Genomic DNA, 56,107 nt, shown 5'->3' on the forward strand with positions numbered 1-56,107 from the left:
GGACGGTGCGCTGCCCTGCGTTGGTGCGCTGCCCTGGGACGGTGCGCGCCCGGCTCCCGCGCGGCCACCGGCCCGACCGGCGGCTCCGGAGGCGGCCGGCTTGCCCGGTGCCGTGGGCTGGGACGCGGGCTGGGACGCGGCGCCGTCAGGCCGGGGCTGCCCCCGCTCCACCGCTCCGGAATGAGGCGCACCGGGGTGGGGCACACCCCGCTGCTGGGTGCCCCCGGGTGTGCCCCGGTGTGGTGCGCCGGCGGTGCGGTCGTCGGCTGTCACGTCGTCCTCCCTTGGGGTTGACCGCCCGGTCGTTCGCGTCGACCGGCCGGCGAGGTGTTGCGCACGATCCGTGATTGTGGATCACAAGCTAACCCTCCGGTACGACAGTTTCAAACATCTGTTCTACGTGGCGCGTCGTGTCGCGAAGTTTTTGTCGTACCCGTCTGGTAAACCAATCGTACGGGCGTGCGATCGAACTGCTGTTCGACGCGCTTGCGAATTCCGGAGGTGCAGGATGGCGGAGCCGGGTCGGGAGCCGGGTCGGGAGCCGGGTCGGGAGCCGGGTCGGGCGAACGAACTACCAGGTGGAACGGGCGCGCGGTGTGCCGCTCCCGTGGCCCCGGTCGCGGGCCGGCGCCGCACCCGGAGGTCGCGGATGGCCGGTTCGCCGGGCCGGTCGGGGGGCCGGTCGGGCGATCAGATCGTCGAGCGTCACCTGCGCCTGGTCGCGCTTCAGGGTGACGAGTATCCGGCGCCGCGTCGTCCGGCCGACGACAGCCGACTGGGCCCGGTCGACTGGTTGGGCGACCGGTTCGACGGCGCGTCGGCCGAAGTGGAGCGCCGCGGTCGGGGCGGCTTCGGTGCGGACGGCTTCGGTGCGGACGGCTTCGGCGAGGGCGGCTTCGGCGGGGGCGGCTTCGGCGAAGACGGAGTCGAGGGAGACGGCTTCGGCGCGGCGTGCGCGAGCCGGTCGCCGGGGCAGGCTGGTACCGGGCGTCCGGAGGTCCGCGGCGAGCGCTCGGCGACCGGAGGCGCCGAGCGGCCCGGGCCGGGCCGTGGCGAGGGCGCCGGATCGGCTCGCGGCCGGCGGACCGGGGCGGCTCGTGGCGGGCGGGCCGGGGTGGCTCGTGCTGAGCGGGCCGAGTCTTCGCGGGTCGGGCGGCTCGACCATGACGGGCGGCCGGCGCGGCGGCCGGTCCGGCTCACTCGGCGGGGGCGTCTGGTGGTGCTGGCGCTGGTGCTGTTTCTCGGTGCGCTCGTGGGGTTCCTCGGCGCGGCGCCGGGGCAGGCGGCGGATCCGGCGAAGCCGGCCGTCACGGCGGTGGTGCAGCCGGGCGACACGTTGTGGTCGTTCGCCGAGAGGAATCTGCCGCACTGGCAGCCGAAGGCCGCGGTGGTGGAGCTGAAGCGGCTGAACGATCTCGAAGGGTACGTGATCCACCCCGGTCAGCGACTGACCCTGCCTGCGCGCCGGTAACGGATGTGCCACGTGGGTCTTCTTGTCGTGTTCGGCTTGCGTCGGCGTCCGCGGCGGCCTAACGTCGACCCCTAGATGTAGTAGTTACAGGGGTGTAAGTCGTCCACAAGTTGTGGACGGTCACCCACAGCTTCTGCACAGGGTTATCCACAACCGGGTATCCATGGCGCCGTTCGGGGTGACGGGTGGCGCTCAATTGGCATGCCCTCCGGCACGTCGTCGGGCACGCCCTCGAACGGGCTCGGCTCGTGTGGCTGGCTCGGGTGGCTGGCTCGGGTGGGTTCGGCAAGCGGACCCGCAACAGGGAACCCGCCAGGGAACCCATAGGGGAACTCGACAGGGAACTCGACAGGGAGGTCGGTCATGCGTTGTCCGTACTGCCGGCACCCCGACTCCCGGGTGGTCGACTCCCGTGAGGCCGACGACGGTCAGCTGATCCGGCGCCGCCGGTCGTGCCCCGAGTGCGGCAAGCGGTTCACGACGGTGGAAGAGGCGGTGCTGGCGGTCGTCAAGCGCAGCGGCGTCACCGAGCCGTTCAGCCGCACGAAGATCATGTCCGGGGTGCGCAGGGCGTGCCAGGGACGTCCGGTCACCGATGACGCCCTGGCCGTGCTCGCCGAGAAGGTGGAGACCACCATCCGGGCTCGGGGCACCGCCGAGGTGCCCAGCAACGAGGTGGGTCTCGCGATCCTCGGACCGCTCCGCGACCTCGACGAGGTGGCCTACCTGCGGTTCGCCAGCGTGTACCAGTCGTTCGAGTCGATCGAGGACTTCGAACGGGAGATCGCGAGCCTCCGCGAAGCCGCGCTGAGTCGCCAGGGAGCGCAGGGCCGCGAGGGAACGCAGGGCCGCGAGGCAGCGGCGAAACAGGCGTGACACACAGACCTAGAAGAGAACCATGACCAGCGAACAACCAGAGGGGGCCAGCCTGATGGCGGGGGAGAGCACGACCAAGGGGTCGACCGCACCGGCAGCCGGCAGCACGTCCAACGCGAACGGCGGAGCTTCGAACGGCGGTACTTCGAACGGCGGAGCTTCGAACGGCGGGGGCATCGTGAGCGCGCGTTCGGGGGGACGTCGCGCGGCGAACGGCGGCAATTCGAACGGCGGCAACTCGAACGGCAACGGATCCGCCAAGGGCCTGAAGATCGACCGGGTGTGGACCACGGCGGGGGTGCACCCGTACGACGAGGTCACCTGGGAGCGTCGCGACGTCGTCATGACGAACTGGCGTGACGGCTCGATCAACTTCGAGCAGCGCGGGGTCGAGTACCCCGACTTCTGGAGCGTCAACGCCGCGAACATCGTCACCACGAAGTACTTCCGGGGTGCGGTCGGCACGCCGGAGCGCGAGTGGAGCCTCAAGCAGCTCATCGACCGCGTGGTCAAGACGTACCGCAAGGCCGGTGAGAAGCACGGCTACTTCGCGAACCCGGCCGACGCCGAGGTGTTCGAGCACGAGCTCACCTGGATGCTGCTGCACCAGGTGTTCAGCTTCAACTCGCCGGTCTGGTTCAACGTCGGCACGCTGTCGCCGCAGCAGGTCAGCGCCTGCTTCATCCTCGCCGTCGACGACTCGATGGACTCGATCCTCGACTGGTACAAGGAAGAGGGTCTGATCTTCAAGGGCGGCTCGGGCTCCGGGGTGAACCTGTCCCGCATCCGCGCCTCGAAGGAGCTGCTCAGCAGCGGCGGCACCGCATCGGGTCCCGTGAGCTTCATGCGCGGCGCCGACGCGTCCGCCGGAACCATCAAGTCGGGCGGCGCCACGCGCCGCGCGGCGAAGATGGTGATCCTCGACGTCGACCACCCCGACGTGGAGGAGTTCATCGAGACCAAGGCGCGCGAGGAGAACAAGATCCGCGCGCTGCGCGACGCCGGGTTCGACATGGACCTCGGCGGCTCCGACATCGTCAGCGTGCAGTACCAGAACGCCAACAACTCGGTGCGCGTCTCCGAGGAGTACATGAAGGCGGTCGAGGCCGGCACCGCGTTCTCGCTGCGCGGCCGGCTCGACAACAAGCCGATCGAGAGCATCGACGCGCGGAAGCTGTGGAAGAAGCTCGCCACCGCCGCGTGGGAGTGCGCCGACCCCGGCATCCAGTACGACGACACGATCAACGCGTGGCACACCTGCCCGGAGACCGGCCGGATCACCGCGTCGAACCCGTGCAGCGAGTACATGCACCTCGACAACTCGTCGTGCAACCTGGCCAGCCTGAACCTGATGAAGTTCCTCGGGTCCGACGGCGTGTTCGCGGTCGAGAAGTTCGTGAAGTCCGTCGAGCTGGTCATCACCGCGATGGACATCTCGATCTGCTTCGCCGACTTCCCCACCGAGAAGATCGGCGCCACCACGCGGGCCTACCGTCAGCTCGGCATCGGCTACGCCAACCTCGGCGCGCTGCTCATGGCCAGCGGCCTCGCGTACGACAGCGACGGTGGTCGGTCGCTGGCCGCCGCGATCACGTCCGTGATGACCGGCACCGCGTACCGCCGCTCGGCCGAGCTGGCCGGCGTCGTGGGCGCGTACGACGGCTACGCCCGCAACGCCAAGGCGCACACCCGCGTCATGCGCAAGCACGCCGCCGCCAACGCCGCCGTCGTGCCGAACGGCGACGTCGACTCGGCGCTGCTGACCGCGTCGACCGACGAGTGGCAGAAGTGCCTCGAGATCGGCGAGCGCAACGGCTGGCGCAACGCGCAGGCCAGCGTCCTCGCGCCCACCGGCACCATCGGCCTGATGATGGACTGCGACACCACCGGGGTCGAGCCCGACCTCGCGCTGGTGAAGTTCAAGAAGCTGGTCGGCGGCGGCTCGATGCAGATCGTCAACCAGACCGTGCCGCGCGCGCTGCGCAACCTGGGCTACCAGGAGGAGCAGGTCGAGGCGGTCGTCGAGTTCATCGCCGAGCACGGCCACGTCGTCGACGCCCCCGGGCTGCGGCCCGAGCACTACCCGGTGTTCGACTGCGCCATGGGCGAACGGTCGATCGCGCCGATGGGCCACGTGCGGATGATGGCCGCGATCCAGCCGTTCATCTCCGGTGCGATCTCCAAGACCGTCAACATGCCGGAGTCGGCGACGGTCGAAGACGTCGAGAACATCTACTACGAGGGCTGGAAGCTCGGCCTCAAGGCGCTCGCGATCTACCGCGACAACTGCAAGGTCGGCCAGCCGCTGTCGGCGGGCAAGTCGGCCAAGACCGAGAAGGCCGTCGAGAAAGAGCCCGAGAAGGTCATCGAGTACCGCCCGGTCCGCAAGCGGCTGCCGAAGAAGCGGCCCAGCCAGACCGTGTCGTTCTCGGTCGCCGGTGCCGAGGGCTACCTCACCGCGTCGTCGTACCCCGACGACGGTCTCGGCGAGGTCTTCCTCAAGATGTCGAAGCAGGGCTCCACGCTCGCCGGTGTGATGGACGCGTTCTCCGTGGCCATCTCGATCGGCCTGCAGTACGGGGTGCCGCTGGAGACGTACGTCAGCAAGTTCACCAACATGCGGTTCGAGCCGGCCGGTATGACCGACGACCCCGACATCCGCATGTCGACCTCGGTGATGGACTACATCTTCCGGCGCCTCGCCCTGGACTTCCTGCCCTACGACGACCGCGCCGACCTCGGCATCTTCACCGCCGCCGAGCGGGCCCAGCAGGTCCGCGAGGAAGCCGGCGAAGCCGCGCCCGACATGGCCGCGATCGCCGCGTCGGCACCGGTGGAAGCGGCGCCCGTCGAGGTGAAGGAGGTCAAGGAGGAGGCCCCGAAGCGGGTCGGCTCCTCGACCGAGCTCCTGGAGGCCGTGCACGGCAAGGCCGCCGACGCACCGCTGTGCTTCACCTGCGGCACCAAGATGCGTCCGGCCGGCAGCTGCTACGTCTGCGAGGGCTGCGGCTCCACGAGCGGCTGCAGCTGACGAATGTGAAGCAGTGAACCTGGCCCCGGGCGTCGAACGCCCGGGGCCAGGGCGCTTTCCAGGGAATAGCGCGACGATCGCGAAAAGGTAGGAATCACCCGTTCCGCCGGAAGCGCGGGACCACTAGCGTGGCCGCGTGGGGTTGCGAGCGGCGCTGTGCATCCTCGTCGCCGTTGTCGGCGGCGTGCTGGCCGGCTGCGGCGACGACAAGCCGTCCGGACGCACCGGGCCCGAGGCGCAGAGCGTCGCCGTGCCGGCCCGCGGCACCGACAGGCCCGCCGCGTCGGCCGCCGGCGGCGCCTGCCAGATCCTCGACTTCGACGCCGTCGCCCAGTTCGTCGGCGTGACGTTCGAGGTCGCCGCCGCGGCGCAGAAGGACACCACGGCCACCTGCGTCCTGCAGCGGGGTGGCGGCTCCGGGTACCCGGACCTCACGCTCACGGTCACGCCGACCACGGCGCCGGCCTCGGCCTTCAAGACGACCGCGGCCCCGCCCGGAGCCGGTGAGGTCGCCGCCCTCGGCCAGGCCGCCTACCAGCTGGTGCGACCCGCCGCCGGCACCGACCCGGCCGGCCCGGGCCCGGCGGTCGAGATCGGCTGGCTGAGCAAGAAGGGGCAGCTGATGGTCGTCCGGTACCGGCTGCCCGCCGACAAGCCGCAGACCGACGCCGAAGCGCTGGCCCCCCAGGTGGTCGAGCTCGCGAAGTACCTCGAACCCGCGTAGCCGGGCCGGCACGGACGCTAGCCGGTGAAGGTGACCGGGGCGTCGAACGCGGCGCGGCGGTTGGCGCGGCGCAGCGTGCCGAGCACGGCCGTACCCAGGACGGCGACCGCGACGCCGTTGGTGACGGCCCGGCCGGTGTCCCAGCCGAGGGACGAGGTGGCCACCGTGAACAACACGAACCGGTGCAGGTTGTCGAGCAGCGGAGCACCGGCCACGTACCCGAGCTGGGTGTCGGCGGCCGGGCTGAACGGCCAGAACCACATGTTCATGCAGAAGCCGTAGAAGTAGGCGCTGGCCGCCGCGTAGCCGGCCAGCATCGCGATCTCGGCCCGGCCGGTGACGCGCCGGGGCAGGAGCCCGGCGCCGAGACCCACCCACGACGCGGCCAGCATCTGGAACGGCAGCCACGGCCCGACCCCGGCGGTGAGCAGGGCCGAGCTGAACAACGAGGTCGAGCCGAGCAGGAAGCCGAAGCCGGGGCCGAAGACCCGCCCGGAGAGCACGAGCAGGAAGAACACGGTCTCGATGCCGGCCGTGCCGGCGCCCAGCGGACGCAGCGCCGCGTTCACCGCCGACAGCACGCCGAGCATGGCCAGCGCCTTGGTGTCGAGGCCGCCGCCGGTGAGTTCGGCGACGACGACGAGCACCAGCACAGGCAGGATCACCGCGAAGACGAACGGCGCCTCGCCGGTGCGGGCGATCGCCTCCGGCCGCGCGGGGACGAACAGGGGCCAGAAGAACGCGGCGAGCCCGGCCAACGAGGCGAGCACCAGAACGACGGCACTCCGGGGAGAGATCCTCACAGGACACCGGCCACGTCGGCCACGGTCAGCCACGGCAGGGGATGCAGGATCTTCGCGGTCTGCGGGGCGAACGTCGGTGACGCCACCACGATCTCGGCCGTCGGCCCGTCGGCGACCACCTCGCCCTGCGCCATCACCACGACCCGGTCGGCCAGCGCGGCGACCAGCTCCACGTCGTGCGTGGCGACGACCACCGCCACGCCCCCGGCCGCGAGGTCGCGCACGGTCGCGCAGAACCGGCGCTTCGTCGGGTAGTCCAGGCCGCGCGTCGGTTCGTCGAGCAGGACCACCGGCGGCGCGGCCATCAACTGGACCGCGAGCACGAGCGCGAGCCGCTGCCCCTCCGACAGGTCCCGCGGATGCCGGTCGCCCGGCACACCCGGTGACAGCCGCTCGAACAGCGACCGGCACGAGCCCGGGTCGGCGGCGGCCTCCCGGTCGGCGGCGGCGCACTCGGCGTCGACGGTGTCGAGGTAGAGCAGGTCCGCGGGGGTCTGCGGCACCAGGCCGACGCGCCGGCGCGCCACGGCGGGCGGCAGGCGGGCCGGGTCGTCGCCGTCGACGTCGACCGTGCCGCGGTAGCGGGGACCCGCGCCCTGCAGCGCCCACAGCAGCGACGACTTGCCCGACCCGTTGCGGCCCATGAGCGCCACCACCTCGCCGGCCCGCAGGCCGAGGTCGACGCGGTTCACCGCCACCAGGTCCCCGTAGACCACCGCGACGCCGCGCGCGGTGAGGCGCGGCGCGCCGGTGGCGGGCCGCGGCGGTGGCGGCGTCAGCGAGCCCAGCCGCGACCGCAACGGTGCCGCCCGGCGGCGCGCGTCGCGCACCGACAGCGGCAGCGGGTCCCAGCCGGCGAGCCGCCCCAGCTCGACGATCGGCGGCGCGATCGCCGACGTCGCGAGCACCGACGCCGGCGGACCGTCGACCACCGTGCCGTCGCCGGGCAGGTACAGCATCCGGTCGGCGTACTGCACCACGCGTTCGAGGCGGTGCTCGGAGACCAGCACGGTGACCCCGAGGTCGTGCACGAGCCGGGTGACGGCCGCGAGCACGTCCTCGGCCGCGGTCGGGTCGAGCGCCGACGTGGGCTCGTCGAGCACGATGACCCGCGGGTGGGCGGTGAGCACGGTGCCGATCGCGACCCGCTGCTGCTGCCCGCCCGACAGTGTCCGAAGTGGACGGTCGCGCAGGTCGGCGATCCCGAGCAGGTCGAGCGTCTCCTCGACGCGCTTGCGCATGGTCGGCGCCGGCACAGCCAGCTGCTCGAGGCTGTAGGCCAGCTCCTCCTCGACGGTGTCGGTGACGAACCCGTGCAGCGGGTCCTGCACCACCACGCCGACCACGTCGGCCAGTTCGCGGGGTGGGAACACCCGCGTGTCGCGGCCGTCGACGGTCACCCGGCCCGCCAGGGTGCCGCCGGTGAAGTGCGGAACGAGCCCGTTGACGGCGCGCAGGAGCGTGGACTTGCCGGCCCCGGTCGCGCCGGTCACCAGGCACAGCTCGCCCTCGCCGATGGTCAGCGAGACGTCCCGGAGCGTCGGGTCGGCGGCCCCGTGGTAGGTGACGGTCACCCGGTCGAAAGTGATCATGACGGGGGAGGGGTGACGAAGGCCGGCAGCGCCGCCAGCGTGATCGCCACGGCCGGCAGCGGTCCCAGGGTCGGCCAGGCGAGCGGGCTCAGCGACGGGTACAGGTTGGCCGGGTCGAGCGACGCGGTCGCGAACAGCAGCGCGCCGGTCCCGACGCCGCACAGCGCGGTGACCGTCTCGGCCGCACCCCACCGGTCGGGCCGGTACCGCGTGCGCGAGATCTGCCGTCCCCCGAAAAGCATTCCGGTGACCGCCACCGCGCCGCCACCGAGGAGCACCGGCGCACCGAGGACGCGCGGCGTGGTCGCGTCGAGCAGGCCGTAGACGCCGACGCACACCCCGATCAGCCCGGCGACCACGAGGACTCCGGGCAGCCGCCGCGGCGTGGCGCCGGCCCGGGCGTACCCTCGCGAGTCCATGGCGGCCGCGAGCGTCAGCGACCGGTCGAGCGCGTCGGCGAGCACCGGCAGCAGGATCGCCCGCAACGCCCGGACGCCCGTGCCCGATCCACCGCGCAGCCGCCGCGCCCGGCGCACCCGCAGCACGCTCTCGGCCAGCTGCGGCGCCACCGACAACGCGACGACGATCGCCGTGCCCGCCTCGTACAGCGCCGCCGGCACCAGCTTCAGCAGCCGCTTCGGGTTGGCCAGCGCGTTCGCGGCGCCGAGGCAGATGACCATCGCGGCCAACCGCAGCCCGTCGTACAGGCCGGCGAGCAGTTCCTCGGCCGCGACCGGACCGAACAGCCGGATACCGGCGGCGAACTCGGGCAACGGAACCGACGGCAGCGTGAACAGCACGTGCGTCCCGCCGCCCCCGCCGAACACCACCCGGAACAGGAGCCGGCTGGCCACGATCACCGCGCCCAGCCACAGGTACAGCCGGAACGCCACCGCCCAGGGCGCGTCGCCGCGGCGCCGCGCCACCACGAACGCCGCCGCCGCGATGATCAGGGCCAGCAGGACCGGGTTGGTGGTGCGGCTCGCGGCCGTGGCGAGGCCGAGCGCCCAGATCCACCAGGCGCCCGGGTGCAGCGTCCGCGGCAGGGCGCCGAGGCGGACGGGACGGGCGGTGACCTGCGCGACGATCAGTCCTCCCCGGGGTCGGCGAACGGGTCGGCCGGCGGACCCGCGGACCGGCGGCGCCACACCGTGACCCCCGCGGCGACCGCGAACGCCAGGAGCAGCCCGAGCCCGGCGAGCGTGCCGACCGGCATCCCGGACGAGCCGGTCGGCGTCGTCGCCACATCGGTCACCGGCGCCTCCGCCGACGGCGAACCGAACGGAGCCGCGCCTGCGCCGCCGGACGCGCCCGTGCCGACGGACGGGGTCGCGACCCCGGACGGGGTCGCGTCGCCCGAGGCCGGGGGAGCACCGGAGACGCCCGGAGCCCCGGGTGCACCGGGCGGCGCCGGAACGCCGGGCTGGGCCGCTCCGGGAGGAGCCTGCGCGGGCGGGGCGCCGCCGCCGTTGGCCGGTGGCGGCTGCTGCGGCGGGGCGGGGGCCGCCGGCCGGGTCGGTGCGGTGTCCGGGCGCGGCGCCGTCGCCTGGGTGCGGTTCGTCGAGAACGACCAGCCCTCGAAGCTCCCCGCCGGCGGCCTGCGGTTCTGCACACCCTTGTCGCTGTACGTCCACGACCCGCCGTTGGACGCGTGCCAGTACGACCAGTACGCCGACGCCGGCGGGGTGTCCCGGCACGGCTCGGTCGCGACGGTCGGCCGGCCCTCGATGCGGCAGACGAACCCCTCGCCCCAGCGCGTGGTGCCGGCGATCGTGAAGCCGGCGTTCTTGAGCGCGCTCAGCCCGGTCGCCTGGTCGCCCGGCGCACACCGGACCACCACGCCTCCGCCGAGGTCGTTGAAGTCGACCACCACGGTGACGCCGTTGGCGTCCGGGCAGTAGCCCGCGGTCCCGGCGGCATGTGCGGCGGGTGCGGCGAACGCCGCACCGCCCGCGACCGCCAGGACCACGGCGGACGCCGCGCCGAGGAGCCGGCGCATCAGGTGGACCGGCGGCGCCGCGCCGCGACCAGCAGCAGCGCGCCCACCACGATCATGCCGACCGCGTACACGGCGAAGTGCGCGACCGGCTGCCCGGTGACCGCGAGGTCTCCCCCACCCGGAGCGGCCGTCTCCGACGCGGACGCCGACGCGGAAACAGAAGGCGACGCCGAAGCCGACGGGGAGGACGACGGAGAGGACGACGGAGAGGACGACGGCGATGGCGACGAGGAGGACGACGATGACGAAGACGACGGAGAAGGAGACGACGGCTCACCCGCGGGCACCCCGGCGATGTCGCCGAGCGGCACCTGCACCAGGCCCAGCAGCGCCTGCGTCGTCGCCCGGCGCCACTGGTCACGGCTCACCTCGTCGGGCGCGCCGGTGTCGAACGCCTCCCGGCTGTAGGCGATGGCGCCGCTGTCGTCGCCCGAGGCCCACTGCAGCGCGGCGATCCACGCGGCGGCCTCGTTGGCCTCGTCGGCGTGCCCGGTCGCGGCGAGCGCCTGCGCGGCGAGGCCGGTGCTGTTGCTGTTGGCGACCGGGGTCAGCCACGGGTCCGGCGTCTGCGGCCCGTTGCGGAACGAGCCGTCTTCGGCCTGCAGCCCGACCAGCCACGCGGCGCCCCTGCCGGCGGCCTCGTCGGCGCCCGCGGCGACCAGGGCCTGCACCGCCATCGCGGTGGCGTCGACGTCGGCCGGTCCGTCGTCGGCGCAGGCCGCGCCGGTCGGGTCCGGGTTGAGCCGGAAACCACCGGCGGGACACTGCTGCCTGATCAGGTAGCTCACCACGTCGGCCGGCACGCCGCCGCTGCCGGCGAGCCCCAGCGTCGCCAGCGACTGGTCGAACACGTTGCTCTGGTCGCCGCCCCATTCCTCCGGGTTGACGTCGCGGACCCGGCCGCGGTGGTCGCCGTCGGCCGCGATGAGGTCGCGGGTCATCGCGTCGAGGTCCAGGCCGCCGAACGCCTTCGGGTCGCGGCCGGTCGCGACCGCGGCGAAGAGCAGCTTGGACGTCGAGCCGGCGTCGATGATCCGGACATCGGGACTGCCGTCCTCGTCGACGTCGATGTCGGCGATGGCCCACGCCGCCGCCTGACCGGCCACCGCGTCGGTGACCGTCGCGACCGTGGCCCGGTCGGCGCCGGTCGCCCGCAGCCCGACCAGGGCGTCGACGGTCAGGCCGACGTCCGGGAGGCCGAAGTTCTGCAGGAGGCCGTCCTGGAACTGGGTACCGAGCCACGCCGCCGCCCCGCGTCCGGCGGCGACGTGCTCCGCGCCGGGCGCGGCGAGGGCGCCCGAAGCCACGGTGACCCCCACCGCGGACACCGCCGCGAGCCCGGCGAGAACCCGGCGCATCAGACCGGCGGGGCGATCGACGGCTGCTGACCCGACCCGTACCGCCAGCCCTCGACCGTGCCCTGCGCGGGGTTGTAGCCCGAGGCACCGACCGTGCTGTACGACCAGGTGCCGCCCGGCGTGGCGTGCCAGTACGACCAGTACGCCGTCACCGGCGGGGTGTTCACGCAGGGGTCCTGCGCCACGGTCGGCTTGCCGTTGATCCGGCAGACGAACGCGAGCCCCCACCGCTGCGTGCCGGCGACGGTGAACCCGGCGCCCTGCAACGCCTGCAGCCCGGTGGACGGGTCGCCGAGCCGGCAACCGACGACGACGCCACCGCCGAGCGGCCCGAAGTCGACCACCACGGTGACCCCGGTGCCCGGCGAGCACGCCGCCGCGCTGGCTGACTGGGGCGACGCGACGACGAGCGCTCCGGTGACGACGAGGGAGGCGAGGAGTGCGGAGAACCAACGTTTCATCGAAAGCCTCTCAGCGGCAGGCGGGAACGGGCGCGGTCGGCCGGGACCCGGCCGCGGTGAGGGTCGCGAGACCGGAGACGGTCAGGCCGGGTACGGCCTGCGCGGTGGCGCGGGGAGCGGTCGACGGGTCGAACCCGGCCGCCGTGTACGCGATCGCGCCGCGGTCGGCCGACGGGCACCCGACCTGGAGCGTGAGCAGGAACGAGCGGGCCTTCAGCCACGCGAACGGCCGGCCGGCGGCCAGCAGCGCCTGCGCGGCGAGCCCGGTGCTGTTGGCGTTGGCCAGCCCGGCGAAGTCGGCGAACGAGCCGTCGGCGGCCTGCTTCGACGCCAGCCACGTGACGCCCGGCGCGGCGTCGGCGTACCGGCCGACCGCGATCAGCGCCTGCACGGCGAACGCGGTGGCGTCGACCTCGCTGGCGCACGTCGGCTGCTCGAACTGCAGGGGGAACCCGCCGTCGGGGCAGCGGCTGGCGGCGAGGTACGCGGCGCCCGACGCGGGTGCGCCGGCCGGGGTGCGCTTCAACGCGAGCAGCGCGAACGACTGGCTGAAGGCGTTGCTGAAGTCACCCCACGCCGACCGGTCGGAGAACCGGCCCGACGGCGCCTGCAGCCCGCGCAGCCGGGCGACCAGGTCGACGCCGCCGAAGCTCGCCGGGTTCTTCCCGCGCACCTGCGCGACGAACGCGAGCTTCGCGGTGGCACCCGCGTACGCTTCGGTGCCGTCGCCGACATAGCCGGTGAGGATCTCGGGCCGGGCCAGCCACGCGGTGGCCTTCGCGGCGTTGGTGTCGGCGACCTTCGCGGCGGCGAACGCGAGCACCGCGTCGATGGTCAGCCCCTGGTCGGGGTAGGCGACGCCGTCGAAGACGGCCTCGAACCGCTCGCCGTCGACGAGTTGGCCGGCGAGCCAGCCCGCGGCCGAGTCGGTGGTTCTGGTGGTTGCTGCCGCTGGGGTGGCGGCGAGGAGGACGACCGCGAGCACCCCGGTGAGCAGGGTGATGACGCGATGCCGGCGGACAGCCATTCGGCGGGCCTCTCCGGCCCTGGCTGTCGAGAGAACCGGGCACGGACACCCGGCGGCCTCCGACCCGTGGGCCACGACGGGTGTTGGTGTGAACACGCGCGGAGACAGGTATTCGGGCTCACGACAAGCAGAGGTGCTTGCCGCCTACCGTTGCGGGCCAGCGCCGGACTTCGACCGGACTTCCCCTATCAACGCACGGCTATGTAGTTGTGGACGCCATCCTGGTGAGGCCGGGCGGGGCTGTCAACGACGCAGGTCACACCAGCAACGCGGCCGCGGCGACGATACCGGCCGATACCGGCAGCAACGCGGCGGCGAGCCACTGACCGGTGCTCGCCGGTGCCCGGTCGGGCGTCGGCAGCCGGCCGGTGTACCCGCGCGAGACCATCGCGAGGTAGACCCGTTCGCCGCGCTCGAACGCCCGCAGGAACAGCGTTCCGACGCTCGACGCGAACGCCCGGACCTGCCACACGAACCGCGGGTCGTAGCCGCGTGACAGCCGCGCCACGTGCATCCTCCGCGCCTCGGCGCCGATCACGTCGAGGTAGCGCAGCATGAACGTGGCGATCTGCACGATGATCTGCGGGCAGCGCAACCGGTCGAGGCCGGTGATCAGGTCGCGCATCGGCGTCGTCGCCGCGAGAAGCAGCGACGCGAGCACGCCGAGCGTGCCCTTCGCGACGATGTTCCACGCGCCGTACAGCCCGTCGACCGACAGCGACATCCCGAGCCACGTCACCCGCTCGCCGCCGCCCGCGAACGGCAGCAGCACCGCGAGAAGCACGAAGGGCAGTTCGATCGTGGACCGCTTGAGCAGCCACCACGCCGGCACCCGGCCGAGCGCCGCCACCGGTACGAGCAGCAGTGCGTACGCCCCGAACGCCCACAGGTGCTCCCGCGGGGTGGCGACCACGACGACCGTGAACGCCACCACCGCGACGATCTTGACCTCGGGTGGCAGCCGGTGCAGCCGGCTCACCCGGTCGAGGTACAGCGGATGGACGTGCCCGGCGCCCACTACCCGACCGGTTCCCGCGACCGCTTCCGCGCCAGCCAGAAGATCCCGGCACCGATCCCGAACGTGACGAGCACGCCGAGGATGCCCGACAGGCCGGTGGACAGGAAATCGTTGTCGATGCCCTTGATGCCGTAGTCGGCGAGCGGGCCGTCGGCCAGTTGGTGGTCCTCCTCGCCCCTGGCCATGCACTCGCCGCCGGTGATGGTGCCGTCGGCGTCGAACGTGCAGCCCTCGCGGGCCGCCGAGTCGAGCCCGTCGGGGCTTCCCGACGCGAAGTTGCTCACCACGCCGGCCAGCAGCAGCGACACCAGCAGCCCGCCGAGGAGGAAGTAGGCCAGCCTGCGGTTCACGCTGTGCCCCCTAGATTCAACGGCCACAGCCCGCGGCGTGAACGCCTCCGCTTCGCTACGGCGCTCACGCCGCCCGCCCCGCCAACGTCGGGACCGGGGCCGTCCGGAACTTCCGCAACGCGAACACGATGTCGGGACGCACGCGCGCGACCGTCGCCACCGTCGTGGCGGCGATGAGACCCTCACCGACGCCGATCAGCAGGTGCGAGCCGGCCATGGTGGCCGCGATCGTGCCCAGTGACAGGTCGGTGGTGCCGCCCAGCGCGTACTGCAGCACGAAGCCCTGCGACGCGACCACCACGCTGACCACCGACGCGACGAACGCCGTGGCCGCCGCCCCGGCGACGGTCTTCGGCAGCACCCGCATCAGCACGACGATGAACAGGTACGCGGCCGCCGTGCCGAAGAGCGCCATGTTGGTGATGTTCAGCCCCAGCGCGGTGAGGCCGCCGTCGGCGAACAGCAGGCACTGGACCACCAGCACGGTCGCCACACACAACGCGCCGACCCACGGGCCGACGAGCATCGCCGCGAGCGCGCCGCCGAGCAGGTGCCCGGACACGCCCGGCAGCACCGGGAAGTTGAGCATCTGCACGGCGAAGATGAACGCCGCGACCAGTCCGGCCACCGGTGCGAGCCGCTCGTCGAGGTCCTGTCGCGCCCGCAGCACGCAGAACGCGAGCCCGATCATGGCGACGATGGCGAAGAGCGCGGATACCGGGCCGTTCACGATGCCGTTGGCGATGTGCATTGCCTGGGCATCCATGGGCGCCTCCCTGGAGTAGCCGTGGTCGATGGACGGTCCGCGTCGCCAGCATATTGCCGGGCTCCTGCTGTTGCATAGGTATGGCAACAAGCGGAGAGACGTCGGTCACGCACTCCATTCGCACCGGCGCGCCGCCCGGATGGGTCCGGGAAAAGGCCCTAGGCCGTGCTCCACGCGGGAGCACGGCCTGGAAACTCCTGACGCGGCTAGCGCATCGTGACGAACACGCGCGACGCCACCTCACGCGGCAGCCGCACGTGCTCCTCGCCCCGGTCGATGCGCACCGAGTCACGCTCCTGCGCGACGGTGACCCGCGCGCCCGGGTCGACCCCCGCCACGTGGAGCAGCCGCAGCACGTCGGCGTTGGTCTGCACGCTCTCGCAGATGCGGCTGACCACGACCGGACCGTCGAGCCCGGGGAACGCGAGGTTGCGCTCACCGTCGTTCGGCACGGAGTGGGTCTGCCCGTCGAACTCGTCGAGCCCGGGGATGGGGTTGCCGTACGGCGAGCGGGTGGGGCGGCCGAGCAGCTCGTAGACGCGCTTCTCGACGCTCTCGCTCATGACGTGCTCCCACCGGCACGCCTCGTCGTGGGCCTCCTCGTAGGGCAGCCCGATGACGTTGACGAGCAGCAGCTCGGCGAGCCGGTGCTTGCGCATCACCGCGATCGCGTACGTGCGGCCCTGCGCGGTGAGCCGGAGCATGCGGTCACCCTCGACGACCAGCAGCCCGTCGCGCTCCATGCGGGCCACGGTCTGGCTGACGGTAGGGCCGCTCTGGTGCAGCCGTTCCGCGATTCGGGCCCGCCGCGGCAGCACGCCCTCCTCTTCCAGCTCGAGGATGGTGCGTAGGTACATCTCAGTGGTGTCGACCAGGTCATTCACAGCCTTGCCTCCCGGGAGGGAATGGTACCCGCCCGGTAGGACAAACTGTTCTGGTGAACCCGCTGATCAGCGTCGCAGACCTGGCTACGGCTCTCGCATCGGCCCGGCCGCCGCTGGTGCTCGACGTCCGGTTCCCGCCCTCGAGCGCCGGACACGCCGCCTACCAGGAGGAACACATTCCCGGCGCGGTGTTCCTCGACCGCGACGCGGTGCTGGCCGGCCCGCCCGGAACCGAGCCCGGCCCGGCCGGCGGGCGGCATCCGCTGCCCGACCCGGCGGCCCTGCAGGAGGCGCTGCGCTCCCTCGGGGTGAGCGCGGATCACCCCGTAGTGGCATACGACGAGGGCGGCGTCCCCCCTGGGGGGTCGGTTTCCAGGGCCTGGTGGATCCTGCGGTGGGCGGGGCATCCTGATGTCCGCGTCCTCGACGGAGGGTTCGCCGCCTGGAAGCGGGACGGCCGACCCACCACCGTGGAGGTCGTCGAGAAGCAGCCGGGCGACGTCACCGTGCGTCCCGGTGCATTGCCCGTGCTCGACGCCGCCGGCGCCGCCGAGACGGCGGCGACCGGGGTGCTGATCGACGCCCGCGCCGCTGTTCGTTTCCGTGGAGAGGAGGAGCCGCTCGACCCGGTCGCCGGCCGCATCCCCGGCGCGCGGAACCTGTTCTACGCCGACACCATCGGCCCCGACGGCCGGTTCCTGCCGGCGGAGGAGTTGCGCGGGAGGATCGCAGAGGTCGTCGGCGACGCGGGCACCGTCGGCACGTACTGCGGCTCCGGCATCACCGCCGCGCACCTCGCGCTGGCGATGACCGTCGCCGGCTACGGGACGCCGGCGCTGTACGTGGGTAGCTGGAGTGAGTGGATCACCGATCCGGACCGGCCGATCGCGAAGGGACCAGCCACATGACGCTCGTGCTGTGGGACGACTCGATGCTCGGCTACAACCTGGGCGACCACCCGCTCGACCCGGTGCGCCTCGAGCTCACCGTCGCGCTGGCGCGCGACCTCGGTGTGCTCGACCGGCCCGGCGTCACCGTCGAGAAGCCCGTGCCGGCCACCGACGCCGAGCTCCTCACCGTGCACACCGCCGAGTACCTCGACGCGACGAAGCAGGCGAGCGCCAACCCGCGGTTCACCGGCTTCGGGTTCGGCTCGTCCGACAACCCCGTGTTCCCGCGCATGCACGAGGCCAGCGCCCTGGTCTGCGGCGCCACGCGGCGGGCGGCCGAGGCGGTGTGGAACGGCGAGACGAAGCGCGCGGTCAACGTCGCCGGCGGCCTGCACCACGCGATGCCCGGCTACGCCTCCGGCTTCTGCGTCTACAACGACCCGGCCGTGGCGATCAAGCGGCTGCTCGAGCTCGGCGCCGAACGCGTCGCGTACGTCGACATCGACGTGCACCACGGCGACGGTGTGCAGGAGGTCTTCTGGTCCGACCCGCGGGTGCTCACGATCAGCCTCCACGAGTCGCCGATGGTGCTGTTCCCCGGCACCGGCTGGCCGGCCGAGACCGGCGGCGACGGCGCCGAGGGCAGCGCGGTGAACGTCGCCCTGCCGCCCGGCACCGGCGACGCCGGCTGGCTGCGCGCGTTCCACGCCGTGGTGCCGGGCCTGCTGCGGGCGTTCCGGCCGCAGGTGCTGTTCACCCAGTGCGGTGCCGACGCGCACCGGCTCGACCCCCTGGCTCACCTGCAGCTCACCGTCGACGGGCAGCGGGCCGCCTACCTGGCCCTGCGCGACCTCGCCGAAGAGGTCGCCGACGGCCGCTGGGTCGCCACCGGCGGCGGCGGATACGCGCTGGTCGAGGCCGTCCCGCGGGCCTGGACCCACCTGCTCGCCGTCGCCACCGGCGACCCGGTCGACCCGTCGACCGCCACGCCCGACAGCTGGCGCGAGTTCGCCCGCGGCAAGTTCCCCGACCGCGACATCCCGACCAGCATGACCGACGGCAGCGGCGCCCGGTACGAGCCGTGGCAGCCGGGCGGCGAGGGCAGCACCGACCGGGCCATCGCCGCCACCCGCGCCGCGGTGTTCCCGCTGCACGGCCTCGACCCCCACGATCCCCGGGACTGACAGTGAAACCGGCGGATGTCGTTCTCAGTGACGGTTCGACGGTGCGGCTGCGCCAGATCGAACCGGTCGACGCCGACGCGATCGTCGAGATGCACAGCCGGTTCTCCGAGCGCACCCGCTACTTCCGGTACTTCTCGCCGTATCCGCGCATCCCGCCGCGCGACCTGGAACGGTTCACCACCGTCGACCACCACGACCGGGAGGCGATCGTCGCCGAGTCCGGCGGTGACCTCATCGCGGTGGCCCGGTACGAGCGGCTCGGTGCCGGTGCCGACGAGGCCGAGGTCGCGTTCGTCGTGGAGGACGCCCACCAGGGCCGCGGGCTCGGCTCGGTGATGATGGAGCACCTCGCCGCCCGGGCCCGAGACGAGGGCATCGTGCGGTTCGTGGCCGAGGTGCTGCCCCAGAACGCCCGCATGATCCGCACGTTCACCGAGGCCGGGTACGAGGTCGCCCGCCAGTACGCCGACGGCGTCGTGCACCTGACGTTCCCGATCGCTCCCACCAGCCGGTCGCTGTCGGTGCAGTGGCGCCGCGAGCAGCGGGCCGAGGCGCGCTCGGTGAGCAGGCTGCTGAACCCGCGCGGGGTACTGGTGTACGGCGCCCGCGGCGACGGCACCGGGCTCGGCGCCGCGGTGCTCCGCCACCTCAGGGCGGGCGGCTTCCCCGGTCCCATCCACCCCGTGCACCGGCGCGCCAAGCGGATCGAAGGGCTCCCCGCGGTCCCGGAACCGCCCGTGGGCGAGGCGGACCTGGCGGTGATCGCGGTGCCCGCGCCCGGCGTGGCCGGGGTGATCGCCGAGTGCGCGGCCGCCGGTGTCACCGGCCTGGTGGTGATCTCCGCCGGCTTCGACGACGCCCAGCGGACCGAGCTCGTGCGGCTCGTGCGCGACCGCGGGATGCGGCTGGTCGGCCCGGCCGGCCTCGGCATCGCGAACACCGCGATCGGGCTGAACGCCACCCTCGCGCCCGCGCTGCCGACCCCGGGCCGGGTCGGGTTCTTCAGCCAGTCGGCCGCGCTCGGCATCGCGCTGCTCGACGCCGCGGGCCGGCGCGGCATCGGCCTGTCGACGTTCGTCTCCGCCGGTGACCGCGCCGACGTCTCCGGCAACGATCTGCTCCAGTTCTGGCGCGACGACCCGCAGACCGACGCCGTACTGCTCTACCTCGAGACGTTCGGCAACCCGCGCAAGTTCACCCGCATCGCCCGCGAGCTCACCCGGCACAAGCCGGTGGTGGCCGTCGCCGCGGCCGCCCGCAGCCGGGGCGAGTCGGTGGCGGCGCTGTTCGCGTCGTCCGGGGTGATCCGGGTCGACACGGTCGCGGAGCTGTTCGACGTCGGCGCGCTGGTCGCGAGCCAGCCGCTGCCGGCGGGGTCGCGGCTCGGCGTGGTCGCCGACGCCGAGGTGTTCGGGTCGCTCGCGGCGGCCGCGGCGCCCGCCGCGGGCCTGGCGGTCACGTCGGTGCGGCCCTATTCGGCAGACGCGGTGAGCGCCGCTCTGGCCGACCCCGCCGTCGACGCCGTGCTGGTGGCGACCGCACCGGTGGCGCTGCTGTCTGGACTGAGGAGCGGAGCGACGAGGGAAGACAGCAGCTCCTCGGCCACCGGTGCGCGCGCGAGCGGAACGAGCGCATCGAGCACGACACCGGTGGCGCCGGATGCGCCTCCGCTCGTTCCCGATCTGGGGGATGCGGACAAACCTGTCGTAGTGGTGCATCCAATGGCAATTCCGGGCGGCAAGGTGCCCGTGTACCCGTCGGTCGAAGAGGCGGTGCGGGCCCTCGGCAAGGTGGCCGCGTACGCGGCCTGGCGCCGCGAGCCCGCCGGGGTCTTCGAGGAGAAGGTCGTCGACCGGGCGGCAGCGTTCCAGGTGATCGGCTCCGACGACGGCTGGACCGGGTCCACCCCCGGCATCGACACGCGGGCCGGTGACCTGCTCGCCGCGTACGGCGTGTCCGTGGTGGCCGGCCAGCGGGTCAGCGGTGAGCCCGACGACGTGGCCGCGGTCGCGGAGGTGCTCGGGCTGCCGGTGGCGCTGAAGGTGGCCGCCTCGCCGTGGCGGCACCGCTTCGACCTCGGCGCGGTGCGGCTGAACCTCGCCACCGTCGACGAGGTGGTGCGTGCCCACGCCGAACTGCAGGACCGCTTCGGCACCGCCGTCGAGGTGGTGGTGCAGCGGATGGCGCCGCCCGGCGTCCCGTGCGTGGTGCAGGTGGTCGACGACCCGGCCTTCGGCCCCGTGGTCGGCTTCGGCCTGGGAGGCCTCGCCACCGACCTCCTCGGCGATCTGGCCTGGTGCCCCGCCCCCCTGACCGACCGCGATGCCGCCCGCCTGCTGCGCGGCCCACTGGCTTCCCCGCTGCTGCACGGCTACCGCGGCACGCCCCCGGTCGACGTGGCCGCCCTGAGCGACCTCCTGCTCCGGGTCGGCCAACTCGCCGACGACCAGCTGCGGCTCGCGTTCCTCGAGCTCAACCCGGTGCTCGCCCACGAGCGCGGGCTGTCGGTGCTGCACGCGGAGGCCCAGGTGGGGCCGCCCGCGTCCCGCCCCGACACCGGTCCCCGCCGGCTCTAGGGCGGTAGGCTTTCTTCCATGAGGCGGCAGGCATGAGCGCGGCGACGATCGGTGCACAGATGCCGCCCGAGATCATCCTCGACGATGTCGCCGCGATGGCGGCGGCGGATGAGCATCATCGGTCGACCTACGCAGGTATCGACGGACTGCTGCTCGCGATCGAGGTCATCTCGCCCGACAGCGAGGTCATCGACCGGGTGAGCAAGAAGTCCGAGTATGCGGCGGCCGGCGTGCCCCGGTACTGGATCGTCGACCGGGACAAGGCCAACACGGTCGAGTTCCAGGTGCTCGGCACCGACAGCTACGCGGCCGAGCGCGAGCCGGCACCGCTCGCCTGGCTGCTGAACCAGCCCGTTCCCCCGCTCGCCTGACCCGGAGACGACTGTGGACCCCCTGCGTGAGCAGAGGGTCCACGATCGGTGGTTCAGCTGGCGTAGGCCTCCAGGCGCTTGGCGCGGCTGGGGTGGCGCAGCTTCAGCAGGGTGACCTTCTCGATCTGGCGGATGCGCTCGCGGCTCAGGCCGAACTCGCGGCCCACCTCGTCGAGGGTGCGCTGGCGTCCGTCGTCGAGGCCGAAGCGGAGACGGATGACAGCCTGCTCGCGCTGCGACAGCGTGGAGAGGACGATCTCGACCTCGGAGCGGAGCATGCCCGACGTGACGCTGTCGGCCGGCTCCTCACGGGGGTCGACCCGGGCGACGAAGTCACCGAGGGCGCTCTCGCCGTCGGCGCCGACGGCCTGGTCGAGGCTGACCGGCTCGCGGTCGTAGGAGATGAGCTCGAGAACCTGGTAGTCCTGCATGCCCAGGGCGGTGGCCAGCTCGGCGATCGACGGGTCGCGGCCGAGCGCGGTGCTCAGGTCACGACGGGCCCGGACCATCTTGTTGACCTGCTCGACCATGTGCACCGGGATGCGGATGGTGCGGGCCTGGTCGGCCATGGCGCGGGTGATGGCCTGGCGGATCCACCAGGTGGCGTAGGTGGAGAACTTGTAGCCCTTGGTGTAGTCGAACTTCTCGACCGCCCGGATGAGGCCGAGGTTGCCTTCCTGGATGAGGTCGAGGAACGCCATGCCGCGGCCGGTGTACCGCTTGGCGATGCTGACCACCAGCCGGAGGTTCGCCTCCAGCAGGTGCGCCTTGGCGGCCTTGCCCTCGCGGACGATCGTCTGCAGGTCGGCCCGCAGCTGCTCGTCGTCGATCGCGACACCCTGGTGGACGCCGTGGGTCAGGCACTCCTCCGCAAAGAGCCCGGCCTCGATGGCGCTGGCCAGCTCGACCTCCTGTGCGGCGGTCAGGAGCTTGGTGCGGCCGATACCGTTCAGGTACGCACGAACCAGGTCGGCGGACACGCCGCGCTCTCCGGCGTCGTAGTCCATGTCCGAAACCTCGTCGGCAACCGCGCCCTCAGCCGAAGCATCGAACTCCTGGTTGCTGGTCGGCTGTGCCATCTTGCTCGCCTCCCCCGTCTGCGGGATCTGTCTCGTCGTTGGTGAGGACAGCTTGCCGGCCGAGAGGTGAAGAGGGAGTGAGCCGAAAGGCTAGGTGGCACGAATCTGGTAGTCAGATGTCCAACACGATCGTCCGCGGTCCGACATTGACCGATTCGACCAACATGTGCATCCGAAAACGGCCTGTCTCCACGTGCGCTCCACGGTCACGGAGAGCGACAACTAAGTCGTCGATCAATGGCTCCGCCTGTTCGGGACGGGCCGCCGCGATCCAGCTCGGCCGGCGGCCCTTGCGGACGTCCCCGTACAGCGTGAACTGGCTGATGACGAGGAGAGGTGCCCCGGTTTCGGCCGCGGAGCGCTCCTCGTCCAGGATGCGCAGTTCATGGATTTTCCGGGCCATCGTCCGGGCTTTTTCCGGCGAATCGTCGTGGGTGACCCCGACCAGCACCAGTAGACCGTCGGCAATCTCGCCGACCACCGAGTCATCGACCGTGACGGAAGCTCTGCTCACCGTCTGTATAACTGCTCTCACGCGACTGTGCCCTTGGCGCTCGCTCCGCTCGCGCGGGCCTCGGGGCCCGAGGAGGCGCCGCCTTCCCTCGTCGCTCCGGTCGCTGCGCTCCCTGCGCTCCTCGGTCCAGGCGGCGCCGGCCCCGAGGCCGGCTCCAGGTATCCGCGCTCGACGAGATGCGCCACCAGCGGCACCGCGGCGTCGGCCAGAACGGACGGATCGACCTCGTGCGCGGCGGCCAACAGGTCCACCTGGTCCCGCAGGGTCAGGGAGCCGTCGCAGCCGCCGACGAGGGCGAGCGTCACCGGGTCGATGTCGTCGACCCAGCGCAGCCCGCCGGTGAGCGCCAGCCGCTGCCGGTCGACCTGCCAGCCGTCGTCGGTGCGGGAGGCGTCCTGGCGCAGCGTCAGCCCGTCGACGGCCTTCAGCCTCGCCTCGAGCAGGCGCGGCGCCGGATGCGCGCGCAGCCAGTCCTGGCGGGAGAACCACGCCGCGACGTGCGGGCCGAACGGCTGCTCGACCTGCTGGCGCAGGTCCTCCAGGCGTACGGTCGGGTCGTCGTGGCCGCCGGCGCGCAGCGTGATAAGCCCCAGCCCGACGGCCTCGATCTTCTGGGCGTCGAACCAGTCGAGCCAGTCCGCGCGCTGTTGAGGATCCTGCCCGGCATCAGCCAGCCACAGGTTCACGTACGCCACCGGGTCGGACACCTCCCGCTGGATCACCCACGCGTCGAGGCCGGTGCCGACCAGCCACCCGTTGACCCGGTCCTCCCAGTCCTCGCCGGCGACGTGCGCCCAGTTGGCCAGGAACTGCATGGTGCCGCCGTCGTTCAGCAGGCTCGGCGCGAGCCGCACCAGCTCGGCGCACACCTGGTCGCCGGGCCGCCCCGAGTCGCGGTACGTGTGCGTCGCTCCGCCGTTGACGGAGCCCGGACCGACCACGAACGGCGGGTTGCTCACCACCAGGTCGAACCGTTCGCCCCGCACCGGCCCGGCGAGATCGCCGAGCCGGAGATCCCAGTTCAGGTCGTTGAGCGCCGCCGTGGTCGCGGCGAAACGCAACGCGCGCTCCGAGAGGTCGGTAGCGGTGACCGCGTGAGCGTGGCCGGACAGGTGCAGCGCCTGCACCCCGCAGCCGGTACCCAGGTCGAGCGCGCTGTCGACCGGCTCCCGGATAGTGGCCTGCGCGAGCGTCGACGAGGCACCGCCCACCCCGAGCACGTGGTCGGGTGCCAGCGGCAGCCCCGGCCGCAGCGACGTCGACAGGTCGGAGAGCACCCACCAGTCCCCGTACGGCTCCAACTCGACGGCCGCGCGCACACCGTCACCGTCCCGTTCGAGAAAACCGGGAAGCGCGAGGGGGAGTGCGGCCTCGACCACCGACGCGCTCTCGCTCTGGCCGCAGATGAACAGGCGGATCAGCGTGTCGAGGGGATCGCCGCTCCCGGTGGCGCGCAGGGCCGGCCGGTAGTCGCCGCGCTGGATGGCCTGCACGGCGGCGTTGCCGAGCCGTTCGGCGATGCCGGGCCCGGTGTAGTGGGCGGCTTCCAGGGCGCCGCGGAGCGCGGCGATGCCGTCGGGGTCGAGGAGCGGTCGGGTCACGGTGCCATCCTGCCCGACGGTCTGGCAGGCTCTGGGCATGGCCACGCTGCGGATAGCCCAGGTGCCCGAGGCCGACCGGCTGCTGTCGGCCGACCCGTTGGCGCTGCTGCTCGGCATGCTCTACGACCAGCAGTTCCCCATGGAGCGGGCGTTCGCCGGTCCCTACGTGCTGGCCCAGCGCCTCGGCATCACCTCACTCGACGCGACGGCGCTGGCCGCGCTCGACCCCGAGACCCTCACCGCGGCGATGGCGACCACGCCGGTGGTCCACCGCTACCCGAAGGCGATGGCCGAGCGCACCCAGGCCGTGTGCCACGTGCTGGTCGCCTCGTACGACGGCTCCGCCGCCGCGCTGTGGGACACCGCGCCCACCGGCGCCGAGCTGCTGAAGCGGCTCAACGCCCTGCCCGGCTTCGGCAAGCAGAAGGCGCAGATCTTCGTGGCGCTGCTGGGCAAGCAGCTCGGCGTGCGCCCGCCGGGCTGGGAGGAGGCGGCGGGCGCGTACGCCGAGGACGGCTCGTTCCGCTCGGTCGCCGACGTCACGGGTCCGGAGGCCCTGGAGAAGGTGCGGGCCTTCAAAAAGGAGCAGAAGGCGGCCGCCAAGGCTTGACCTCGGCCAGGTGGTCGTCGTGGTCGATCGGGTCGGCCGGCGTCAGCGCGCGGAGGTGTAACCCGATCGACTGAAAATCGGTCGGTGCCTGGTCTCCGGGTAGATGCCGCTCCGGCGGCTCTCGCTCTTGACCAGGTCGACGACCTCCTGCAGCGTCGGCACCTCGAACAGCCCGTCGTACGCGGTGGTGCCGGGCCGCACGGCCGGCAGCCGCTCCACCGCGCGCAGCCGTTTCAGCTCGGCGAGCGGAATTCCTTGGTGAACCATCCGATGACGGCTCATCGCGAGGACGCCGGGCAGTCTTCTATGCACTCTCAACCCCTTTGCCGGACGCGGGACGCATCGATCGCGCACGATACGGAGCCGTGGTGGCCGGTGGGCTGCCGTCATCGGAAGCTCCGTCGTCACCCTGGGTCGCGGGCGCTACCGGGTGGCCCTAAGCTTCCTGCGTGCTCAAGGGATTCAAGGACTTCATCTCGCGCGGCAACGTCATCGACCTTGCCGTCGGCGTTGTCATCGGCGCCGCCTTCACGGCCGTCGTCACCGCACTCACCACGTCGTTCCTCAAGCCGGCGATCCAGTTGATGGGCGGCGGCAAGGAACTGGCCGGAACCTGGAAGGTCCGCGAGGTCGTCTTCGACTGGGCCGGCTTCATCAACGCGTGCATCGCGTTCCTGCTGACCGCGCTCGCCCTGTACTTCCTGGTCGTGCTCCCGATGAACAAGCTCGCCGAGCGTCGCAAGCGCGGCGAGGAGCCCGAGCCCGAGGCCCCGGCCGAGGACATCCGGCTGCTCACCGAGATCCGCGACGCGCTCATCGCCCAGCAGCACCGCCGCATGTGATCCTCGCCGTCATCCGCTCGCCCAACCGACGCGTTCGTGCCGTCGGCTGGGCGAGCGGCGGGTGACGGTGCAAGACTCGACAACGTGCGACGCAGCCGACCCGCGTTGGTCATCACCGATGCGGCGCAGAACCCCGCCGACGAGCTCCGCCGGCGCCAGACCCGCTACATCGTGATGATGCTCGTCCGGGCCGGGTGCCTGATCCTGGCCGCCGTGCTGGCGATGGCGCACGTCCCGCTGCTGGCCCTGTGGGTGTCCCTGTGCCTGGTGGGCGCTGTGCTCCTGCCCTGGCTCGCGGTGATCCTCGCCAACGACCGCGGCCCCCGGCCGGAGTACAAGCTGGCCAACCGCTTCCGCCGCCCGACCCCGCAGCCCCCGGCCCAGCGCACCCTCCCCCAGCGCGAGCACCCCCGCATAATCGACGCCGACTGACCTCTCACCGCATCGCGCGTCCGCGCTTGCGCGACACGCCGCGCCGCGCCCTTGCGCGACACACCGTCCGCTCCTCCCGCGACGTGCTGCCCGCTCCCGTGCCGCGCCGCGCCGCCCGGCTCCCGCGACGTGCCGCTCGCTCCCGCGACGTGCCGCCCGGCTCCCGCGACGTGCCGCTCGCTCCCGCGACGTGCCGCGCCGCCCCCGCCCGCTCCTGCACCGCCACCCCGGCCCCGCGCCCCGCTCCCGCGTAGCGCCGCCGCCCCGCGCCGCCCCGCGGCGCACCGCGTGTGTCGATCTTGCAGTTGTGGCCCCTTATAAATCATCGGAAAGCGCCATAAAAGGGCGGCCACAACTGCAAGATCGGCGCGGACGCGGTAGCAGCGACGTGCGGACGGGTTTGCGTGCGGGGACGGGGATGGTGTCGGTGGCGCGTTCGGGTTCGGCGGCGGGACTGCAGGCCTGGGTAGCGCGTGCGGGTGTGGTGGCGGGGCTGGGAGCCTGGGTGGGGCGTGCGGACCTCGGTGGCGTGCGGGCCCAGGTGGCGCGCGTGCGGCCGTGGCGCCACGCCGCCCGTAGCCGTGCCACGCCGCCCGTAGCCGTGCCGCCCTGTCGACGCCACCCACCGGGGCGGGCAGGAGGGCGCAGGGGCAGGTGCGGGGAGGCGCTACGGGCGGGCGCCCACCCGTGAAACCGCCTCCGCGCCCCGCAGTGCGCCAGCCCGCATGGCCGCCTCGGCGTCGGCGCCGGCCAGCCTGGCCGCCAGGTAGCCGGCGGCGAAGGCGTCGCCCGCGCCGGTCGGGTCGGCCACCTCGGCCGGGGCTGGTGGGACGGCCAGCGTCCGCGTGCCGTCGGACCAGATTGCGCCAGCGGCGCCGTGCTTGAGCACTACCTCGCCGCCGAAGGTGGTGGCCACATGGGACGCACCCGGGTCGGGGGCCTCCGGTGGGGAGCCGAGGATCGCCCGCGCCTCGTCGGCGTTTGCGAACAGGACGCGCGCTGCGCCGGTCCAGGACAGGAAAGTGGAACCACCGACGGAGCGCAACGGCGCCGCGGACGCCGCGTCGACGGACGCCGTCGCACCGGCCGCCGTGACCGCGGCGATGCCGGCGGCGCGCGTGCGGGGGTCGAAGAACGTGTAGCCGGAGACGTGCACCAGCGCGGCACCCGCCAGCACCGGCTCGACGTCGGCCGGGGTGAGCAGGGCGTTGGCGCCTCTGTCGGCGAGCATCGTGCGGTCGCCGCCACCGGAGAGGACCACGATCGAGCCGCTCGTCGCGCCCGGAGCGACCCGCACCGCGCACCGCACGCCCAGCGAGCGCAGCTCGGCCAGCCGTGCCTCGCCGGCCGCGTCGTCGCCGACGACACCGACCAGGGTCACGTCGACGCCCAGGTGCGCCAGCCACGCCGCGGTGTTCGCGGCCGACCCGCCTCCGGTGATCGTGATCCGCGCGTCGGTGTCGGAGCCCGGAGCCAGCGGCGGCCCGTGGACCGCCACGATGTCGGTGACCACGTCGCCGACGACGACCACCGTCATCCGAGTGCGGTGGCGATCTGCGCGCCCAGCGAGGCGTTGCGCAGGATGATGCGGATGTTCGCGGCCAGGCTGGCGCCGCCGGTGGCGGCGTGGAAATGGGCCAGCAGGTACGGGGTGACGTCCTTGCCGGTGATCCGGCCACGGGTGAGGCCGGCCATCGCCTCGGCGAGCACGCGGTCGTGCAGCGCCGGGTCGATCTGCTCGTCGGCGGGCAACGGGTTCGCGACCAGCACGGCCGCGTCCGACACGCGGGCCCGGAGTACCTCGGCGACCTCCGCCGGCGACGACGCCGACCAGTCCAGGCCGAAGCCGGAGTCGCGCAGGTAGAAACCGGGGAAGCGGTCGGTGCGGTAGCCGAGCACGGTGATGCCGAGCGTTTCCAGCCGCTCCAGGGTCGCGCCCACGTCGAGGATCGACTTCACGCCGGCGCACACCACCGCGATCGGGGTGCGGGCCAGCGTGCTCAGGTCGGCCGACTCGTCGAACGGCGCGTCGCGGTGGACGCCGCCGAGTCCGCCGGTGGCGAAGACCGCGATGCCCGCGCGCGCGGCCAGCGTCGCGGTCGCGGCCACCGTCGTCGCGCCGTCAGCTTTTTTCATGGACGCGGGTGCGAGGTCACGGACCGACAACTTGACGACGCCGTCGGCGGTGGCGAGGTGCTCGATCTCGGCGTCGGAGAGCCCCACGACGAGCCGCCCGCCGATCATGCCGATCGTGGCCGGCACCGCGCCTGCCGCCTCGACGGTCTTCTCGATCTCGCGGGCCACCCGCAGGTTGTCGGGCCGGGGCAGACCGTGCGAGATGATCGTGCTCTCCAGTGCCACCACCGGGCGCCCGGCGGACAACGCCGCCTCGACCCGCGAACCCAAGCTGATCACGGAAGCGAATTTACCGGCTGACAGGCCCCGGCCGCCGGTGGAAGGATGCGCGGCCATGGGGGTACTCGCTCGTCGGATCGTCGGTTGGGTGCTGCTGGTGCTGGCGGTGCTGCTGTTGGTGCTGTTCGTGCTCGGCACGTGGAACCCGGCCGACCTGGTGGTGTTCTGGCGGTACGGCCGCAACCCGGTGCTCGGCGCCGTGATCGTGTTCGGGCTGTTCTTCGTCGCCAGCTGGCTGGTGATGCCGGTGACCAACGAGGCGGCGCAGCCCTGGCGGGCCCGGGTGCGGATCACGCTCGGGCTCCTGCTGCTGGTCAGCCTCATCGGGTACGGGCTGTTCGGGACCTGGTTCGTCCCCGACTACCGCATCGTGGCCACGTCGCCCGACGGCCAGCGGACGATCGTCATGTACGACCCAGGCACGACCCTGCAGCGCCTGCACGTGTGGGCCGGCACGGGCCTCGGCCGGAAGTACGCGGGGGAGATCGGCTACCCGTGCGGCCCCACCGTCGTGACGTTCGAGGGCACCGACACCGTGCTGATCTCCACCTCGTACCTCGACAAGCGCATCAGCCTCGACCACGGCACCGGCCGGCCGCAGCAGGTGCTCGGTCCGTCCTGCTCCGGCTGAGCCGGCGCCGGCACCGGCTGGCAGACTGGACGGGTGACGACTCCGGAGAAGGGTGGCGACGTCCTCACCGACGAGCGCACCGAAGAAGCCACCGACTACCGCTACGACCCCGGCGACGAGGAGCGGTTCTCGCACTACGCGCCGAAGGACAAGATCATGCAGGCCATGATCGAGGGCACGCCGGTGCGGGCACTGTGCGGCAAGCTCTGGGTGCCTTCGCGTGACCCGAAGCGGTTCCCGGTCTGCCCGGTCTGCAAGGACCTCTACGAGAACGTCGTTCAGAACGACGACTGAGCCCTGTGCGCGGCATCCGCCTGGTCGGGTGCCGCGCGGGTAAAATCCCTCGGGACGCCTTCGCGGCTCTGCTCGCCGCGGGGGCGCTGTTTGTGTGCGCTGTGACCGAAGGGGGCTCATGCCACCGCGCCCGAATCCACAGGACAGCCCGGACCTGCGTGCCTGGCAGCGCAAGGCGCTCGTGGAGTACCTCCGGCGGCGGAGCGAGGACTTCCTGGCGGTCGCCACCCCTGGCGCCGGCAAGACGACGTTCGCGCTGCGCATCGCCGCCGAGCTGCTCGCCGACGGCACGGTCGAGGCGGTCACCGTGGTGGCGCCGACGGAGCACCTGAAGGCGCAGTGGGCGTCGGCGGCCGGCCGGGTGGGCATCCACCTCGACCCGACGTTCCGCAACGCCGACGTGCACTCCGCGGCCGACTTCCACGGCGCGGTGGTGACGTACGCCCAGGTCGGCATGGCCCCGCAGGTCCACCGGCGGCGCACGATGACCCGCCGCACGCTGGTGATCCTCGACGAGATCCACCACGCCGGCGACTCCCGCTCGTGGGGCGACGGCATCTACGCCGCGTTCGAGCCCGCTGTACGCCGCCTGGCGCTCACCGGCACGCCGTTCCGCACCGACGAGAACCCCATCCCGTTCGTGCGCTACGAGCGCGGCGGAGACGGGCTGCAGCGGTCGAAGTCCGACAGCGTGTACGGGTACGCCGACGCGCTGCGCGACGGCGTCGTGCGTCCCGTGATCTTCCTGGCCTACTCGGGCGAGACCCGCTGGCGGACCTCCGCCGGCGACGAGCTCGCGGTGCGGCTCGGCGAGCCCATGACCTCCGACGTCACCGCGCACGCCTGGCGCACCGCCCTGGACCCCAAGGGCGACTGGATGCCGCAGGTGCTGCGCGCCGCCGACGCCCGCCTGCAGGTCAAGCGCGCCGGTGGCATGCCCGACGCCGGCGGCCTGGTGATCGCCAGCGACCAGAACTCGGCCCGCGCCTACGCCCGGCTGCTGGAGCGGATCACCGGCGAGAAGGCGGTGGTCGTGCTCTCCGACGACGTGGGCGCCTCGGCCCGCATCGCCTCGTTCGCGCGGGGAGACGAGCGCTGGCTGGTCGCGGTGCGCATGGTGTCGGAGGGGGTCGACATCCCCCGGCTGGCGGTCGGGGTCTACGCGACGAACGCGTCGACGCCGCTGTTCTTCGCCCAGGCCATCGGACGCTTCGTGCGGGCCCGCCTGCCCGGCGAGACGGCCACCGTGTTCCTGCCGTCGGTGCCGCACCTGCTGGGGCTGGCGAGCGAGATGGAGGCCCAGCGCAACCACGTGCTCGGCGAGCCCAAGTCACCCGACGGCTTCGACGACGACCTGCTCGAACGGGCGCAGAAGTCGGAGAAGGCCAGCGGCGAGCTGGAGAAGAAGTTCGAGTCCCTGTCGTCGTCGGCCGAGCTCGACCAGGTGATCTTCGACGGCGGCACGTTCGGCGTGCCCGCCCAGGCCGGCACGCCCGAGGAGGAGGAGTACCTCGGCCTGCCCGGGCTGCTCACCCCCGACCAGGTCTCGGCGCTGCTCACCAAGCGCCAGGCGGCCCAGCTGGCGGCGCAGAAGAAGCAGCGGTCGGCCGCTCCCGCCCCCGCGAACGCCTCCCCGAACGCGGCCCCGGCGTCGGCCGGCCCGCGCACCGCGGGGGAGCGGCGCCTGGCATTACGCCATCAGCTGAATGCTCTGGTGAACGCCCATCACCACCGGACCGGCCTGCCCCACGGCAAGATCCACGCCGAGCTCCGGCGCCTGTGCGGCGGCCCCCCGAGCGCCCAGGCCACGATCGAGCAGCTCGAGGAGCGCATAGCAACCGCCCAGACCATGAAGTAACCGCGCTGCCTGTGGCGCTCCTGCGCGCTCCTCCGCCCCCGCCGATCTTGCAGTTGTGGCCGCACCTATGTGGCGACATGTCGTGTTTTAGGCGGGGCCACAACTGCAAGATCGGCGCGCCACTGCCACCCGGCGGCGCGCCACCGCCACCCGGCGGCGCGCCACCGCCACCCGGCGGCGCGCCACTGCCACCCGGCGGCGCGCCACCGCCACCCCGGCGGCGCGGCGCGTCGGCGGCGCGCTCACCCTCGTCGGATCGCCGCCTGGGCCTCGCCCCGGGCAGGATCCGCCCGGCACGCCCTGGCGGACAGCAGAAGGCCCCCGGAGCACTCGCGGCTCCGGGGGCCTCTGTCGGTACAGGTGCCGTGACGAGGGCTTCCGGTGCGAAGCGCCGAAGCGCCCCCGTCGGGTGCCGGCGCTGGGCGCCGGCCGGGTATGTCAGTTGGGCTTGAGGTCGTGCCCGCGCCACGTGAAGTCGGACGCGACCGCTACCTCAACCGCGATCTTCACCAGTTCTTCCGCGTACTTGTTGGCGTGATGTCCGCAGAAAATCAGCTCGCCACCTTCGGCCAGCCGGACCCGCAGCTTTGCGGCTGCGCTGCATCGGTCGCACCGTTCATCGGCGGCGAAGGGCGCCACCGTTTCCGGCGGCGGCGTGAGGGTCGGGGTCATCGCCTACCTCCTATCGTCACCGACGTTGTAGAACCTCGGGTTCCTTGCTACCACGTCACCATCAACAACAGGTGACGTGGCATCGTTCCCGCCTTACCCACGGGATGCGGATCACATTCCGGGGAGGCCTGAACGCAATCATGACACCACGGTCAGTCAAGGTAGTCCCGGAGGACCTGGGAGCGCGACGGGTGACGCAGTTTTGACATCGTCTTGCTCTCGATCTGCCGGATCCGCTCGCGGGTGACCCCGTAGACCTGGCCGATCTCGTCGAGCGTGCGAGGCTGCCCGTCGGTGAGGCCGAACCGCAGCCTGACCACGCCCGCCTCGCGCTCGGACAGGGTCTGGAGCACCTGCTGGAGCTGGTCCTGCAGCAGCGAGAACGACACCGCGTCGACCGCGACGACCGCCTCGGAGTCCTCGATGAAGTCGCCGAGCTGGCTGTCGCCCTCGTCACCGATCGTCTGATCGAGTGAAATCGGCTCCCGTGCGTACTGCTGGATCTCCAGGACCTTTTCGGGCGTGATGTCCATCTCTTTGGCCAGTTCCTCAGGGGTGGGCTCGCGCCCGAGGTCCTGAAGAAGCTCGCGCTGGATGCGGCCGAGCTTGTTGATCACTTCGACCATGTGCACCGGGATGCGGATGGTGCGGGCCTGGTCGGCCATGGCGCGGGTGATGGCCTGGCGGATCCACCAGGTGGCGTAGGTGGAGAACTTGTAGCCCTTGGTGTAGTCGAACTTCTCGACCGCCCGGATGAGGCCGAGGTTGCCTTCCTGGATGAGGTCGAGGAACGCCATGCCGCGGCCGGTGTACCGCTTGGCCAGCGACACCACGAGGCGGAGGTTCGCTTCGAGCAGGTGGTTCTTGGCCCGCTCGCCGTCGCGGCCGATCCACTCGAGGTCGCGCCGCATCGGGATCTGCAGGGGCTCGCCGGAGTCCTCCTCGGCCGCGCGCAGCCGCTCGGCGGCGTACAGCCCGGCCTCGATGCGCTTGGCGAGCTCGACCTCCTGCTCGGCGTTGAGCAGCGGGACCTTGCCGATCTGCTTCAGGTAGGCCCGCACCGAGTCGGCCGACGCGGTCATCTCCGCGTCCTTGCGGGCCTGCTTCAGCGCCTCGGACTCGTCGTCGTCCCACGCGAAGTCGTCGGAGTCGCTCTGGGCGTCGGCCTCGGCCGCCTGCGCCAGCTCCGGCGTCTCCTCGACGGGAACGTCCTCGATCTCGGCCGCGAGTTCCTCGGCCTCGGCCTCGAGTTCGGCGGCACCCGGCTCGTCGCCGCCCTCGGCGGGAGTCGCGGCGGGGTCGCCCGGCTTGGCGGGTGCGGCCTTGGCCGCCGCCTTCGCCGGAGCGGCCTTGGCCGGGCCCGCGGCCTTCGCGGCGCGCTTGGCCGGCGCCGGCTTGGGTGCGGCCTTCGCCTCGCCGGCCGCTGCCGGCTTCGCGTCGGGTGTGGCCACGGCGGCGGGACGGGCCTCGGCGCGCGCCGTGGCGGCCTTGGACGCGGGCGTGGTGGCCCGTGCCGCGGCGACCCGGCGACGCCCGTTGCCCGACTCGTCGACCACCACGGTGACCCCCGCGTCGGCGAGGCTGCGGAGCAGCTTCTTCGCCTGTGCGGCGTTCACGTCTGCGGACTCGACGGACGCGGCCAGCTCCGCGGAGGTCAACTGACCACCGTTAGCGGCCGCGCGGGCGATCAGCGCGTCGGCTAGCGATCGGATGTCGGCGCCAGTCTGGCGGGCAGCTGTCACGAAGCGACCTTCCCGTGTCTTTCAGCTCGCGGGCTTGGCGGTGGGCCGGGCCTCGCGTCGAGCGGGCGTGCATAAAAACGGCGGACCCGGGCAGGGGAGGACCGAACTCGGGGGCCGGGTGGTGGTCTGTCGTCCCGGGCCTTGAAGCACGGGCAGGGGTGAATTGTAACGCCGCCGTCCCGGATCCTCCGACCACGCCGCCGCGCGCCCCGCGAACCCGTCCTGCCAGGATGGACATCCGTGGCGGATCCCCAGGAGTTGCTCGCGGTCGCGGTGACCATCGCGCGGTCGGCGGCCGACCTCGCCCGCACCCTGCGCGCGCAGGGCATCGGCGAGGTCAGCACGAAGTCGACGCCGACCGACGTGGTGACGGCGGCCGACAAGGCGGTCGAAAACCATGTGATCGAGGTTCTTCATCAGAGCCGTCCCGACGATGCGGTCCTCGGAGAAGAGACGGGCCAGACCGGCGGAAAGGTTGCCTCCTCCGCCGTGCGGTGGATCCTCGATCCCATCGACGGCACCGTGAACTACCTGTACGGCCTGCCCCAGTACGCGGTTTCGCTCGCCGCCGAGGTCGGCGGCACGGTCGTCGCGGGCGTGGTGCACAACCCGGCGACGGGCGACGAGTGGACCGCGACCCGCGGCGGCGGCGCCTGGCGCGCCGGGCGCCGGCTCACCGGCTCCGGGGTCACCGACCTCGGGCAGACCCTGGTCGGCACCGGGTTCGGGTACGACCCGGCCCGCCGGGCGCACCAGGCGGCGGTGCTGGCCGGTCTGCTGCCCCGGATCCGTGACATCCGCCGGATCGGCGTGGCCTCGATCGACCTGTGCCTCGCCGCGGAGGGCGCGCTCGACGCCGTCTACGAGAAGGGCCTCAACCCCTGGGACTACGCCGCCGGCGGCCTGGTGGCGTCGGAGGCGGGCCTGCTCGTCACCGGGCTCCGGGGCGAGCCGGCCGGGCCGGGCTTCCTGATGGCGGCCCCGCCGGCCGTACACGGCCTCCTGCACGACGAACTCGTCGCCCTCGACGCCGCGGGCGGTCCCTAGGCGTTCGCGTCGCAGGTGCCGGGTGGCAGCACCGGTTCGCCGGCCTGGCCGAGCGACTGCCGCTGCTCGGTGAACGTCGCCAGCTCCAGGTACTTGGTGCCGATCACCACGTCGATGGTGTCGTCCTCACGACTGATGTCGAACTTCTTCGTGGCATCGTTGAGCAGGAACGCGCTCACCACCCACGCGGCACCGACGGTCTTCGGTCCGTACCGGATCTCGGCCACGGCCTCCAGCACGGGTGGCGGCGCGGTCTCCTCCTTGAGCACGGTGAACTGCCGGCTCCGGAAGTCGTTCGCCACCTGTCCGGCCAGCCCCGGAGACGAGGTCGCGTTGAACACGTTCAGCTTGATGCCGGAGTTGTCGTCGGGCATCCGCAGGTCGGCCGGCACGTCGCCGGTCTGGCAGTTGGCCGCGACCGTCGCGTCGTCCTGCTTGTCGCGGACGATCGCGACCACCACGAAGATCGTGGCGCAGACGACGAGCACACCCACGACGATCAGTGCCCGAAGGCGCGCAAAGCTCAAGGCGACCGCTCCCCCTGCAAGACCACGTTCAGGACCACATTCAGGACCACGTCTTTGTCGATCGCCGTTGAGGGTAGCGTCCAACCGGTCACGGGCAGGTCACCAGCGGCCCCCGTGGCGGCCGCAACCGGCCGGGGCGGTCGTCCGTTGTCACTCGGGCGGGTGTCGGCTGGGTCACATCGGGAACAAGTTCCCGCCCCCAGGCGTACAAATTCCACGCCTGGCAGGGTAAGGTGCCGCGCGCCACCGGCGAATCGCGGTGCGCGGGTACGAAATCGACGGGTTGCGGTGTTACACCGGGAGCGACAGCCCGGCGCGAGAAACATAGGAGCGTGACAACCGATGGCCACCGACTACGACGCCCCTCGGCGAGACGAGGTCGACCTCGGCGAGGACAGCCTCGAGGAGTTGAAGTCCAGGCGGGTCGACGCTCAGTCGGCCATCGTCGACGTCGACGAGGCTGAGGTCGCCGAGAGCTTCGAACTTCCCGGGGCCGACCTGGCCGACGAGGAGCTGACCGTGCGGGTCCTGCCCATGCAGGCCGACGAGTTCCGCTGCTCGCGGTGCTTCCTGGTCCACCACCGCAGCCAGCTGGCGGCGGAGCGGAACGGGGAGTACATCTGCCGCGAGTGCGCCTGACCTGTACCGGGTATGGCAGAGCGACAGTGGCCTCCCGGGCCGGCCGGCCCGGACAGGCCACCGACCGACTCGCAGGAGGCGCGACATGGCAGAGCCGGATCCGGACCTGACCGAGACCGTCAAAGAGCTAGCTGAAGAAGATGTCCAACCGGCCCGGCGGCGAAAGCTGCTGGGCCGGCTTGTCAGGGATCAGACAGCCAAGCAGGGTGTCCGGGACCTGTTCAAGCCGAAGAAGGCGGCCGCGTGGATGGCCGACGCGATCGCCGACATCGTGCCGCACCTGCCGGTCCGCGACCTGGAGACGCTGCGCCGGCACTACGACGGCCTCGACGGCGAGCGGCTGGCCGAGCGGCTGGTGCGCAACGCGTCCCGGGTCACCGCGGGGATCGGCGCGGCCGGCGGTGGGGTCGCGGCGGTCGAGTGGGTCGCCACACCGACGCTGCTCTCCGCGCCGGTGCTGCTGGCGGCCGAGACCGTGGCGGTCGTGGCCGTCGAGATGAAGCTCATCGGCGAGCTGCACGAGGTCTACCGGCAGCCGGTGCCCGGCACCGGCGCCCAGCGCGCCGTCGAGCTGGTGCAGGCGTGGGCACAGCAGCGCGGCGTCAACCCGCTGGCGCCCGGCCGGGGCATCACCACGGCCCTCGGGGTGGCCGCCCGCAAGGAGCTGCGCGACCGGCTGCTCAAGCGGATGGGCCGCAACCTCACCACCCTGGGCCCGCTGCTCACCGGCGCGGCCGTCGCGGGCTTCCTGAACCGCAAGGCCACCCAGTCGCTGGGCGAGAAGATCCGCGAGGATCTCGCCGCGAAACAGCGGGAGCTAGCGCCCTGACCCCACGCGGGCTGCGTCGATTGCTGCGGCGAGTTCGGTGGCGCGGCGGCTGCTGACCACCCAGTAGGGCGTCGGGTCGTCGGGGTCGTCCAGATCGACCCGTACCGCTGTGCCCACCCAGGGCCGCTGGACCACGAACGCGTAGGGCTCGGCCCCCGGGCCGAGGAGATCGCGCGTCTGCAGCGCGCTCAGCGGCGTCACGGCGCCGACGTACCGCAGGGGCAGGCGCGCGTCGTCCACCTGAAGCTCGTCTGCGGTGACCGCGACGCGGACGCGACCGGCCCACCAGAGCACGCCCACGACGGCGGGCACGAGCACCACGTACGGCAGGATCGTCGCGTACCCGGGCGCACCCAGGTACACCTCGGCCGCGAGCAGCGCGGCCGTGGCCGGCGCCGCCAGCCACCACCAGAGGGGCACACCGAGGCGTTCGCGGTACACGGGATAGAGGGTACGTGCGAGGCCGTACCGGGCCAGTGGCAGAGTGGGTCCGACCATCCCGATCCGGAAGGAACCCGCACGTGTCCGAAAGCGTCCCGGTGCCGCTGCGCCGCCTCGACCCGGACCTGCCGGTGCCCGCCTACGCGCACCCCGGCGACGCCGGTGCCGACCTCCTCGCGGCCCGCGAGGTCGAGCTGGCACCCGGCGAGCGGGCGCTGGTGCCGACCGGGGTGGCGATCGAGCTGCCCGACGGGTACGTCGGGCTGGTGCACCCGCGTTCGGGGCTGGCCGCCCGGCTGGGGGTCACGGTGCTCAACGCGCCGGGAACGGTCGACTCCGGGTACCGCGGGGAGATCCTGGTCAACCTGATCAACCACGACCGCGTTAACGTGGCGAAGATCTCCCGGGGTGACCGGATCGCCCAACTGGTCGTTCAGCGGGTGGAGCGGGCCCGGTTCGTCCCCGTCGACGAGCTGGCCGATTCCAGTCGGGGCGCTGGTGGTCACGGTTCGACCGGTGGACACTCGGGCTTGCCCGGGCAATAAGCGCAGTCTTTCGGAGGCACAAGGTGATCTTCTCGCGGAAGCGGGACAGTGGCCGCCACGCGGCGCCGCGGCGCGAGCGTGACGAGGTGGCCCAGTACGACGACGTCGAAGACGTCGTCGACGACGACGACGCCGAACAGGGTCCGTGGGACATCTCCGACGCACCCGACGGGTTCGGCGGGCTCGACCTGGGCAGCCTGCACGTGCCCGTGCCCAAGGGCGTCGAGCTGCGGGTGCAGGCCGACCCCGACGGCCAGATCCAGCAGGTGCTGCTGGCCAGCGGTGAGAGCGTGCTGCAGCTGGGCGTGTTCGCCGCGCCGCGCTCCGAGGGCATCTGGGACGAGGTCCGCGAGGACATCCGCAAGCAGCTCTTCAGCGACGGCGTGGCGGCCGAGGACGGCACCGGCGAGTACGGGCCGGAGCTGCGGGCGCGGGTGCGGACCCCCGACGGGCTCACCGACATCCGGTTCGTCGGCGTCGACGGGCCGCGGTGGATGGTGCGCGCGGTCTACCAGGGGCCGGCGGCGACCGACCCGACCGCGGCCGCGCCCCTCGACGCGGTGCTGCACGGCCTGGTGGTCGACCGCGGCGGTGCCGCGATGCCGGTGCGCGAGCCGCTGCCGTTGACGCTGCCGAAGGACCTGGCCGAGCAGGCGCAGGCCCAGCAGGCGGCGGCCGACCCGGTCGAGGAGGCCGCACCGGCGGAGCCCCGCAAGCCGGCCCCGGCGGGTCGCGGTGGCCAGGCGGGCACCCGCCGCCGTCCTTCGCCCCGTCCTCGCCGCGGGTGACACTGGCTTTGTGGCCGTGAACCGCGATGATGGATGGAGTGGTCGTCCCAGCCGGCCACGAGGGGATGACGACACCGCCATGGCCACTGATGAGCGCCCCAACCCGGTGAGCAGGTTCTTCCGGCGGATGTTCGCGTCCGAGGAGGAGATCGAGGCGGAGGAGCTGCAGCGCGACGCCGCCAAGGTCGGTTGTACGCCGGTGTGCGACGTCCGGCGCGGCGAACTGGCCACGGTCACGGGGCGGCTGCGTACCGTCGTGTACACGCCGCGCACCACGCTGCCGACCCTCGAGGCCGAGCTCTACGACGGCAGCGACCTGGTCACGCTGGTCTGGCTGGGCCGTCGGCACATTCCGGGCATCCAGCCCGGCGCCGCGATCACGGCCAAGGGACGGATCGCCGTCCGGGAGAAGCGCAAGGTCATCTACAACCCGTACTACGAGCTGGAAGCGGTCACATGACGCGGCCCGAGCGCACGGCGGAAGATCCGGTATCCCCGAACGGGTCGGGCGAGCTCCCGCCGTTCTCCGAGCAGCTGGCCGAGCAGCTCGGCGGTTGGCGCGGGCTGGTCGAGTCCAGCATCCCGGTAACGGTGTTCGTGATCGCGAACATCATCCTCGAGCTGCGGCCGGCGATCATCGTCGCGGTCTCGTCGGGCCTGCTCATCGCCGTGTTCCGGCTCATCCGCCGGCAGTCGGTGCGGCACGCGGTCAACGGGCTGTTCGGCATCTTCGTCGGCGCGTTCATCGCCTGGCGCAGCGGCGACGCCCGCGACTTCTACCTGCCCGGCATCCTCATCAGCGCCGGCTACGCGGTGGCGCTGATCCTGTCGGCGGTGTTCCGCTGGCCGCTGGTCGGCTGGATCTGGTCGGTGGTGCTCGACGGCGGGAAGACCCGCTGGCGCGAGGACCCGGTGCTGCTGAAGGCGTTCGGCTGGCTCACCGTGCTGTGGGCGACCGTCTACATCGCGAAGGTCGGCATCCAGTACGGGCTGTACCTCGCCAACGAGGAGTCGCTGCTCGGCATCGCCCGGATCGCGCTCGGCTGGCCGCCCTACGCGATCCTGCTCGCGATCACGGTTTGGTCCGTGCGGCGCGTGACCCGGCACCAGCAGCCCGGGGCGGTGTAGACGCCCGCGTCTTCTCGACGCTGTCGGCTCCCAGCACCACGATCCGCACCGCCTCCTCCACCGCGGCCGTGCACACGAACACCAGCTCGTCGCCGCTCTCCAGCGGGGCGTCGGGGGTGGGCACGAGCACGCGCTTGCCGCGCAGGATCGCCACGAGCGCCGCGTCCGGTGGCAGCGGCACGTCGCGCACCGGGCGTCCCACGAACGGCGCGGTCTCTGGCAGCGTGATCTCCACGAGGTTGGCCTCGCTCTGCCGGAACGTCATGAGGCGCACCAGGTCGCCGACGCTCACCGCCTCCTCGACCAGCGCGGCCATGAGACGCGGCTTGCTGACCGAGACGTCGACGCCCCACTGCTCGGTGAACAGCCACTCGTTCTCGGCCCGGTTCACCCGGGCGACGACCCGGTTGACCGCGAACTCGGTCTTCGCCAGCAGCGACACCACCAGGTTGACCTTGTCGTCGCCGGTGGCGGCGACCACGACGTCGCACCCGGAGAGGTCGGCCTCCTGCAGGCTCGACAGCTCGCAGGCGTCGGCGAGGATCCATTCGGCCTGCGGCACCCGCTCGGGGCGCAGCGTGGCCGCGTCGCGCTCGATGAGCATCACCTGGTGCCCGTTCTCGATGAGCTCCTGGGCGATCGAGCGCCCGACGTTGCCGGCTCCGGCGATCGCGATCCTCATGCGTGCCTCTCCTCGGGCGGAGCCGCCGTGATCTTGCGGACCGAGCCGGCGATGGTGTCGTCGACCAGCATGAACACCTGGTCGCTGTCCTGGAGGGCCATCGAGGCGGTGGGCAGCACGCTCGCGCCGAAGCGCATCACGTACGCCACACGGGCACCGGACGCCTCCTCCAGGGCCCGCACCGCCCGCCCGATCCAGCCGGGGTGCAGCGGGATCTCCACGATCGCGATCGTGCTCGTCGGGTCGCGCCAGATCTCGAGGAGGTCGTCGCGCACGATGTGGCGGAGCATGCGGTCGGCCGTCCAGCGGACGGTGGCCACCGTCGGGATGCCGAGCCGCTCGTAGACCTCGGCCCGTTTGGCGTCGTAGATGCGGGCGACGACGCGCTCGACGCCGAACGTCTCGCGGGCCACCCGGGCGGCGATGATGTTGGAGTTGTCGCCGTTGGAGACGGCCGCGAACGCGTCTGCCCGCTCGATGCCGGCGTTGACGAGGATGTCGCGGTCGAACCCGACGCCGGTGATGGTAAGGCCCTGGAAGTCGGCGCCGAGGCGCCGGAACGCGTCGGCGTTCACGTCGATCACCGCGACCGTGTTGCCGCGGCGTTCCAGGCTCTGCGCCAGGGTCGAACCGACCCGGCCGCAGCCCATGATCACAACGTGCACGAGACGCCCTTTCCGAATCCCCGGTGAACCCACTGGGGAGCATCCCATGCGCGCGTGTTCCGTGTGTGTACGGGCGTACTCTGGTGACTCGTGCCGAGTCCCACCTCGATCCTCAAACGGCTGCTCGTCGGCCGCCCCTTCCGGTCGGACCGGCTGCAGCACACGCTGCTCCCGAAGCGCATCGCGCTGCCGGTGTTCGCGTCCGACGCGCTGTCGTCGGTGGCGTACGCGCCCGACGAGATCCTGCTCACCTTGTCCATCGCAGGCGCGGCGGCCTACATGTGGTCGCCGTGGGTGGCCCTGGCGGTGGCCGTCGTGATGGTCACGGTGGTGGCGTCGTACCGGCAGAACGTGCACGCGTACCCGTCCGGCGGCGGCGACTACGAGGTTGCCACGGTCAACCTCGGTCCGAAGTTCGGGGTGGCGGTGGCGAGCGCGCTGCTCGTCGACTACGTCCTCACGGTGGCGGTGTCGGTGTCGTCGGGGGTGGCGAACCTGGGCTCGGTGGTGCCGTTCGTCGCCACCCACAAGGTGCTGATCGCGGTGATCGCGGTCGCGGTGCTCACGGCGATGAACCTGCGCGGCATCAAGGAGGCCGGCGCGGCGTTCGCGATCCCGACCTACGGGTTCATGATCGTGATCCTGGGGATGCTGCTCACCGGGTTCGTCCGGATCCACCTCTTCGGCCAGGACCTGCAGGCGCCCAGCGCCGGCCTGGAGGTGGTTCCCGAGCCCGGGCACGAGGACCTCACCCAGTTCGCGTTCGCGTTCCTGCTCCTGCGGACGTTCTCGTCGGGCTGTGCGGCGCTCACCGGCGTGGAGGCGATCTCCAACGGGGTCCCGGCGTTCAAGCCACCGAAGAGCCGCAACGCCGCGACGACGCTGCTGCTGCTCGGCGCCGTCGCGATCACGATGATCATCGGGATCGTGACGCTGGCCCGCGACACCGGTCTGCAGTTCGTGGAGACGCCGGCCGACCAGATCCTGAACATCGGCGACTACGTGCAGAAGACCGTGACGGTGCAGCTGGCCGAGACCGTCTTCGGCTCGGGCACCATCCTGGTGCTGGTCGTGGCCGGCATGACCGCGCTGATCCTGTTCCTGGCGGCGAACACGGCGTTCTCCGGGTTCCCGGTGCTCGGCTCGATCCTGGCCCAGGACCGGTACCTGCCGCGCCAGCTGCACACCCGCGGCGACCGGCTGGCGTTCTCCAACGGCATCATCACCCTCGCCATCGCCGCGTGCGTGCTGATCGTGGCGTTCGAGGCCGAGATCACCCGGCTGATCAACCTGTACATCGTGGGGGTGTTCGTGTCCTTCACGCTGTCGCAGACCGGCATGGTGCGGCACTGGAACCGGCTGCTGCGCACCGAGCGCGACCCGAAGGTCCGCCGCCGCATGATCCGGAGCCGGTCGATCAACATGTTCGGCCTGACGCTCACCGGCATCGTGCTCGTGATCGTGCTGATCACCAAGTTCCTGCTCGGCGCGTGGATCGCGATCGCGGCGATGGCGGTGATCTACGCGATCATGCTGAGCATCAAACGGCACTACGACACCGTCGCGATGGAGCTGACCCCCACCGACGAGCGGCCGATGCTGCCCAGCCGCAACCACGCCGTGGTCCTCGTCAGCAAGCTGCACCTGCCCACGCTGCGGGCGGTGGCCTACGCCCGCGCGACGCGGCCGGACACGCTCACGGGCGTCACCGTGAACGTCGACGACGCCGACACGCGCCACCTCCAGGAGGAGTGGGAGCGCCGGGAGATCCCGGTGCCGCTGACCGTGGTCGACTCCCCGTACCGGGAGATCACCCGCCCGATCATCGACTACGTCAAGTCGCTGCGCCGCGACTCGCCCCGCGACGTGGTGACCGTCTACATCCCGGAGTACGTCGTCGGCCGCTGGTGGGAGAACCTGTTGCACAACCAGTCCGCGCTGCGCCTGAAGGGCCGGCTGCTGTTCGAGCCGGGCGTGATGGTCACCAGCGTCCCGTGGCAGCTCAAGTCGCTGGAGAACCGCAACATCGAGCGTCTCGACGCCACGTTCTCCCGCGGCCCGGCCCGCGGCCCCCGCGGCGAGGCCTCCCGGGAGCGTGACTGATGGAGGTCACGGTCGGGCCGGTGGCCCACGGCGGCCACTGCGTCGCGCGTCCCGACGACGGTCCCGTGCTCTTCGTGCGGCACGCGCTGCCGGGCGAGCGGGTGCGCGTCGCGGTCACCGAACGCAAGGCCGGCTTCTGGCGCGCCGACGCGGTCGAGATCCTCGAGCCCTCGCCCGACCGCGTCGAACCGCCGTGCCCGTTCGCCCGGCCCGGCGTCTGCGGCGGATGTGACTTTCAACACGCGTCGTCCGAGGCTCAGCGCGAACTGAAGGCCGCCGTCGTGCGCGAGCAGCTCGCGCGGCTCGCGCGCCGTCCCGATGTCGAAGTGCGGGTGGACGCGCTACGGGGCGATCTGCCAGGGGCAGCTTCGCGTGGAACCGCCCCTCGCTGGCGGTCCCGCGTGCAGTACGCGGTCGGCCGCGACGGCCGGCTGGGGTTCCACCCGTTCCGGTCCCATCGCGTCGTGCCCGTCGACGACTGCCCGATCGCGCTGCCGGCCGCCCTCGGTGTGCTCGCCGACCGGTGGTCGCCCGACCTGGCCTCGGTCGAGGTGGTCGCGTCGTCGGAGGGCGACGTGTCGGTGCTGACCCGGCGGTCGCGTACCGGCCGGGCCCGGGTGGTCGACGGTCCGGCCACGGTGCGCGAGGCGCTCGGTGACCGCGTGTTCGAGGTCGACGCCGACGCGTTCTGGCAGGTGCACCCGTCGGCGCCGGCGGTGCTGGTCGCCACCGTGCTCGACCTGCTGGCGCCGCAGCCGGGGGAGCGGGCCTGGGACCTGTACTCGGGCGCGGGCCTGTTCGCGTCGGCGCTCGCCGACGTGGTCGACCGGGTCACCGCCGTGGAGGGCGACGCGCGCGGCGTGGCCGCGGCCCGGCGCAGCCTCGCCGACCAGCCGAACGTGCACCTCGTCGAGGGCGACGTGCGGAAGGTCCTCGCCGGGCAGCCGCTGCGCTGGGTCGACGTGGTGGTGCTCGACCCGCCCCGGTCGGGCGCCGGCCGGGCGGTGGTCGAGGAGGTGGCCCGGCGCCGTCCCCGCGCGGTCGCGTACGTGGCCTGCGACCCGGCCGCGTTCGCGCGCGACGTGGCGACGTTCGCGGAGCACGGCTACGACCTGGCCGAGCTGCGGGCGTTCGACGCATTTCCGATGACCCACCACGTCGAGTGCGTCGGTCTGTTCACCCGCTCATAGGTCCGGGGCCGGGCCCGCTCCTCGCCCGCGCAGTCGACGCGTCGGCCGGGCTCGTGTCCCGTTTCTCCTGGTTTCCGTAGAGCGGTGGCAGGTACTTCACGGTGGTCCCTTCCGGCCCGGTTCCTCGACACGACGATTGTGGAGATTCATGGGAGATCCCTTTGGCCGGGGTGCGCCGATGGCCGACGCGGCTAGACTGGCCGCTCATGACCCAGTGGACGTGTGGCTCATGACCGCCGACGAGTCCCGCCTGATCGACCGCATCGACAGCCCCCAGGACCTGAAGGCGCTCAGCGTCGAAGAGGTCACTCTGCTCGCGGCGGAGATCCGCGACTTCCTGGTCGCCAAGGTGGCCCGCACCGGCGGACATCTCGGGCCGAACCTGGGCGTCGTCGAGATCACGCTGGCCCTGCACCGGGTCTTCGACTCCCCGAAGGACCGGATCCTGTTCGACACGGGTCACCAGGCGTACATCCACAAGATCGTCACCGGCCGCCGGGACGGGTTCGACATGCTGCGGCTGCGTGGTGGCCTAACGGGCTACCCGAGCCAGGCCGAGAGCGAACACGACATCATCGAGAACTCGCACGCCTCGACGGCGCTGTCCTACGCCGACGGCCTGTCCAAGGCCTTCGCCCTGCGCGGCGAGAAGCGCTGGGTGGCCGCGGTCGTCGGTGACGGCGCGCTCACCGGCGGCATGTGCTGGGAGGCGTTGAACAACATCGCCGCCGCGAAGAACCCGGTCGTGATGGTCGTCAACGACAACGGCCGCAGCTACTCACCCACGATCGGCGGCCTCGCCGAGCACCTGTCGACGCTGCGGCTGAACCCCGGCTACGAGAAGGTGCTCGACCTCGTCAAGGAGTCGCTGGGCCGCACGCCGCTGGTCGGCGCGCCGCTGTACGAGGTGCTGCACGCGGTCAAGCGGGGCATCAAGGACGCGGTGGCGCCGCAGGCGATGTTCGAGGATCTCGGCATCAAGTACGTCGGTCCGGTCGACGGCCATGACCAGGCGGCGATGGAGTCGGCGCTGAGCCGGGCGAAGGGCTTCGGCGGCCCGGTGATCGTCCACGCCGTCACGCGCAAGGGCTACGGCTACCGGCCGGCCGAGGACGACGAGGCCGACTGCCTGCACAGCCCGTCGACGTTCGACCCGGAGACCGGCAAGCCGCTCGCGCCGTCGTCGCTCAAGTGGACCGGCGTGTTCGCCGACGAGCTGGTGGCGATCGCCGACGAGCGCCCCGACATCGTGGGCATCACGGCCGCGATGGCCGGCCCCACCGGCATCGCGAAGCTGATGGCGAAGTATCCCGAGCGGGCCTACGACGTCGGCATCGCCGAGCAGCACGCCGCCACGTCCGCCGCGGGCCTGGCCATCGGCGGCCTGCATCCGGTCGTCGCGATCTACGCGACGTTCCTCAACCGCGCCTTCGACCAGGTACTGCTCGACGTCGCGATGCACAAGCTGCCGGTGACGTTCGTGCTCGACCGGGCCGGTCTCACCGGTCCCGACGGGCCGAGTCACTACGGCATCTGGGACATGTCGATCTTCGGCGTGGTGCCGGGGCTGCGCATCGCCGCACCGCGCGACCAGGCGACCCTGCGCGCCGAGCTGCGGGAGGCGGTCGCCGTCGAGGACGGTCCGACGATCGTGCGGTTCCCGACCGGCGCGGTGCCCGCCGACCTGCCGGCCGTCGACCGGGTCGGCCCGATCGACGTGCTCGTGCGCGACGACGGTGGCCGCAGGGACGTGCTGATCGTCGCGGTCGGCGCGATGGCGCACACCGCGGTCGAGGCCGCGGCGCGGCTGGCCGAGCAGGGCTACGGCGCCACGGTGGTCGACCCGCGGTGGGTGCGGCCGGTCCCGGTGGAGCTGGTCGGGTTGGCGACAGCGCACCGGCTGGTGGTCACGATCGAAGACGGTGTGCGCGCGGGCGGCGTGGGCGACGCGGTCGCCAAGACGCTGCGCGACGCGGGCGCGACCGTTCCGCTGCGTGACCTGGGTGTCGAGCCCGACTGGTACCCGCACGGCACGCGGCCGGAGCTGCTGACCGATCTCGGTCTCACCGCCCAGGACGTGTCCCGCACGGTCACCGGCTGGCTGGCCGGCATCGTGGCCGCCGCCGATCGATAGATGCCAATATTGGCCGCTGCGCCGTGTGGAAACGCCTCGCCCGAAGCACAATGGTGAGGTGCATCCGGAATTCGCGGCCGAATCGGTAGGTTCCAGTGGCCCAATCGTTATCGAATTAGGCGTTCTGGGGCACGACGACGAGGGTGACGAGTTCGGACCGACCGGCCGACCACGGCCCAGCCCGTGGATGGTCGTCCTGCTGATCCTGGCGTGCTGCACCGCGGGCGTCACGGCGGCGGCCCAGCCGGCCGCCGCCGCCCGGCTCGTCTTCTCGGCGGCCGGAGTGGTCGACTCGCCGCAGGTCGTCGGCGACAACCTCCTCGCCACCGTCGAGGGGCCCGGCGGCACCCAGGTCACGTCCTACGACCTCGACACCGGCGCGGTGCGGTGGGAGTTCGCCCCACCCCGGCGCATGCTCGTGCAGCCGGCCGGCGACACGGTCGTCGTCGCGCCGGTGTCGTGCAGCCTGCGGTCGTCGTTCCAGACGTACGGCATCGACGCGGCGTCGGGCGAGCGCCGGTGGGAGATCCGCGGCGCGCCGCTCTGGCTCGTCGAGGGCGCCCCGCTGGTCGTCATCAAGCAGACCCAGCGCTGCTCCGAGGCCACCATCGGGTTCGACGCGCTGCCCGGCACCCAGGCCACCTGGATCGGGCTCGACCTCGCCACCGGCGAGACGCGCTGGGAGATCGACGTGCCGGCGGCCGTCAACCTCGCGGTCGGCGTCAACACCGGCGGACGGGCGAGCTGGCTGGCCATCGCCGAAGCCGGCGTGCTGACCACCTACGACCTCACCACCGGCCGCGACGTGGGGCGGTACGAGACCCCCGCCGGCACCACCCGGCCGTCCCTGCCCACGCGGATCCTCGGTGCGGGCGACCAGCTGCTCGTGGTCACCTCCTCGCGGGCCTACGTGCAGATCAGCGCGCACGAGATCCCGGGCCTGCGGCCGCTGTGGCAGAACACCGTACCGCCGTTGCGCAGCAACCGCATCGACCTCGACGGCGTCACCGCCCGCGACTGCGGGCCGGTGCTGTGCCTCGGACCGGCGACCGAGACCGTCGGGCTCGACCGCGGGAACGGAACGGAGCGCTGGCGGGCACCGGGGCGGCCGCTGCGGGTCGGCAGCGGGTACGCGTTGTTCATGAAGGCGCCGCCGGTGGCCGAGGCGCCCATGTTCGTGGTCCACGACCTCGCCACCGGTGACGCCGGCGCGGAGCTGCGCGACGCCGAGCTGCTCAACCGGACCTACGGCGATCCGCTGATGAGCCGGGCCAGCCAGGAGGAGGGCGAGGAGGGGCGCCTCTGGCAGCTGGACCTTTCCGCCGGCACGTTCAACACTGTGACCGTGCTACCGGGTCCGTTCGCCAACTGCGACACCGCCGGCCGGTACCTGGCCTGCCGCGACACCAACGGGCAGCTGTCGGTCTGGCGGCTGCCGGCCGACTGCGCCCCGTCGTGCGCCGGCCGCCCCTCCGCCCTGGGCCGGGCGCCGTGGCAGAAGCCCTGATCGATCTCGGTGACCTCGGCCGGGACGAGCCTCCACCGGCCGGGCCCCGCCCGTCGTGGCTGCGGCGGTGGCGGCAGCCGTCCCGGTCGCGGGCCGGTACTGCCTTCGGCGCCGTGGTCGTGGTGGTCGCGGCGCTGCTCATCGGTCCGGAGGCGCTGCCGCAGCCGGCGCGGTTCGCGGGTCCGGCCCGGATCCCGGGCTCCGGCGCCGACGAGTTCTTCATCGCGGGCGACGTCGTGGTGGTGCAGTCGGGCAACGACCGCGTGCTGCGCGCCTACACCTTCGACGGCACGCTGCGCTGGGCCACCGCGACGCCGGTCCAGCGGGCCGGCCCGTCGAGCGCGATCGACGGCGTCCTGCCGGTCGCCGCGCCCATGTGGCCCGGCCAGGTGGGCGGGCTGGACCTCGCCACCGGTCGGGTCCGCTGGACCGTCGACGGCAACCTCAACGGGGTCGCCGACGGCCTCTTCGTGATCGGCCGCGGCACCGTGGAGCCGGACCCGAACGTGCGCATGCGCGACCTCATCGGGATCGACCCCGCCACCGGGCGGGAGGTCTGGCACGCGATGATCCCGCCGCCGGCGCTGGGGGAGCGGCTGCTGGAGATCTACGGTGCCGGCAACCGGGTCGCCGCCCGGGCCCGGGTCCGCGCCGACGGCACCGCCGACCTGCTCGACCTGCGCACCGGGCGGTGGCGCACGATCTCGGCGGTGCCACCGGCGCCACCGGGTCCGGAGGCGCCGGCCCAGCCGGGCACGGCCGCCGGCTTCCAGGTCGGCCTGCGCGTCGGTGACGTCACGATGGTGTTCGCGGTCGGCGCGGAACCCGCCGAGGGCGCCTCCTACATCTCCCTGCCGGGTCTCCTGGTCGCATACGGTCCGGACGCGGCCGAGCCGCGCTGGACGCGGCCGACCACCACGTGGGCGCCGGCCCTGGCGTGCGGCCCGTGGATCTGCCTGGCCGACGGCGCCGACACGCAGGTAGTCGATCCGCAGACCGGTCGCGACGTCCGCCGGGTCGGCTGGCCGCACGTGCTCTCCGGCACCGACCGCCGGTTCCTCGGCCACGTCAACGTCGGCACCAACCTGCAGGTCGCGGTGTCCGACGCCGCCACCGGGAAGGTGCTGCACCGGCACCTCGGCTGGGACCTGGTGAGCCAGCGCTACGCCGACTGGACGCCGATCCTGCACCGTGACGGCGGGCTCGACTGGCGCCTGGCCACGCTGAACATGGAGACCGGCGTCGCCTACCCGCTCGGCGAGTTCCAGGCGGCCGGTCAGCGCTCCTGCCAGAGCGTCGCGACGCACGTCGCGTGCTCGGTGCGCTCGGGCGAGATCCTGGTCTGGCGCGTGGTCCCCTCCCGCTGACCCGCAACGGCCGTCGATAATCGCCGCATGCGGGTACTGGTGGTCGAAGACGAGCGCAACCTGGCCGACGCGATCGCCCGGGGGCTGCGGCGGCACGGGATGGCGGTCGACGTGTCGTACAACGGCTCCGAGGGGCACGAGCTGGCGATGGTGACCCGGTACGACGTCGTGGTGCTCGACCGCGACCTGCCCGGCATGCACGGCGACGAGATCTGCGCGGCGCTCGTCGAGTCGGGCGCGCTGACCCGCGTGCTGATGCTCACCGCGAGCGGCAGCGTCGCCGACCGGGTCGAGGGCCTGCAGCTCGGCGCCGACGACTACCTGCCCAAGCCGTTCGCCTTCGACGAGCTGGTGGCCCGGGTGCAGGCGCTCGGCCGGCGGGCCACCCCGGCGGCGCCGCCGGTGCTCTCCGTCGCCGACCTCGTGCTCGACCAGGGCCGCCGCACGGTCGAGCGGGGCGGCAAGCCGCTCGACCTGACCCGCAAGGAATTCGGCCTGCTGGAGGAGCTGCTCAAGGCGCATCCGGCCGTGGTCTCCAGCGAGGAGCTGCTGGAACGGGTCTGGGACGCCAACGCCGACCCGTTCACCACCACGGTGCGGGTGACGATGATGACGTTGCGCAAGAAGCTCGGCGAGCCACCGCTCATAGAAACAGTGGTCGGCGCGGGCTACCGGTTGCGGGCGTGAGATGACGGTCTACGACGCCCGCGGGACGGGCAGGATGCGGCTGACCCTGCGGCTGCGGCTGGCCCTGCTCGCCGGGATCCTGCTGCTCATCGGCGGCGCCTTCCTGGTGCTGCTGGCGTGGCTGATCGTCGGCAAGGCCGTCGACTCCAACAACCCGCCGGCCGGCACCAAACTGGTCCGCGCCGACGGCACCGGGGTCGACGCGTCGAGCTGGCAGCGCGAGCGGGCCCGCGACGCCAAACGGGAGACGCTCGCGTTCGGCGCGGTGGCCCTCGTGGCGACCACCGGCTTCGGGGTGGCCGGCGGGTACGTGCTGGCCGGCCGGGCCCTGCGTCCGCTGCACCGCGTCACCACGACGGCCCGGCGCCTGTCCGGCGAGACCCTCGACCAGCGGATCAGCTACACCGGACCGGAGGACGAGGTCGCCGAGCTGGCCGACACGTTCGACGCGATGCTCGACCGGATCGCGGCCGCGTTCGACACCCAGAAGCGGTTCGTGGCCAACGCCTCGCACGAGTTGCGCACGCCGCTGGCCGTGATGCGCACCGAGGTCGAGGTGACCCTCGGCGACAAGGACGCCGACGTGGCCGAGTTCCGGCGGATGGGCACGGTGGTCCGCGACGCCTCGATCCGGGCGAACGCGCTGGTCGAGGCGCTGCTGCTGCTCGCCCGCACGGAGGCGCAGGCGGGTCGCCGGCTGGCCCGCAAGCTGCCCGCCGACCTGGCCGCCGGCGCCGCGGCGGCGCTGTCGGCGGTGGGCCCGGAGATCCGGCGGACCAGCATCGAGGTGCAGCAGGACCTGGCGCCCGCACCGGTCGTCGGCGACTCGAGCCTGCTGGAGCGGTTGGCCGGCAACCTCATCGAGAACGCGGTGCGCTACAACCACCTGCACGGCCGGCTGTGGGTGCGCACCGGGTCCGACGCCACGCACTCCTGGCTGGTGGTGGGCAACACCGGCTTCGAGGTCGACCCGGCTGACGTGCCGGCGCTGTTCGAGCCGTTCCGCCGCGGCGGTCGGGAGCGGACCGGCGCCCGCGGCTCGGGGCTCGGCCTGTCGATCGTGCGCGCGGTGTGCGACGCCCACGGCGGCACGGTGAGCGCGGTGGCGCGGGCCGGCGGCGGGCTCGAGGTGGTCGCGCGGCTCCCGGCCGCCGCCACCACCCCCGTGCTGACGGGGACAGCGGCGGTTCCGGCGAGCTAGCCCATCAGTTCCAGGACGGGAGCCTGGGCGTCCAGATCACGTGCTCGACCAGCGAGACGAGCACGCCCTTGACCGAGTGCCGGTCGCGCGGGTCGCACATGACGACCGGCACGAACGGGTCGAGGTCCATCGCGTTGCGGACCTGTGACGCGCTGTAGTAGTACCGGCCGTCGAAGCTGTTGACCGCCACCAGGAACGGGATGCGCAGCCGGCGGAAGTAGTCGACGGCGACGGCGCAGTCGGCCAGGTGGTGGATGTCGGCGAGCACCACGGCGCCGAGCGCCCCGGCGGCCAGCTCGTCCCACATGACCCAGATCTGCTCCGGGTTGGGCAGCGTCGGATGGTCCAGTTCGGGGGCACCGAAGAGGTAGACCACGATGTCGTGGTCGACCGTGATCCGTCCGAGGTCGACCGGGGTCGGCGTGTCCTCACTCATCCCGAGGATGTTCAGCGGATAGATCTCGCTGACTGCCCCGACAAGTGTCGTCTTTCCGACACCGAAGGCTCCCGCTACGAGAATCTTCAGTGCCTTGGGGACGGGCGGCCGATCGGCAGGCACGGGCCCCATCTATCACCGCCTCCTGGACGCACTGCTGGGTAAGGGGTGGCAACGGACAGCCATACAAACGCAGTCCGCTCGCGCACCCCCTGGGCATATTACGGACACGATGGCCCAGACGTCACGTCCGACTCCCGGGTGATCCCACAGGTTGCCCCTCCAATCATGATGCACCGAGCGTGTAACAGGCGGGAGGTGGGATGGACCAGCAAAGATCGTTCGAGACCTATGTTAGACAACGCGGCCAAGCGCTGTACCGCATTGCCTACCTCCTCACCGGCGACCATCACCACGCCCAGGATCTGGTGCAACAGGCGTTACTCAAAGTAGTCGGACGTTGGCGTCGACTGGCTGCCGACGGCGACCCGGACCCATACGTACGCCGGGTCCTCTACACCGAGCATGTCGGCAGATGGCGAAGAAGTAAACGGACAGTGTCCGAGAGCGGGCCGATCCACCGGGAGCCCGTCGCGGCCGACGGCGCCGACGATCTGGTGGCGGCACTCGCCGTCCGCGAGGCCCTCGCCACGCTCGCCCCGCGACAGCGGGCGGTGATCGTCCTGCGGTACTTCGAGGACCTCACCGAGGCCCAGACCGCCGAGGTGCTGGGCATCCGGGTCGGCACGGTGAAGAGCCAGGCGCGCGACGCGCTGGCCCGGCTCCGCGACCTCGCCCCTTACCTGATCGACGACCGCGACCCCGACCGGGAGGTGCTGCGGTGACCAGGCTGTCCGACGCGCTCCGGACCCTCGCCGACGAGGCTCCGGCGCCGCTGCCACCCCCCGACCTCTGGCGGCGCGGGATGCGCCGGCACCGGCGCCGGCAGGCCGTCGGCGCGGCGACGGCCGCGCTCGTGCTGGTCGGGCTGCTGCTCCCGGTCACCTCGACGCTGGACGCGGAGAGCGCCCGCCCGGCGGACACCGGCCCCGCGATCCCGTCGGCGGTGCAGCGACCGTGGCCGCGGCAGGCACAGGCGACCGACGCGCCGGCCGGTGCGGCCGCGCTCATCGCCACCGGGTACGGCGGCAGCGACGTGTTCGACAACTTCGAGGGCCGCACGCTGGCGGTGAGCCGCGACGGCCGGTACCGCCTGGTCGACGGGCTCGTCGAGGTCGAGGCCGGCGACGGGGCGCACCTGTCGCCCGACGGCCGGCTGCTCGCCGTGGCCGGAGCCGTCGAGGGTGCCGAGGACATCCCCTACGGCGAGACGGCGGTGATCGACCTCGCCGCCGGTCGGGTGAGCCGGGCGGGTGGCGGCCATCCCCTCGGCTGGGCGCCGGACAGCCGCCATCTGCTGCTGTACGACCCCGACGGCCACCGGACCACCCGCTACGACGCGGCCACCGGGTCGTCGTGGGAGCTCGGCCGGCTCGCCGGCACCATCCCGGTGCCGCCGTACGTCACGTTCACCCCCGACGCGTTCCACTTCGTGGTGAGCACCGGGTCGGGCGAGGTCGAGTACGACGAGCGCGGCTCCACGGCGCTGTCGCGCGGCTTCTACGCCCCGGAGTTCCGCTACCGGCTGGCCGGCCCGGCCGCTGTCAACCCCGACGGGCTGCGCGCCTACTGGCAGACCGTGTCCGGATGCAACCCCTCCTGTGCGACATTCACCGAGCCGATCGGCGAGTTCCGCCTGGTGTTCGGCAACCCGGGTGCCCTGCCGTCGTTCGGGGTCAGCGACTTCGACCGGGTCACCGGCTGGATGCCGCGGCTGCTCGGCTGGCTGCCGGACGGGTCGGCGGTGGTCGAGGTGCGGGAGCCGGTGGTGGTGCCGGTCGGCCGGCCGCGGACCGGTCCACCCGGCCGCACCCACGTGGTCGCGCTGAAACCCGGCGGCGGCCGGACCCCGCTCGTCGACCTGCCCGCCGACGCGCACCACGTCGACCTCGCCCGTGACCTCGTGGCCGACGGCCGGTTCGGCGCCGACCCTCCGTCGGCCACGGCGCGCGCGGCCGACTGGGTGCGCGGGCTGCTGGCGCCGCTGCTGGCCGTTCTGGGTGCCGCCGCGGCGGCGGTGGGCGTGGCCCTGTGGCTGCGGCGCCGGCGCCGCAGCGTCCGGCGCAGGTCCTGGACGGCGCCGGGGTAGGGCCGCCCGTACCCCGGTCCCGGCGACGGCCGGCCGCGTCAGGCGCGGGGCATCGGCGCCCCGACCGTCCCCATGAACTGGATCGGGTCGACGGCCGCGGCGTCGGACGTGGGTGGCGCGTTCACGTGCACCTCGTAGTGCAGGTGCGGGAACGACGACCGGCCCGAGCTGCCGATGTAGCCGATGACCTGCCCGGCCTTGACCTTCTGGCCGGCGACCACCGGCGGCTTGGCGATCATGTGGCAGTACAGGGTGGCGACCTTGCCCGGGTGCGCGATCTTCACGTACCAGCCGCACCCGCGCGACTGCGGCGTGCCGTCGACGTCGCAGCTTCCGCCGGGCTGGATGTTGCACACCACCTCGACGATCGTGCCCTGCGCGGCGGCGTGGATCGGCGTCCCCTTGAACGACATCAGGTCGACGCCGCGGTGGGTCGGACGCTGCGGGGTCCGGAACCCGCCCTGCACCTTGAAACCGGGCAGCGGGTGGGTCCACTCGATGTGCGGTGCCGTCGAGGCGGCGGCGCACATCGGCAGCGATCCGGAGCGCTTGACGTGCCCGTCGTGGATGTACGTGCCGTCGGGCAGGCGGTCCCAGAGGTCGGTGTCCCGCTCGGAGCCGGCGACGTACTCGCCCTTCTCCTGGCAGGTCGGATTCACGGGCGTGCCGTGGGTGAGCCTGCCGACCCGCGGGTACCAGCGGGCCGGTCCGGTGCGCACGTTGAGGTTCGCGCCCGGCGAGTTGACCGTGGCGGTGATTCGCGCCGTGGCCGGCTGGGAGCCGATGACTGCTCCCAGCGCGGCCCCGGTCACGGTGGTGACCAAGCAGATCGAAGCTGCCGCGAAGCGACCGCGGATCATCGTCATTCCCCCCGTTGGACGACTACCGGGGAAGACTAGGACGATTCACGTGTCTTATTCGCTATTTTCTGGAATGTCGGAGTTTCCTCACGAAGTTGGCAGGCTGGCCACTCCGCGCGGCAGGAACCGGGAGCCGGTGACGCGCTCGCTGGTTCCGGTGCGGTCGAGATAGGGCGTGATTCCGCCCAGCGGGAACGGCCACCCGGCGCCCAGCAGCATGCACAGGTCGATGTCCTGCGCCTCCGCCACGACACCCTCCTCGAGCATCAGCCGGATCTCCTGCGCCAGCGCGTCGAGGGCCCGCTGCCGCAGCTGCTCGGCCGTCCACGGCTCGGTGCCGACCGACAGCAGCGCGGTGGCCGCCGGGTCGATGTTCCCGTCGGCGTCGTAGAAGCTGGTGCGCCCGTTCTGCACGAGCGTCACCAGGTTGCCGCTGACGCCGAACCGGTCGGGGAACGCCGCGTGCATCACCTCGGCGACGTGCAGCGCCACCGCCGGCCCGACCAGCTGCAGCAGCGCCAACGGCCGCATCGGCAGGCCCAGCGGGTCGAGCGCGGTGTCGGCCACCTCGACCGGCGTGCCGGCGTCGATCGCCTTGTAGACCTCGCTCAGGTACCGGGTGAACAGGCGGTTGACCACGAACGCCGGCGCGTCCTTGACCAGCACGGCCGACTTGCGCAGCGTCTTCGCCACGGCCAGCGCCGTGGCCAGGGTCGCGTCGTCGGTGCGGGCCGCCCGCACGATCTCCAGAAGCGGCAGGACCGCGACCGGGTTGAAGAAGTGGAACCCGACGACCCGCTCCGGGTGCGCCAGGTCGGCGGCCATGTCGGTGACCGACAACGACGACGTGTTGGTGGCGAGGACGCAGTCCTCCCGCACGATCGCCTCGATCTCGGCCCAGACCTGCTTCTTGATCTTCAGGTCCTCGAAGACGGCCTCGATCACGAAGTCGGCGTCGGCGAAAGCGCTCTTGTCGGTGGTGCCGGTGACCAGCGCCTTGAGCTTGGCCGCCGTGCGCTCCGGGAGCCGGCCCTTGCCGAGCAGCTTGTCG

The 56,107-nt window shown here is 72.5% G+C and carries 55 protein-coding genes, 1 pseudogene and 1 riboswitch (1 of these 57 only partly in view); of the genes and pseudogenes, 30 read left to right on the forward strand and 26 right to left on the reverse strand.

Features of this window, described 5'->3' with window-relative positions:
* Positions 1 to 649: 649 nt before the first annotated feature.
* The 4 genes from Voc01_RS22185 (at position 650) to Voc01_RS22200 (ending at position 6,102) form a co-directional block, all read left to right on the forward strand.
* Positions 650 to 1,471, forward strand: coding sequence for a LysM peptidoglycan-binding domain-containing protein (locus Voc01_RS22185; protein WP_203929413.1), 822 nt, complete (start codon positions 650 to 652; stop codon positions 1,469 to 1,471).
* Positions 1,472 to 1,834: 363 nt separating this feature from the next.
* Positions 1,835 to 2,347, forward strand: coding sequence for a transcriptional regulator NrdR (gene nrdR, locus Voc01_RS22190; protein WP_203929414.1), 513 nt, complete (start codon positions 1,835 to 1,837; stop codon positions 2,345 to 2,347).
* A gap of 280 nt (positions 2,348 to 2,627) precedes the next feature.
* Entirely contained in the window at positions 2,628 to 5,378 is a 2,751-nt protein-coding gene (locus Voc01_RS22195) for a vitamin B12-dependent ribonucleotide reductase (RefSeq protein WP_373873848.1), read from the forward strand.
* Between the two features lie 136 nt (positions 5,379 to 5,514).
* On the forward strand, positions 5,515 to 6,102 hold the full coding sequence (locus Voc01_RS22200) for a hypothetical protein (protein ID WP_203929416.1): 588 nt from the start codon (positions 5,515 to 5,517) through the stop codon (positions 6,100 to 6,102).
* A 17-nt stretch (positions 6,103 to 6,119) separates the two neighbouring features.
* Here the strand turns inward: Voc01_RS22200 and Voc01_RS22205 are convergent, their stop codons facing one another.
* The 11 genes from Voc01_RS22205 to Voc01_RS22255 form a co-directional block, all read right to left on the reverse strand.
* Positions 6,120 to 6,872, reverse strand: coding sequence for an ECF transporter S component family protein (locus tag Voc01_RS22205; protein WP_239160388.1), 753 nt, complete (start codon positions 6,870 to 6,872; stop codon positions 6,120 to 6,122).
* Positions 6,873 to 6,901: 29 nt separating this feature from the next.
* On the reverse strand, positions 6,902 to 8,497 hold the full coding sequence (locus tag Voc01_RS22210) for an ABC transporter ATP-binding protein (RefSeq protein ID WP_203929418.1): 1,596 nt from the start codon (positions 8,495 to 8,497) through the stop codon (positions 6,902 to 6,904).
* Positions 8,494 to 9,588: a CbiQ family ECF transporter T component gene (locus Voc01_RS22215; protein WP_203929491.1), complete on the reverse strand. Its 1,095-nt coding sequence runs from the start codon at positions 9,586 to 9,588 to the stop codon at positions 8,494 to 8,496. The genes Voc01_RS22210 and Voc01_RS22215 overlap by 4 nt, the downstream gene beginning before the upstream one ends.
* Complete coding sequence (locus Voc01_RS22220) at positions 9,585 to 10,499, reverse strand: SCO2322-related protein (protein ID WP_203929492.1); 915 nt, start codon at positions 10,497 to 10,499, stop codon at positions 9,585 to 9,587. Before Voc01_RS22220 ends, Voc01_RS22215 begins: the two co-directional genes overlap by 4 nt.
* A complete protein-coding gene (locus Voc01_RS22225; RefSeq protein WP_203929419.1) occupies positions 10,496 to 11,854 on the reverse strand; it encodes a prenyltransferase/squalene oxidase repeat-containing protein in 1,359 nt (452 codons plus the stop codon). Before Voc01_RS22225 ends, Voc01_RS22220 begins: the two co-directional genes overlap by 4 nt.
* Positions 11,854 to 12,315, reverse strand: coding sequence for an SCO2322-related protein (locus tag Voc01_RS22230; protein WP_203929420.1), 462 nt, complete (start codon positions 12,313 to 12,315; stop codon positions 11,854 to 11,856). Before Voc01_RS22230 ends, Voc01_RS22225 begins: the two co-directional genes overlap by 1 nt.
* Positions 12,316 to 12,325: 10 nt before the next feature.
* Positions 12,326 to 13,342 (reverse strand): prenyltransferase/squalene oxidase repeat-containing protein, encoded by a 1,017-nt coding sequence (locus Voc01_RS22235; protein WP_203929421.1) that lies wholly within the window; start codon positions 13,340 to 13,342, stop codon positions 12,326 to 12,328.
* An 86-nt stretch (positions 13,343 to 13,428) separates the two neighbouring features.
* Positions 13,429 to 13,550: riboswitch (cobalamin riboswitch) on the reverse strand.
* A gap of 48 nt (positions 13,551 to 13,598) precedes the next feature.
* Positions 13,599 to 14,360, reverse strand: a complete 762-nt coding sequence (gene cbiQ / locus Voc01_RS22240; protein ID WP_203929422.1) for a cobalt ECF transporter T component CbiQ — start codon at positions 14,358 to 14,360, stop codon at positions 13,599 to 13,601.
* The gene (locus tag Voc01_RS22245; RefSeq protein WP_203929423.1) at positions 14,360 to 14,710 is read right to left on the reverse strand and encodes a PDGLE domain-containing protein; all 351 of its coding nucleotides are present in this window, start codon (positions 14,708 to 14,710) and stop codon (positions 14,360 to 14,362) included. Before Voc01_RS22245 ends, cbiQ begins: the two co-directional genes overlap by 1 nt.
* 64 nt (positions 14,711 to 14,774) lie before the next feature.
* Positions 14,775 to 15,476, reverse strand: coding sequence for an energy-coupling factor ABC transporter permease (locus Voc01_RS22250; protein ID WP_203929424.1), 702 nt, complete (start codon positions 15,474 to 15,476; stop codon positions 14,775 to 14,777).
* A gap of 206 nt (positions 15,477 to 15,682) precedes the next feature.
* Positions 15,683 to 16,360, reverse strand: a complete 678-nt coding sequence (locus tag Voc01_RS22255; RefSeq protein WP_203929425.1) for an iron-dependent transcriptional repressor DtxR — start codon at positions 16,358 to 16,360, stop codon at positions 15,683 to 15,685.
* Positions 16,361 to 16,413: 53 nt separating this feature from the next.
* On the opposite strand from Voc01_RS22255, the gene Voc01_RS22260 reads away from it, so the two are divergent.
* Genes Voc01_RS22260 through Voc01_RS22275 form a run of 4 tightly spaced genes read left to right on the forward strand, consistent with a single transcriptional unit; the run spans position 16,414 to position 21,381 of the window.
* Positions 16,414 to 17,268, forward strand: a complete 855-nt coding sequence (locus tag Voc01_RS22260; protein ID WP_239160389.1) for a sulfurtransferase — start codon at positions 16,414 to 16,416, stop codon at positions 17,266 to 17,268.
* Positions 17,265 to 18,434 (forward strand): acetoin utilization protein AcuC, encoded by a 1,170-nt coding sequence (locus tag Voc01_RS22265; RefSeq protein WP_203929426.1) that lies wholly within the window; start codon positions 17,265 to 17,267, stop codon positions 18,432 to 18,434. Before Voc01_RS22260 ends, Voc01_RS22265 begins: the two co-directional genes overlap by 4 nt.
* 41 nt (positions 18,435 to 18,475) lie before the next feature.
* On the forward strand, positions 18,476 to 21,010 hold the full coding sequence (locus Voc01_RS22270) for a bifunctional acetate--CoA ligase family protein/GNAT family N-acetyltransferase (RefSeq protein WP_307781585.1): 2,535 nt from the start codon (positions 18,476 to 18,478) through the stop codon (positions 21,008 to 21,010).
* Between the two features lie 32 nt (positions 21,011 to 21,042).
* Entirely contained in the window at positions 21,043 to 21,381 is a 339-nt protein-coding gene (locus Voc01_RS22275) for a Uma2 family endonuclease (protein ID WP_203929427.1), read from the forward strand.
* Positions 21,382 to 21,434: 53 nt separating this feature from the next.
* Here the strand turns inward: Voc01_RS22275 and sigB are convergent, their stop codons facing one another.
* The 3 genes and pseudogenes from sigB to Voc01_RS22290 all read right to left on the reverse strand — a co-directional run.
* Complete coding sequence (sigB, locus tag Voc01_RS22280; RefSeq protein ID WP_239160390.1) at positions 21,435 to 22,388, reverse strand: RNA polymerase sigma factor SigB; 954 nt, start codon at positions 22,386 to 22,388, stop codon at positions 21,435 to 21,437.
* Between the two features lie 184 nt (positions 22,389 to 22,572).
* Positions 22,573 to 22,995, reverse strand: coding sequence for a D-aminoacyl-tRNA deacylase (gene dtd / locus Voc01_RS22285; RefSeq protein WP_203929429.1), 423 nt, complete (start codon positions 22,993 to 22,995; stop codon positions 22,573 to 22,575).
* A gap of 119 nt (positions 22,996 to 23,114) precedes the next feature.
* Positions 23,115 to 24,575, reverse strand: a pseudogene (locus Voc01_RS22290) (DUF7782 domain-containing protein); the annotation flags it as partial.
* 37 nt (positions 24,576 to 24,612) lie between these two features.
* Between Voc01_RS22290 and Voc01_RS22295 the strand changes: the two are divergent.
* Complete coding sequence (locus tag Voc01_RS22295) at positions 24,613 to 25,185, forward strand: HhH-GPD-type base excision DNA repair protein (protein ID WP_203929431.1); 573 nt, start codon at positions 24,613 to 24,615, stop codon at positions 25,183 to 25,185.
* A gap of 42 nt (positions 25,186 to 25,227) precedes the next feature.
* On the opposite strand, the gene Voc01_RS22300 is transcribed toward Voc01_RS22295, so the two are convergent.
* Positions 25,228 to 25,452 (reverse strand): hypothetical protein, encoded by a 225-nt coding sequence (locus Voc01_RS22300; RefSeq protein WP_203929432.1) that lies wholly within the window; start codon positions 25,450 to 25,452, stop codon positions 25,228 to 25,230.
* Positions 25,453 to 25,634: 182 nt separating this feature from the next.
* Between Voc01_RS22300 and mscL the strand changes: the two genes are divergently transcribed.
* Positions 25,635 to 26,027: a large conductance mechanosensitive channel protein MscL gene (gene mscL / locus Voc01_RS22305; protein ID WP_203929433.1), complete on the forward strand. Its 393-nt coding sequence runs from the start codon at positions 25,635 to 25,637 to the stop codon at positions 26,025 to 26,027.
* 84 nt (positions 26,028 to 26,111) lie between these two features.
* Positions 26,112 to 26,459 (forward strand): DUF3099 domain-containing protein, encoded by a 348-nt coding sequence (locus tag Voc01_RS22310; protein ID WP_203929434.1) that lies wholly within the window; start codon positions 26,112 to 26,114, stop codon positions 26,457 to 26,459.
* A 667-nt stretch (positions 26,460 to 27,126) separates the two neighbouring features.
* Here the strand turns inward: Voc01_RS22310 and Voc01_RS22315 are convergent.
* Positions 27,127 to 27,996: a carbohydrate kinase family protein gene (locus Voc01_RS22315; RefSeq protein WP_203929435.1), complete on the reverse strand. Its 870-nt coding sequence runs from the start codon at positions 27,994 to 27,996 to the stop codon at positions 27,127 to 27,129.
* On the reverse strand, positions 27,993 to 28,874 hold the full coding sequence (locus Voc01_RS22320; protein WP_239160392.1) for a pseudouridine-5'-phosphate glycosidase: 882 nt from the start codon (positions 28,872 to 28,874) through the stop codon (positions 27,993 to 27,995). Before Voc01_RS22320 ends, Voc01_RS22315 begins: the two co-directional genes overlap by 4 nt.
* 55 nt (positions 28,875 to 28,929) lie before the next feature.
* Between Voc01_RS22320 and Voc01_RS22325 the strand changes: the two genes are divergently transcribed.
* The 3 genes from Voc01_RS22325 (at position 28,930) to Voc01_RS22335 (ending at position 31,657) form a co-directional block, all read left to right on the forward strand.
* Positions 28,930 to 29,505 carry a hypothetical protein gene (locus Voc01_RS22325; RefSeq protein ID WP_203929437.1) on the forward strand — a complete coding sequence of 192 codons (576 nt, stop codon included), beginning with the start codon at positions 28,930 to 28,932 and terminating at the stop codon, positions 29,503 to 29,505.
* Positions 29,506 to 29,538: 33 nt separating this feature from the next.
* On the forward strand, positions 29,539 to 29,799 hold the full coding sequence (locus Voc01_RS22330; protein ID WP_203929438.1) for a DUF3039 domain-containing protein: 261 nt from the start codon (positions 29,539 to 29,541) through the stop codon (positions 29,797 to 29,799).
* Positions 29,800 to 29,917: 118 nt separating this feature from the next.
* Complete coding sequence (locus Voc01_RS22335) at positions 29,918 to 31,657, forward strand: DEAD/DEAH box helicase (protein WP_203929439.1); 1,740 nt, start codon at positions 29,918 to 29,920, stop codon at positions 31,655 to 31,657.
* Between the two features lie 438 nt (positions 31,658 to 32,095).
* Here Voc01_RS22335 and Voc01_RS22340 read toward each other — a convergent pair whose 3' ends face one another.
* Together Voc01_RS22340 and Voc01_RS22345 are read right to left on the reverse strand one after the other, a co-directional pair.
* Entirely contained in the window at positions 32,096 to 32,329 is a 234-nt protein-coding gene (locus tag Voc01_RS22340; RefSeq protein ID WP_203929440.1) for a DUF7455 domain-containing protein, read from the reverse strand.
* A gap of 152 nt (positions 32,330 to 32,481) precedes the next feature.
* Positions 32,482 to 34,071 (reverse strand): RNA polymerase sigma factor, encoded by a 1,590-nt coding sequence (locus tag Voc01_RS22345; protein WP_203929441.1) that lies wholly within the window; start codon positions 34,069 to 34,071, stop codon positions 32,482 to 32,484.
* 240 nt (positions 34,072 to 34,311) lie between these two features.
* On the opposite strand from Voc01_RS22345, the gene Voc01_RS22350 reads away from it, so the two are divergent.
* Positions 34,312 to 35,118 carry an inositol monophosphatase family protein gene (locus Voc01_RS22350; RefSeq protein ID WP_203929442.1) on the forward strand — a complete coding sequence of 269 codons (807 nt, stop codon included), beginning with the start codon at positions 34,312 to 34,314 and terminating at the stop codon, positions 35,116 to 35,118.
* Here the strand turns inward: Voc01_RS22350 and Voc01_RS22355 are convergent.
* A complete protein-coding gene (locus tag Voc01_RS22355; protein WP_203929443.1) occupies positions 35,115 to 35,645 on the reverse strand; it encodes a LytR C-terminal domain-containing protein in 531 nt (176 codons plus the stop codon). The two genes, Voc01_RS22350 and Voc01_RS22355, sit on opposite strands and share 4 nt — an antisense overlap.
* Positions 35,646 to 35,987: 342 nt before the next feature.
* On the opposite strand from Voc01_RS22355, the gene Voc01_RS22360 reads away from it, so the two are divergent.
* Both Voc01_RS22360 and Voc01_RS22365 read left to right on the forward strand, forming a co-directional pair.
* Positions 35,988 to 36,284, forward strand: a complete 297-nt coding sequence (locus Voc01_RS22360; protein WP_203929444.1) for a DUF4193 domain-containing protein — start codon at positions 35,988 to 35,990, stop codon at positions 36,282 to 36,284.
* A gap of 85 nt (positions 36,285 to 36,369) precedes the next feature.
* Positions 36,370 to 37,113, forward strand: coding sequence for a hypothetical protein (locus tag Voc01_RS22365; RefSeq protein ID WP_203929445.1), 744 nt, complete (start codon positions 36,370 to 36,372; stop codon positions 37,111 to 37,113).
* On the opposite strand, the gene Voc01_RS22370 is transcribed toward Voc01_RS22365, so the two are convergent.
* Entirely contained in the window at positions 37,102 to 37,611 is a 510-nt protein-coding gene (locus tag Voc01_RS22370) for a DUF3093 domain-containing protein (protein WP_203929446.1), read from the reverse strand. The genes Voc01_RS22365 and Voc01_RS22370 overlap by 12 nt on opposite strands.
* Before the next feature lie 23 nt (positions 37,612 to 37,634).
* Between Voc01_RS22370 and dut the strand changes: the two genes are divergently transcribed.
* The 4 genes from dut (at position 37,635) to Voc01_RS22390 (ending at position 40,015) form a co-directional block, all read left to right on the forward strand.
* A complete protein-coding gene (dut, locus tag Voc01_RS22375) occupies positions 37,635 to 38,099 on the forward strand; it encodes a dUTP diphosphatase (protein WP_203929447.1) in 465 nt (154 codons plus the stop codon).
* Between the two features lie 23 nt (positions 38,100 to 38,122).
* A complete protein-coding gene (locus tag Voc01_RS22380; protein ID WP_203929448.1) occupies positions 38,123 to 38,887 on the forward strand; it encodes a DUF3710 domain-containing protein in 765 nt (254 codons plus the stop codon).
* A 79-nt stretch (positions 38,888 to 38,966) separates the two neighbouring features.
* The gene (locus Voc01_RS22385) at positions 38,967 to 39,347 is read left to right on the forward strand and encodes an OB-fold nucleic acid binding domain-containing protein (RefSeq protein WP_203929449.1); all 381 of its coding nucleotides are present in this window, start codon (positions 38,967 to 38,969) and stop codon (positions 39,345 to 39,347) included.
* Positions 39,344 to 40,015: a DUF3159 domain-containing protein gene (locus Voc01_RS22390; RefSeq protein ID WP_203929450.1), complete on the forward strand. Its 672-nt coding sequence runs from the start codon at positions 39,344 to 39,346 to the stop codon at positions 40,013 to 40,015. Before Voc01_RS22385 ends, Voc01_RS22390 begins: the two co-directional genes overlap by 4 nt.
* Here the strand turns inward: Voc01_RS22390 and Voc01_RS22395 are convergent.
* Positions 39,960 to 40,697: a potassium channel family protein gene (locus Voc01_RS22395; protein ID WP_203929451.1), complete on the reverse strand. Its 738-nt coding sequence runs from the start codon at positions 40,695 to 40,697 to the stop codon at positions 39,960 to 39,962. The two genes, Voc01_RS22390 and Voc01_RS22395, sit on opposite strands and share 56 nt — an antisense overlap.
* Positions 40,694 to 41,362, reverse strand: coding sequence for a potassium channel family protein (locus tag Voc01_RS22400; RefSeq protein WP_203929452.1), 669 nt, complete (start codon positions 41,360 to 41,362; stop codon positions 40,694 to 40,696). Before Voc01_RS22400 ends, Voc01_RS22395 begins: the two co-directional genes overlap by 4 nt.
* 90 nt (positions 41,363 to 41,452) lie before the next feature.
* Between Voc01_RS22400 and Voc01_RS22405 the strand changes: the two genes are divergently transcribed.
* The 7 genes from Voc01_RS22405 to Voc01_RS22435 all read left to right on the forward strand — a co-directional run bounded on the left by Voc01_RS22405 (position 41,453) and on the right by Voc01_RS22435 (position 51,551).
* Positions 41,453 to 43,465, forward strand: a complete 2,013-nt coding sequence (locus Voc01_RS22405) for an APC family permease (RefSeq protein WP_203929453.1) — start codon at positions 41,453 to 41,455, stop codon at positions 43,463 to 43,465.
* Positions 43,465 to 44,655, forward strand: a complete 1,191-nt coding sequence (locus tag Voc01_RS22410) for a class I SAM-dependent RNA methyltransferase (RefSeq protein ID WP_203929454.1) — start codon at positions 43,465 to 43,467, stop codon at positions 44,653 to 44,655. Before Voc01_RS22405 ends, Voc01_RS22410 begins: the two co-directional genes overlap by 1 nt.
* A gap of 229 nt (positions 44,656 to 44,884) precedes the next feature.
* A complete protein-coding gene (gene dxs / locus Voc01_RS22415) occupies positions 44,885 to 46,789 on the forward strand; it encodes a 1-deoxy-D-xylulose-5-phosphate synthase (protein WP_203929455.1) in 1,905 nt (634 codons plus the stop codon).
* 187 nt (positions 46,790 to 46,976) lie between these two features.
* Positions 46,977 to 48,296, forward strand: a complete 1,320-nt coding sequence (locus tag Voc01_RS22420) for an outer membrane protein assembly factor BamB family protein (RefSeq protein WP_203929456.1) — start codon at positions 46,977 to 46,979, stop codon at positions 48,294 to 48,296.
* Positions 48,281 to 49,663 carry an outer membrane protein assembly factor BamB family protein gene (locus Voc01_RS22425; RefSeq protein ID WP_203929457.1) on the forward strand — a complete coding sequence of 461 codons (1,383 nt, stop codon included), beginning with the start codon at positions 48,281 to 48,283 and terminating at the stop codon, positions 49,661 to 49,663. Before Voc01_RS22420 ends, Voc01_RS22425 begins: the two co-directional genes overlap by 16 nt.
* A gap of 27 nt (positions 49,664 to 49,690) precedes the next feature.
* Positions 49,691 to 50,350: a response regulator transcription factor gene (locus tag Voc01_RS22430; RefSeq protein WP_203929458.1), complete on the forward strand. Its 660-nt coding sequence runs from the start codon at positions 49,691 to 49,693 to the stop codon at positions 50,348 to 50,350.
* A 1-nt stretch (position 50,351) separates the two neighbouring features.
* Entirely contained in the window at positions 50,352 to 51,551 is a 1,200-nt protein-coding gene (locus Voc01_RS22435) for a sensor histidine kinase (protein WP_203929459.1), read from the forward strand.
* Between the two features lie 4 nt (positions 51,552 to 51,555).
* On the opposite strand, the gene Voc01_RS22440 is transcribed toward Voc01_RS22435, so the two are convergent.
* On the reverse strand, positions 51,556 to 52,119 hold the full coding sequence (locus Voc01_RS22440; RefSeq protein ID WP_203929460.1) for a GTP-binding protein: 564 nt from the start codon (positions 52,117 to 52,119) through the stop codon (positions 51,556 to 51,558).
* 191 nt (positions 52,120 to 52,310) lie between these two features.
* On the opposite strand from Voc01_RS22440, the gene Voc01_RS22445 reads away from it, so the two are divergent.
* Both Voc01_RS22445 and Voc01_RS22450 read left to right on the forward strand, forming a co-directional pair.
* Positions 52,311 to 52,832: a SigE family RNA polymerase sigma factor gene (locus tag Voc01_RS22445; RefSeq protein ID WP_203929461.1), complete on the forward strand. Its 522-nt coding sequence runs from the start codon at positions 52,311 to 52,313 to the stop codon at positions 52,830 to 52,832.
* Positions 52,829 to 54,196 carry a YncE family protein gene (locus Voc01_RS22450; protein WP_203929462.1) on the forward strand — a complete coding sequence of 456 codons (1,368 nt, stop codon included), beginning with the start codon at positions 52,829 to 52,831 and terminating at the stop codon, positions 54,194 to 54,196. The genes Voc01_RS22445 and Voc01_RS22450 overlap by 4 nt, the downstream gene beginning before the upstream one ends.
* A gap of 38 nt (positions 54,197 to 54,234) precedes the next feature.
* Here the strand turns inward: Voc01_RS22450 and Voc01_RS22455 are convergent, their stop codons facing one another.
* Entirely contained in the window at positions 54,235 to 55,020 is a 786-nt protein-coding gene (locus tag Voc01_RS22455; protein ID WP_203929463.1) for a peptidoglycan DD-metalloendopeptidase family protein, read from the reverse strand.
* Positions 55,021 to 55,143: 123 nt separating this feature from the next.
* A protein-coding gene (locus Voc01_RS22460) for a 3-hydroxyacyl-CoA dehydrogenase NAD-binding domain-containing protein (RefSeq protein WP_203929464.1) crosses the window boundary here: on the reverse strand, positions 55,144 to 56,107 show its end. The gene runs 1,133 nt beyond the window's last position; the window shows 964 of its 2,097 coding nt (coding positions 1,134-2,097); its start codon lies off the right edge, out of view; it ends in the stop codon at positions 55,144 to 55,146.

Origin of the sequence: Virgisporangium ochraceum, assembly GCF_016863655.1 — a bacterium.
Classification (GTDB): domain Bacteria; phylum Actinomycetota; class Actinomycetes; order Mycobacteriales; family Micromonosporaceae; genus Virgisporangium; species Virgisporangium ochraceum.

Excerpts from the sequence above, each read along its gene's own strand:
- Voc01_RS22340 (WP_203929440.1), bottom strand. The coding sequence starts at position 32,329 with ATGACCCCGACCCTCACGCCGCCGCCGGAAACGGTGGCGCCCTTCGCC.
- Voc01_RS22185 (WP_203929413.1), top strand. The coding sequence starts at position 650 with ATGGCCGGTTCGCCGGGCCGGTCGGGGGGCCGGTCGGGCGATCAGATC.
- Voc01_RS22420 (WP_203929456.1), top strand. The coding sequence starts at position 46,977 with ATGGTCGTCCTGCTGATCCTGGCGTGCTGCACCGCGGGCGTCACGGCG.
- Voc01_RS22365 (WP_203929445.1), top strand. The coding sequence starts at position 36,370 with ATGGCAGAGCCGGATCCGGACCTGACCGAGACCGTCAAAGAGCTAGCT.
- Voc01_RS22325 (WP_203929437.1), top strand. The coding sequence starts at position 28,930 with ATGGGGGTACTCGCTCGTCGGATCGTCGGTTGGGTGCTGCTGGTGCTG.
- dxs (WP_203929455.1), top strand. The coding sequence starts at position 44,885 with ATGACCGCCGACGAGTCCCGCCTGATCGACCGCATCGACAGCCCCCAG.
- Voc01_RS22445 (WP_203929461.1), top strand. The coding sequence starts at position 52,311 with ATGGACCAGCAAAGATCGTTCGAGACCTATGTTAGACAACGCGGCCAA.
- Voc01_RS22440 (WP_203929460.1), bottom strand. The coding sequence starts at position 52,119 with ATGGGGCCCGTGCCTGCCGATCGGCCGCCCGTCCCCAAGGCACTGAAG.
- Voc01_RS22430 (WP_203929458.1), top strand. The coding sequence starts at position 49,691 with ATGCGGGTACTGGTGGTCGAAGACGAGCGCAACCTGGCCGACGCGATC.
- Voc01_RS22235 (WP_203929421.1), bottom strand. The coding sequence starts at position 13,342 with ATGGCTGTCCGCCGGCATCGCGTCATCACCCTGCTCACCGGGGTGCTC.
- Voc01_RS22295 (WP_203929431.1), top strand. The coding sequence starts at position 24,613 with ATGGCCACGCTGCGGATAGCCCAGGTGCCCGAGGCCGACCGGCTGCTG.
- Voc01_RS22335 (WP_203929439.1), top strand. The coding sequence starts at position 29,918 with ATGCCACCGCGCCCGAATCCACAGGACAGCCCGGACCTGCGTGCCTGG.
- Voc01_RS22410 (WP_203929454.1), top strand. The coding sequence starts at position 43,465 with ATGGAGGTCACGGTCGGGCCGGTGGCCCACGGCGGCCACTGCGTCGCG.
- sigB (WP_239160390.1), bottom strand. The coding sequence starts at position 22,388 with ATGGACTACGACGCCGGAGAGCGCGGCGTGTCCGCCGACCTGGTTCGT.
- Voc01_RS22390 (WP_203929450.1), top strand. The coding sequence starts at position 39,344 with ATGACGCGGCCCGAGCGCACGGCGGAAGATCCGGTATCCCCGAACGGG.
- Voc01_RS22275 (WP_203929427.1), top strand. The coding sequence starts at position 21,043 with ATGAGCGCGGCGACGATCGGTGCACAGATGCCGCCCGAGATCATCCTC.
- Voc01_RS22210 (WP_203929418.1), bottom strand. The coding sequence starts at position 8,497 with ATGATCACTTTCGACCGGGTGACCGTCACCTACCACGGGGCCGCCGAC.
- Voc01_RS22300 (WP_203929432.1), bottom strand. The coding sequence starts at position 25,452 with ATGGTTCACCAAGGAATTCCGCTCGCCGAGCTGAAACGGCTGCGCGCG.
- nrdR (WP_203929414.1), top strand. The coding sequence starts at position 1,835 with ATGCGTTGTCCGTACTGCCGGCACCCCGACTCCCGGGTGGTCGACTCC.
- Voc01_RS22385 (WP_203929449.1), top strand. The coding sequence starts at position 38,967 with ATGGCCACTGATGAGCGCCCCAACCCGGTGAGCAGGTTCTTCCGGCGG.
- Voc01_RS22395 (WP_203929451.1), bottom strand. The coding sequence starts at position 40,697 with ATGAGGATCGCGATCGCCGGAGCCGGCAACGTCGGGCGCTCGATCGCC.
- Voc01_RS22250 (WP_203929424.1), bottom strand. The coding sequence starts at position 15,476 with ATGGATGCCCAGGCAATGCACATCGCCAACGGCATCGTGAACGGCCCG.
- Voc01_RS22435 (WP_203929459.1), top strand. The coding sequence starts at position 50,352 with ATGACGGTCTACGACGCCCGCGGGACGGGCAGGATGCGGCTGACCCTG.
- Voc01_RS22360 (WP_203929444.1), top strand. The coding sequence starts at position 35,988 with ATGGCCACCGACTACGACGCCCCTCGGCGAGACGAGGTCGACCTCGGC.
- Voc01_RS22225 (WP_203929419.1), bottom strand. The coding sequence starts at position 11,854 with ATGCGCCGGGTTCTCGCCGGGCTCGCGGCGGTGTCCGCGGTGGGGGTC.
- Voc01_RS22315 (WP_203929435.1), bottom strand. The coding sequence starts at position 27,996 with ATGACGGTGGTCGTCGTCGGCGACGTGGTCACCGACATCGTGGCGGTC.
- Voc01_RS22265 (WP_203929426.1), top strand. The coding sequence starts at position 17,265 with ATGACGCTCGTGCTGTGGGACGACTCGATGCTCGGCTACAACCTGGGC.
- Voc01_RS22370 (WP_203929446.1), bottom strand. The coding sequence starts at position 37,611 with ATGGTCGGACCCACTCTGCCACTGGCCCGGTACGGCCTCGCACGTACC.
- Voc01_RS22230 (WP_203929420.1), bottom strand. The coding sequence starts at position 12,315 with ATGAAACGTTGGTTCTCCGCACTCCTCGCCTCCCTCGTCGTCACCGGA.